60 protein-coding genes and 4 tRNA genes (1 of these 64 only partly in view) are annotated in these 55,260 nt (G+C 62.3%); 61 read left to right on the plus strand and 3 right to left on the minus strand.

Features of this window, described 5'->3' with window-relative positions:
- Positions 1–181 precede the first annotated feature (181 nt).
- The 48 genes from birA to rplQ all read left to right on the plus strand — a co-directional run bounded on the left by birA (position 182) and on the right by rplQ (position 34,646).
- On the plus strand, positions 182–1,144 hold the full coding sequence (gene birA, locus F3I16_RS09180) for a bifunctional biotin--[acetyl-CoA-carboxylase] ligase/biotin operon repressor BirA (protein ID WP_160493416.1): 963 nt from the start codon (positions 182–184) through the stop codon (positions 1,142–1,144).
- Entirely contained in the window at positions 1,134–1,883 is a 750-nt protein-coding gene (locus tag F3I16_RS09185; RefSeq protein ID WP_160493417.1) for a pantothenate kinase, read from the plus strand. Before birA ends, F3I16_RS09185 begins: the two co-directional genes overlap by 11 nt.
- Before the next feature lie 8 nt (positions 1,884–1,891).
- Positions 1,892–2,572, plus strand: coding sequence for an SPOR domain-containing protein (locus tag F3I16_RS09190; RefSeq protein ID WP_160493418.1), 681 nt, complete (start codon positions 1,892–1,894; stop codon positions 2,570–2,572).
- A gap of 131 nt (positions 2,573–2,703) precedes the next feature.
- Positions 2,704–2,788: transfer RNA gene (locus F3I16_RS09195), tRNA-Tyr, on the plus strand.
- Between the two features lie 24 nt (positions 2,789–2,812).
- Positions 2,813–2,886: transfer RNA gene (locus tag F3I16_RS09200), tRNA-Gly, on the plus strand.
- Between the two features lie 26 nt (positions 2,887–2,912).
- Positions 2,913–2,988 (plus strand) — tRNA-Thr (locus tag F3I16_RS09205).
- A gap of 85 nt (positions 2,989–3,073) precedes the next feature.
- Complete coding sequence (gene tuf / locus F3I16_RS09210) at positions 3,074–4,267, plus strand: elongation factor Tu (protein ID WP_160082948.1); 1,194 nt, start codon at positions 3,074–3,076, stop codon at positions 4,265–4,267.
- 53 nt (positions 4,268–4,320) lie between these two features.
- Positions 4,321–4,396 (plus strand) — tRNA-Trp (locus F3I16_RS09215).
- Positions 4,397–4,443: 47 nt separating this feature from the next.
- A complete protein-coding gene (gene secE, locus F3I16_RS09220; protein ID WP_160493419.1) occupies positions 4,444–4,812 on the plus strand; it encodes a preprotein translocase subunit SecE in 369 nt (122 codons plus the stop codon).
- A gap of 9 nt (positions 4,813–4,821) precedes the next feature.
- Positions 4,822–5,355 (plus strand): transcription termination/antitermination protein NusG, encoded by a 534-nt coding sequence (nusG, locus tag F3I16_RS09225; RefSeq protein ID WP_160082964.1) that lies wholly within the window; start codon positions 4,822–4,824, stop codon positions 5,353–5,355.
- Between the two features lie 117 nt (positions 5,356–5,472).
- On the plus strand, positions 5,473–5,904 hold the full coding sequence (rplK, locus tag F3I16_RS09230; protein ID WP_160082962.1) for a 50S ribosomal protein L11: 432 nt from the start codon (positions 5,473–5,475) through the stop codon (positions 5,902–5,904).
- Entirely contained in the window at positions 5,904–6,599 is a 696-nt protein-coding gene (rplA, locus tag F3I16_RS09235; protein ID WP_160082960.1) for a 50S ribosomal protein L1, read from the plus strand. Before rplK ends, rplA begins: the two co-directional genes overlap by 1 nt.
- Before the next feature lie 196 nt (positions 6,600–6,795).
- Positions 6,796–7,296, plus strand: a complete 501-nt coding sequence (gene rplJ, locus F3I16_RS09240; protein ID WP_160082958.1) for a 50S ribosomal protein L10 — start codon at positions 6,796–6,798, stop codon at positions 7,294–7,296.
- An 80-nt stretch (positions 7,297–7,376) separates the two neighbouring features.
- The gene (gene rplL / locus F3I16_RS09245) at positions 7,377–7,745 is read left to right on the plus strand and encodes a 50S ribosomal protein L7/L12 (RefSeq protein ID WP_160082956.1); all 369 of its coding nucleotides are present in this window, start codon (positions 7,377–7,379) and stop codon (positions 7,743–7,745) included.
- A 216-nt stretch (positions 7,746–7,961) separates the two neighbouring features.
- Positions 7,962–12,035 (plus strand): DNA-directed RNA polymerase subunit beta, encoded by a 4,074-nt coding sequence (gene rpoB, locus F3I16_RS09250; RefSeq protein WP_160493420.1) that lies wholly within the window; start codon positions 7,962–7,964, stop codon positions 12,033–12,035.
- A gap of 65 nt (positions 12,036–12,100) precedes the next feature.
- Positions 12,101–16,297: a DNA-directed RNA polymerase subunit beta' gene (gene rpoC / locus F3I16_RS09255; protein WP_160493421.1), complete on the plus strand. Its 4,197-nt coding sequence runs from the start codon at positions 12,101–12,103 to the stop codon at positions 16,295–16,297.
- Positions 16,298–16,456: 159 nt separating this feature from the next.
- A complete protein-coding gene (gene rpsL / locus F3I16_RS09260; RefSeq protein ID WP_021217014.1) occupies positions 16,457–16,828 on the plus strand; it encodes a 30S ribosomal protein S12 in 372 nt (123 codons plus the stop codon).
- 104 nt (positions 16,829–16,932) lie between these two features.
- On the plus strand, positions 16,933–17,403 hold the full coding sequence (gene rpsG, locus F3I16_RS09265; RefSeq protein WP_040261491.1) for a 30S ribosomal protein S7: 471 nt from the start codon (positions 16,933–16,935) through the stop codon (positions 17,401–17,403).
- Positions 17,404–17,433: 30 nt separating this feature from the next.
- A complete protein-coding gene (fusA, locus tag F3I16_RS09270) occupies positions 17,434–19,563 on the plus strand; it encodes an elongation factor G (protein ID WP_160493422.1) in 2,130 nt (709 codons plus the stop codon).
- Positions 19,564–19,593: 30 nt separating this feature from the next.
- A complete protein-coding gene (gene tuf, locus F3I16_RS09275) occupies positions 19,594–20,787 on the plus strand; it encodes an elongation factor Tu (protein ID WP_160082948.1) in 1,194 nt (397 codons plus the stop codon).
- A gap of 153 nt (positions 20,788–20,940) precedes the next feature.
- A complete protein-coding gene (rpsJ, locus tag F3I16_RS09280) occupies positions 20,941–21,252 on the plus strand; it encodes a 30S ribosomal protein S10 (RefSeq protein ID WP_003186070.1) in 312 nt (103 codons plus the stop codon).
- 83 nt (positions 21,253–21,335) lie between these two features.
- Complete coding sequence (rplC, locus tag F3I16_RS09285) at positions 21,336–21,971, plus strand: 50S ribosomal protein L3 (protein WP_160082946.1); 636 nt, start codon at positions 21,336–21,338, stop codon at positions 21,969–21,971.
- 14 nt (positions 21,972–21,985) lie between these two features.
- Positions 21,986–22,588: a 50S ribosomal protein L4 gene (rplD, locus tag F3I16_RS09290; protein WP_160082944.1), complete on the plus strand. Its 603-nt coding sequence runs from the start codon at positions 21,986–21,988 to the stop codon at positions 22,586–22,588.
- Positions 22,585–22,884: a 50S ribosomal protein L23 gene (gene rplW, locus F3I16_RS09295; RefSeq protein ID WP_160082942.1), complete on the plus strand. Its 300-nt coding sequence runs from the start codon at positions 22,585–22,587 to the stop codon at positions 22,882–22,884. The genes rplD and rplW overlap by 4 nt, the downstream gene beginning before the upstream one ends.
- 14 nt (positions 22,885–22,898) lie before the next feature.
- Positions 22,899–23,723, plus strand: a complete 825-nt coding sequence (gene rplB, locus F3I16_RS09300) for a 50S ribosomal protein L2 (protein ID WP_160082940.1) — start codon at positions 22,899–22,901, stop codon at positions 23,721–23,723.
- A 16-nt stretch (positions 23,724–23,739) separates the two neighbouring features.
- Positions 23,740–24,015, plus strand: coding sequence for a 30S ribosomal protein S19 (rpsS, locus tag F3I16_RS09305; RefSeq protein ID WP_010486981.1), 276 nt, complete (start codon positions 23,740–23,742; stop codon positions 24,013–24,015).
- Positions 24,016–24,026: 11 nt separating this feature from the next.
- Positions 24,027–24,359 (plus strand): 50S ribosomal protein L22, encoded by a 333-nt coding sequence (gene rplV, locus F3I16_RS09310; protein ID WP_003103908.1) that lies wholly within the window; start codon positions 24,027–24,029, stop codon positions 24,357–24,359.
- Positions 24,360–24,372: 13 nt separating this feature from the next.
- On the plus strand, positions 24,373–25,059 hold the full coding sequence (gene rpsC, locus F3I16_RS09315) for a 30S ribosomal protein S3 (protein WP_160082938.1): 687 nt from the start codon (positions 24,373–24,375) through the stop codon (positions 25,057–25,059).
- A 12-nt stretch (positions 25,060–25,071) separates the two neighbouring features.
- Positions 25,072–25,485, plus strand: coding sequence for a 50S ribosomal protein L16 (rplP, locus tag F3I16_RS09320; RefSeq protein ID WP_160082936.1), 414 nt, complete (start codon positions 25,072–25,074; stop codon positions 25,483–25,485).
- Positions 25,485–25,676: a 50S ribosomal protein L29 gene (gene rpmC / locus F3I16_RS09325; protein ID WP_160082934.1), complete on the plus strand. Its 192-nt coding sequence runs from the start codon at positions 25,485–25,487 to the stop codon at positions 25,674–25,676. Before rplP ends, rpmC begins: the two co-directional genes overlap by 1 nt.
- Before the next feature lie 2 nt (positions 25,677–25,678).
- Complete coding sequence (gene rpsQ / locus F3I16_RS09330) at positions 25,679–25,945, plus strand: 30S ribosomal protein S17 (protein ID WP_160082932.1); 267 nt, start codon at positions 25,679–25,681, stop codon at positions 25,943–25,945.
- 23 nt (positions 25,946–25,968) lie between these two features.
- The gene (gene rplN, locus F3I16_RS09335) at positions 25,969–26,337 is read left to right on the plus strand and encodes a 50S ribosomal protein L14 (RefSeq protein ID WP_160082930.1); all 369 of its coding nucleotides are present in this window, start codon (positions 25,969–25,971) and stop codon (positions 26,335–26,337) included.
- Positions 26,338–26,349: 12 nt separating this feature from the next.
- Positions 26,350–26,664 (plus strand): 50S ribosomal protein L24, encoded by a 315-nt coding sequence (rplX, locus tag F3I16_RS09340; RefSeq protein WP_160082928.1) that lies wholly within the window; start codon positions 26,350–26,352, stop codon positions 26,662–26,664.
- A 19-nt stretch (positions 26,665–26,683) separates the two neighbouring features.
- Positions 26,684–27,223 (plus strand): 50S ribosomal protein L5, encoded by a 540-nt coding sequence (rplE, locus tag F3I16_RS09345; protein WP_160082926.1) that lies wholly within the window; start codon positions 26,684–26,686, stop codon positions 27,221–27,223.
- Positions 27,224–27,236: 13 nt separating this feature from the next.
- Positions 27,237–27,542 carry a 30S ribosomal protein S14 gene (gene rpsN, locus F3I16_RS09350; protein ID WP_160082924.1) on the plus strand — a complete coding sequence of 102 codons (306 nt, stop codon included), beginning with the start codon at positions 27,237–27,239 and terminating at the stop codon, positions 27,540–27,542.
- Positions 27,543–27,721: 179 nt separating this feature from the next.
- Entirely contained in the window at positions 27,722–28,114 is a 393-nt protein-coding gene (rpsH, locus tag F3I16_RS09355; protein ID WP_160082922.1) for a 30S ribosomal protein S8, read from the plus strand.
- 12 nt (positions 28,115–28,126) lie between these two features.
- Entirely contained in the window at positions 28,127–28,660 is a 534-nt protein-coding gene (rplF, locus tag F3I16_RS09360; RefSeq protein WP_160082920.1) for a 50S ribosomal protein L6, read from the plus strand.
- Positions 28,661–28,670: 10 nt separating this feature from the next.
- Entirely contained in the window at positions 28,671–29,021 is a 351-nt protein-coding gene (rplR, locus tag F3I16_RS09365) for a 50S ribosomal protein L18 (RefSeq protein WP_021219603.1), read from the plus strand.
- 3 nt (positions 29,022–29,024) lie between these two features.
- Positions 29,025–29,552 (plus strand): 30S ribosomal protein S5, encoded by a 528-nt coding sequence (rpsE, locus tag F3I16_RS09370; RefSeq protein ID WP_160082918.1) that lies wholly within the window; start codon positions 29,025–29,027, stop codon positions 29,550–29,552.
- A gap of 2 nt (positions 29,553–29,554) precedes the next feature.
- A complete protein-coding gene (rpmD, locus tag F3I16_RS09375; RefSeq protein WP_003176408.1) occupies positions 29,555–29,731 on the plus strand; it encodes a 50S ribosomal protein L30 in 177 nt (58 codons plus the stop codon).
- Between the two features lie 3 nt (positions 29,732–29,734).
- Entirely contained in the window at positions 29,735–30,169 is a 435-nt protein-coding gene (gene rplO, locus F3I16_RS09380) for a 50S ribosomal protein L15 (protein ID WP_160082916.1), read from the plus strand.
- Entirely contained in the window at positions 30,170–31,498 is a 1,329-nt protein-coding gene (gene secY / locus F3I16_RS09385; RefSeq protein WP_160082914.1) for a preprotein translocase subunit SecY, read from the plus strand.
- A gap of 30 nt (positions 31,499–31,528) precedes the next feature.
- Positions 31,529–31,645 (plus strand): 50S ribosomal protein L36, encoded by a 117-nt coding sequence (gene rpmJ, locus F3I16_RS09390; RefSeq protein WP_002555468.1) that lies wholly within the window; start codon positions 31,529–31,531, stop codon positions 31,643–31,645.
- Positions 31,646–31,778: 133 nt separating this feature from the next.
- Positions 31,779–32,135: a 30S ribosomal protein S13 gene (gene rpsM, locus F3I16_RS09395; RefSeq protein ID WP_004883692.1), complete on the plus strand. Its 357-nt coding sequence runs from the start codon at positions 31,779–31,781 to the stop codon at positions 32,133–32,135.
- Between the two features lie 30 nt (positions 32,136–32,165).
- On the plus strand, positions 32,166–32,555 hold the full coding sequence (gene rpsK / locus F3I16_RS09400) for a 30S ribosomal protein S11 (RefSeq protein ID WP_021702690.1): 390 nt from the start codon (positions 32,166–32,168) through the stop codon (positions 32,553–32,555).
- Between the two features lie 16 nt (positions 32,556–32,571).
- The gene (rpsD, locus tag F3I16_RS09405) at positions 32,572–33,192 is read left to right on the plus strand and encodes a 30S ribosomal protein S4 (RefSeq protein ID WP_160082912.1); all 621 of its coding nucleotides are present in this window, start codon (positions 32,572–32,574) and stop codon (positions 33,190–33,192) included.
- 22 nt (positions 33,193–33,214) lie between these two features.
- On the plus strand, positions 33,215–34,216 hold the full coding sequence (gene rpoA / locus F3I16_RS09410; protein ID WP_160082902.1) for a DNA-directed RNA polymerase subunit alpha: 1,002 nt from the start codon (positions 33,215–33,217) through the stop codon (positions 34,214–34,216).
- A gap of 43 nt (positions 34,217–34,259) precedes the next feature.
- Entirely contained in the window at positions 34,260–34,646 is a 387-nt protein-coding gene (gene rplQ, locus F3I16_RS09415) for a 50S ribosomal protein L17 (RefSeq protein ID WP_160082900.1), read from the plus strand.
- Between the two features lie 173 nt (positions 34,647–34,819).
- On the opposite strand, the gene uvrA is transcribed toward rplQ, so the two are convergent.
- Positions 34,820–37,654, minus strand: coding sequence for an excinuclease ABC subunit UvrA (gene uvrA, locus F3I16_RS09420; RefSeq protein WP_160493423.1), 2,835 nt, complete (start codon positions 37,652–37,654; stop codon positions 34,820–34,822).
- Between the two features lie 133 nt (positions 37,655–37,787).
- On the opposite strand from uvrA, the gene F3I16_RS09425 reads away from it, so the two are divergent.
- From F3I16_RS09425 to F3I16_RS09455, 7 genes are all read left to right on the plus strand, one after another.
- Positions 37,788–39,182 (plus strand): MFS transporter, encoded by a 1,395-nt coding sequence (locus F3I16_RS09425; RefSeq protein ID WP_160493424.1) that lies wholly within the window; start codon positions 37,788–37,790, stop codon positions 39,180–39,182.
- Between the two features lie 9 nt (positions 39,183–39,191).
- On the plus strand, positions 39,192–39,695 hold the full coding sequence (gene ssb / locus F3I16_RS09430; protein ID WP_160493425.1) for a single-stranded DNA-binding protein: 504 nt from the start codon (positions 39,192–39,194) through the stop codon (positions 39,693–39,695).
- Between the two features lie 122 nt (positions 39,696–39,817).
- On the plus strand, positions 39,818–40,192 hold the full coding sequence (locus F3I16_RS09435) for a hypothetical protein (protein ID WP_160493426.1): 375 nt from the start codon (positions 39,818–39,820) through the stop codon (positions 40,190–40,192).
- A gap of 62 nt (positions 40,193–40,254) precedes the next feature.
- Positions 40,255–42,417 carry a TonB-dependent copper receptor gene (locus F3I16_RS09440; RefSeq protein ID WP_160493427.1) on the plus strand — a complete coding sequence of 721 codons (2,163 nt, stop codon included), beginning with the start codon at positions 40,255–40,257 and terminating at the stop codon, positions 42,415–42,417.
- 313 nt (positions 42,418–42,730) lie between these two features.
- Positions 42,731–43,753: a cytochrome D1 domain-containing protein gene (locus F3I16_RS09445; RefSeq protein WP_160493428.1), complete on the plus strand. Its 1,023-nt coding sequence runs from the start codon at positions 42,731–42,733 to the stop codon at positions 43,751–43,753.
- Positions 43,754–43,915: 162 nt separating this feature from the next.
- On the plus strand, positions 43,916–46,165 hold the full coding sequence (locus tag F3I16_RS09450; RefSeq protein ID WP_372239616.1) for a heavy metal translocating P-type ATPase: 2,250 nt from the start codon (positions 43,916–43,918) through the stop codon (positions 46,163–46,165).
- Positions 46,166–46,272: 107 nt separating this feature from the next.
- Positions 46,273–46,542, plus strand: a complete 270-nt coding sequence (locus F3I16_RS09455) for a heavy-metal-associated domain-containing protein (protein ID WP_160493430.1) — start codon at positions 46,273–46,275, stop codon at positions 46,540–46,542.
- Positions 46,543–46,555: 13 nt separating this feature from the next.
- On the opposite strand, the gene F3I16_RS09460 is transcribed toward F3I16_RS09455, so the two are convergent.
- A complete protein-coding gene (locus F3I16_RS09460; RefSeq protein WP_160493431.1) occupies positions 46,556–47,128 on the minus strand; it encodes a hypothetical protein in 573 nt (190 codons plus the stop codon).
- A gap of 282 nt (positions 47,129–47,410) precedes the next feature.
- Here F3I16_RS09460 and F3I16_RS09465 point away from each other — a divergent pair, with 282 nt between their 5' ends.
- From F3I16_RS09465 to F3I16_RS09475, 3 genes are all read left to right on the plus strand, one after another.
- Positions 47,411–47,746, plus strand: coding sequence for a cytochrome c5 family protein (locus F3I16_RS09465; RefSeq protein WP_256670138.1), 336 nt, complete (start codon positions 47,411–47,413; stop codon positions 47,744–47,746).
- A 1-nt stretch (position 47,747) separates the two neighbouring features.
- A complete protein-coding gene (locus tag F3I16_RS09470) occupies positions 47,748–49,142 on the plus strand; it encodes a D-arabinono-1,4-lactone oxidase (protein ID WP_160493433.1) in 1,395 nt (464 codons plus the stop codon).
- Between the two features lie 72 nt (positions 49,143–49,214).
- A complete protein-coding gene (locus F3I16_RS09475; RefSeq protein ID WP_160493708.1) occupies positions 49,215–50,429 on the plus strand; it encodes a DSD1 family PLP-dependent enzyme in 1,215 nt (404 codons plus the stop codon).
- A gap of 29 nt (positions 50,430–50,458) precedes the next feature.
- Here the strand turns inward: F3I16_RS09475 and F3I16_RS09480 are convergent, their stop codons facing one another.
- Entirely contained in the window at positions 50,459–51,496 is a 1,038-nt protein-coding gene (locus F3I16_RS09480; protein WP_160493434.1) for an AraC family transcriptional regulator, read from the minus strand.
- A 173-nt stretch (positions 51,497–51,669) separates the two neighbouring features.
- On the opposite strand from F3I16_RS09480, the gene F3I16_RS09485 reads away from it, so the two are divergent.
- The 3 genes from F3I16_RS09485 to F3I16_RS09495 all read left to right on the plus strand — a co-directional run.
- Positions 51,670–53,469, plus strand: a complete 1,800-nt coding sequence (locus F3I16_RS09485) for a DUF1302 domain-containing protein (protein ID WP_160493435.1) — start codon at positions 51,670–51,672, stop codon at positions 53,467–53,469.
- 14 nt (positions 53,470–53,483) lie between these two features.
- On the plus strand, positions 53,484–54,848 hold the full coding sequence (locus F3I16_RS09490) for a DUF1329 domain-containing protein (protein ID WP_160493436.1): 1,365 nt from the start codon (positions 53,484–53,486) through the stop codon (positions 54,846–54,848).
- Between the two features lie 188 nt (positions 54,849–55,036).
- Positions 55,037–55,260, plus strand: partial view of a sugar nucleotide-binding protein gene (locus tag F3I16_RS09495; protein ID WP_160493437.1) — the 5' end (the start) only. 661 nt of this gene lie beyond the right edge of the window; only the first 224 of its 885 coding nucleotides appear in the window; the start codon lies at positions 55,037–55,039; its stop codon lies off the right edge, out of view.

Raw genomic sequence — 55,260 nt, forward strand, 5'->3', positions numbered from 1 at the left:
GATGGTAGTGTGGGGCTTCCCCATGTGAGAGTAGGTCATCGTCAAGCTCCTATCCCAAACCCCCGATCATCGTAAGATGGTCGGGGGTTTGTCTTTGCGCCGTAGAAACTGCTCGGTGCTTTTCTAGGCAACACCAACCTGCATCGTTATGATGCGTGCCTCTTTGCAAGGCGAGACTCCAATGCAAGACGTGTTGCAACTGCTACGGGATGGCGAATTTCATTCCGGTGAGGTACTGGGGCAGCTGCTGGGCGTGAGTCGCAGTGCGGTGTGGAAGCGCCTGCAGCACCTGGAGGGCGACCTTGAACTCAGCATCTACCGGGTGCGTGGGCGTGGCTATCGTCTGGCATCGCCGCTGTCGCTGCTGGATGCGGAGCGCATCGCTGCCGGCTGTGCCGAGCTGGGCTGGGCCTCCAGTGTCTTTGAGTCTCTGGATTCGACCAATGCCGAGGCGCTGCGGCAGCTGGCGGCGGGGCATCCTGCGCCGCTCTTGGTGCTGGCTGAGCGTCAGGAGAGTGGTCGCGGGCGGCGCGGGCGGACCTGGGTTAGCCCCTATGCGGAGAATCTGTATTACAGCCTGGGCCTGCGCATCGAGGGGGGTGCCTATCCGCTTGAAGGGCTCAGCCTGACCGTTGGCCTGGCGGTGCTGGAGGCTCTGCGAGAGCTGGGCTGTGCCGAGGCGGGGTTGAAGTGGCCGAATGACATTTTGGTCGGTGGGCGCAAGGTGGCTGGCATTCTGTTGGAGCTGGCTGGCGATCCTGCTGATGCGTGCCTGGTCGTCATTGGTATTGGCGTCAACGTTAATATGCTGCCGGGGCGGGTGGAGATCGATCAGCCCTGGACTTCGCTGCGTGAGCAGGCTGGGCAATTGATCGATCGCACCGAGCTTCTGCTGCGTTTGAGTCGATGTCTGCGGCGCTATCTGAATATCCATGCGCAAGAAGGCTTTGCCGGGTTGCGTGAGGAGTGGGAGGCGGCACATCTCTGGCAGGGAGCTGCAGTGACCCTCGCAATGGGGTCGCAGCATATTGACGGGTATGTGCTGGGGGTTGATCGGCAGGGCGCGCTGCGCCTGGACGTGGCCGGCGAAGAGCGGTCATTCAGTGGTGGTGAGCTGAGCCTGAGGTTGCGTAATGATTCTTGAGCTGGACTGTGGCAACAGCTTTATCAAGTGGCGCTTGTTGGCTGTGGATGGTCAGGCGAGTGTCGCCGGTGGCGTGGTTGGTTCCAGCGAGCAGCTGCTGGATGCTGTGCGCGGGGCGCCTGGCATGATGCCCAGAGATTGCCGTCTGGTTAGTGTGCGCAGCGACGATGAGACCAATGCCCTGGTGGCGTCCATTGAGCAGGCTTTTGCACTCAGGGTTTGCTGTGCCCGGCCTGCGCGGCAGCTGGCCGGAGTGCGCAACGGCTATGAAGATTATGCGCGCCTGGGGTTGGATCGCTGGTTGGCGCTGGTTGGTGCCTATCGGCTGTCTGGTGGCGCATGTCTGGTGCTGGACCTGGGTACTGCAGTCACTTCCGACTTTGTTGCTGCCGATGGCGAGCATCTTGGGGGCTATATCTGTCCCGGGGTACCGTTGATGCGCAATCAGCTGCGGACGCATACCCGGCGCATTCGCTATGACGATGCGGCAGCTGAAGAGGCTGCGTGCAGCCTGCTGCCTGGGCGCTCCACGGCTGAAGCGGTGGAGCGCGGCTGTTCGCTGATGTTGCGAGGGTTTGTGTCGACCCAGCTTGAGTTGGCGAATGAGTGCCTGGGTAAAGGTTTCACTGTCTATCTCACGGGGGGCGACGCGCCTCTGGTGCGCGAACTGCTGCCGCAGGCGCAGCTGGTTGCCGATTTGGTTTTTGTCGGGCTGGCAGCGGCCTGTCCTTTGTCTTGAGGTTTGCTATGCGCTGGTTGTTCCTGCTCCTGCTGGTACTCAACCTTTTTTATTACGTCTGGCATCAGCAGCAGGCGCCCTTGCGGGTCAAGGAAGTTGAGCCGATGTCGCTTTATCGCGGTGCGCAGCAGGATATCCGCCTGCTCAGTGAGGCCGATAGGCAGCAGAGGCGCGAGCAGGTGGGGGCGGTGCCGGCTGCGGCGGTCACCGAAACCTGTCTGTTTCTTGGCAGCTTCCAGCAGGAAGAGGCGGCGCGCGAGGTCGAGCAGAGGCTGATGTCCCTGGATATTCAGGGAGAGGTTCGTGGTATCGATGCGGCTGCCGGTCTTGATTACTGGGTCTATCTGGCGCCGCTGGCCTCCCGGCAGGCGTCATTGCGTCAGCTCAAGGAGCTGCAGGCGCGGAAAATCGACAGCTACATCATCACCCAAGGCGATCTTGCCAATGGTATTTCGTTGGGCATTTTTCCGCGCAGTGACTCCGCGCAGAGTGTCATGCAGCGCCTTGTCGATGCCGGATATGAACCATTGTTGCGCGAATTGCCCCGGGCGCAACGCAGTTACTGGGTGCGCATAGCCCCGCAGAGCCGGCGTTTGGCCGACGATTACCTGCTGCAGCAACTGGCTTCTGACTTCAAGGACTTACAACATCAATTAATGCCGTGCGAAGACGTTGCAATGCCGCGTTAGTTTGCATAGAATGGCGCCCGCTTTGCAGGGTAGCCCTTGCAGGGTTGCTGTCAGAAATTGCTAACCTCAAGTTTTTATTGAGAAATTGCTTGACAGTAGGGTGGCATGAGATGAGAATGCCGCCTCGTTTTGGAGGGGTTCCCGAGCGGCCAAAGGGATCAGACTGTAAATCTGACGTCATCGACTTCGAAGGTTCGAATCCTTCCCCCTCCACCAGATTTAGCGTGAGCCGCAAGCTCCGCGGGCATAGTTCAGTGGTAGAACCTCAGCCTTCCAAGCTGATGATGCGGGTTCGATTCCCGCTGCCCGCTCCAGGTTTGCGGCTTGTGCAATGTGTTTCGCTCATGTAGCTCAGTTGGTAGAGCACACCCTTGGTAAGGGTGAGGTCAGCGGTTCAAATCCGCTCATGAGCTCCACTTCAACAAAGGCAGATATGCAGATATCTGCCTTTGTTTTAATGGCGGCGTGACTCGGTCAATTCATTGATGGGAGACGGTCAAAATGGCTAAAGAAAAGTTTGAACGGAATAAACCACACGTCAACGTAGGGACCATTGGCCACGTTGACCACGGTAAAACCACTCTGACCGCTGCTCTGACTCGCGTTTGCTCCGAAGTATTCGGTTCGGCTCGTGTCGACTTCGACAAGATCGACAGCGCTCCGGAAGAAAAGGCTCGCGGTATCACCATCAACACCGCTCACGTTGAATACGACTCGGCCGTTCGCCACTACGCGCACGTTGACTGCCCTGGTCACGCCGACTACGTAAAAAACATGATCACCGGTGCTGCCCAGATGGACGGCGCGATCCTGGTTTGCTCCGCTGCTGACGGCCCGATGCCGCAGACCCGCGAGCACATCCTGCTGTCCCGTCAGGTAGGTGTTCCGTACATCGTCGTGTTCCTGAACAAGGCCGACATGGTGGACGACGCCGAGCTGCTGGAACTGGTCGAGATGGAAGTTCGTGACCTGCTGTCCACCTACGACTTCCCGGGCGACGACACTCCGATCATCATCGGTTCCGCTCTGATGGCCCTGAACGGCCAGGACGACAACGAAATGGGCACCAGCGCCGTCAAGAAGCTGGTTGAAACCCTGGACGTGTACATCCCTGAGCCGGTTCGTGCCATCGACAAGCCGTTCCTGATGCCGATCGAAGACGTATTCTCGATCTCCGGCCGCGGTACCGTAGTTACCGGTCGTGTAGAGCGCGGTATCGTCAAGATCCAGGAAGAAATCGAGATCGTTGGTCTGCGTCCGACCACCAAGACCACCTGCACCGGCGTTGAAATGTTCCGCAAGTTGCTCGACGAAGGTCGTGCTGGCGAGAACTGCGGCGTGCTGCTGCGCGGCACCAAGCGTGACGACGTGGAGCGTGGTCAGGTTCTGGCCAAGCCGGGCACCATCAAGCCGCACACCAAGTTCGAAGCTGAAGTGTACGTGCTGTCCAAGGAAGAAGGTGGTCGTCACACCCCGTTCTTCAAGGGCTACCGTCCGCAGTTCTACTTCCGTACCACCGACGTAACCGGTTCGTGCGAACTGCCGGAAGGCGTTGAGATGGTAATGCCGGGCGACAACGTGAAAATGGTTGTCACCCTGATCAAGCCGATCGCCATGGAAGATGGTCTGCGCTTCGCGATTCGCGAAGGCGGTCGTACCGTTGGTGCGGGTGTTGTTGCCAAGATCGTCGAGTAATCGATTGATCTAGCCTTGTCGGGCCGGCATAATGGTCGGCCTGACTTCGTTTTAGGCCAGTAGCTCAATTGGCAGAGCGGCGGTCTCCAAAACCGCAGGTTGGGGGTTCGATTCCCTCCTGGCCTGCCAGATTCCCGGAAAAGTGGATCTGGCATTTCTTCTACAGGGTTGTTCTCATGAATGCCAAAGCTGAAGCTAAAGACTCGCGCTTTGACTTGCTAAAGTGGCTGGTTGTTGTCGCTCTAGTGGTCGCTGGTGTGGTCGGCAATCAGTATTTCTCGGCTGAGCCGCTCCTGTATCGTGTGCTGGTTCTGCTGGTGCTGGCCGTTGTGGCTGGTTTTGCCGCATTGCAGACTGCGAAAGGGCAGGCCTTCTTCGGTCTTGCCAAAGAAGCGCGCACCGAAATCCGTAAAGTTGTATGGCCAAGCCGTCAGGAAACCACGCAGACCACTTTGATCGTGGTGGCTGTGGTCCTGGTCATGGCGCTGGTTCTGTGGGGTCTGGATTCCCTGCTGGGCTGGCTTGTTTCGTTGATTGTCGGTTAAGGGTGTCCCGTGGCTAAGCGTTGGTACGTTGTGCATGCTTACTCGGGTTACGAGAAGCATGTAATGCGCTCGTTGATTGAGCGCGTCAAGCTGGCTGGCATGGAGGATGAGTTCGGCGAAATTCTGGTGCCTACCGAAGAAGTGGTAGAGATGCGCAATGGCCAGAAGCGCAAGAGTGAACGCAAGTTCTTCCCTGGCTATGTTCTGGTTCAAATGGAAATGAACGAGGCGACTTGGCACCTGATCAAGGATACGCCGCGCGTCATGGGCTTCATCGGTGGTACCGCCGACAAGCCGGCGCCGATCACCGAGAAAGAGGCTGACGCGATTCTGCGTCGTGTTGCCGATAGCGGCGACAAGCCCAAGCCGAAGACGCTGTTTGAGCCGGGCGAAACCGTGCGGGTCATCGACGGTCCGTTCGCGGACTTCAATGGCGTGGTTGAAGAAGTTAACTACGAAAAGAGCCGGATCCACGTGGCCGTGCTTATTTTCGGTCGCTCCACTCCGGTGGAGCTGGAGTTCAGTCAGGTCGAGAAGGCATAACTGGACAACGCATCCCGTACCCCGCAGTCAAGGACTGCGGGGTTTTTTCGTCATTGGGATAAACGTGTACGTCATTGGGGAGCCGAAAGGCGCTTGAACCCAAATTTGGAGTAGCTCATGGCTAAGAAGATTACCGCTTATATCAAGCTGCAAGTGAAGGCCGCTCAGGCCAACCCGTCGCCGCCCGTAGGCCCGGCTCTGGGTCAGCACGGCGTGAACATCATGGAATTCTGCAAGGCGTTCAACGCCAAGACCCAGGGCATGGAGCCCGGTCTGCCGACTCCAGTGATCATCACTGTGTACAGCGACCGCAGCTTCACCTTTGAAACCAAAAGCACCCCGGCTTCGGTTCTGCTGAAGAAGGCCGCCGGCCTGACCAGCGGCTCTGCTCGTCCGAACACCGTCAAGGTTGGCACCGTTACCCGTGCTCAGCTGGAAGAGATCGCCAAGACCAAGAAGGCCGATCTGACTGCCGCTGACCTGGATGCGGCCGTGCGTACCATCGCCGGTTCCGCGCGTAGCATGGGCCTCAACGTGGAGGGTGTGTAATGGCTAAGCTGACCAAGCGCCAGAAGGCTATCGCTGAAAAAATCGAAGCCGGCAAGCAATACGGTTTCGAAGACGCCGCCAAGCTGTTGGCCGAACTGTCTGCCGTCAAGTTCACCGAGTCGTTCGACATCGCCATCAACCTGGGTGTTGATCCGCGTAAATCCGACCAGGTCGTACGCGGTGCTACCGTGCTGCCGAACGGCACCGGTAAGACCGTTCGCGTCGCCGTCTTCACCCAAGGTCCGGGCGCCGAAGCTGCCCTGGCTGCCGGTGCCGACAAGGTTGGCATGGACGAGCTGGCTGCCGAGATGAAAGCCGGCGACCTGAACTACGACGTGGTCATCGCTTCCCCGGACGCCATGCGCGTTGTCGGTCAGCTGGGCCAGATCCTCGGTCCGCGCGGCCTGATGCCGAACCCGAAGGTCGGTACCGTGACTCCGGACGTGGCCACTGCCGTTAAGAACGCCAAGGCCGGTCAAGTACGTTTCCGTACCGACAAGAACGGCATCATCCACACCTCTGTTGGCAAGGTCGGCTTCGAAGCCGCTCACCTGAAGCAGAACGTGGAAGCCCTGCTGTCGGACCTCAAGCGTCTGAAGCCGTCCACCTCGAAAGGCATCTACGTCAAGCGTGTGACCCTGAGCACCACCATGGGTCCGGGTCTGGTCATCGACCAAGCTTCGCTCGAGGCGTAAGTCATGGGCCGGTGGAGCGATCCGCCGGCTTGAAAAAATTGGGGTCCCTGCCTGGCGGGGGCTATCCAAGACCGTAGGCGGCGCAAGCCTTAAACCTCAAGCCTACGCAGATGGTGCTCCCGATTCGCCTAGCGAATCAGACACCAAAACGTCGCCCGGCTCCGGCCAGGCGAACAGGTAATCCAGGAGTAAACCCGTGGCAATTAAACTCGAAGACAAAAAGGCCATCGTCGCTGAAGTCAACGAGGCTGCCAAAGCCGGTCTTTCCGCTGTCGTGGCTGATGCCCGTGGCGTGACTGTCGGCGCTATGACCGGACTCCGTAAAGAGGCCCGCGAAGCTGGCGTATACGTACGTGTCGTGCGTAACACCCTGCTGCGCCGCGCCGTTGAAGGCACTCAATATGACGTGCTCAACGACGTGTTCAAAGGCCCGACCCTGATCGCGTTCTCGAACGAACACCCGGGCGCTGCTGCTCGTCTGTTCAAGGAGTTCGCCAAGGGTCAGGACAAGTTCGAGATCAAGGCAGCTGCGTTCGAGGGCAAGTTCCTCGCAGCCAATCAGATCGACGTGCTGGCAACTCTGCCGACCTACGACGAAGCCATTTCGCAGCTGATGAGCGTGATTCAAGGCGCTACCAGCAAGCTGGCTCGTACTCTGGCGGCCGTTCGCGACCAGAAAGAAGCTGCCGCCGCCTAAGGCGTCGCACAGTCTTTCTCAAGCAAATTTGTTTAATTTGATGGCCGCGAAGGCTGTCCCCCAATACAGGAATTAGAGTCATGGCTCTGTCGAACGAAGACATCATCGAAGCAATCGGCCAGAAAACCGTTCTGGAAGTTGTTGAACTGATCAAGGCAATGGAAGAGAAGTTCGGCGTTACCGCCGCTGCTGCCACCGTTGCTGCTGCTGGCCCGGCTGCTGCCGCTGCTGAAGAGCAGACCGAGTTCAACATCATGCTGGTTGAAGCCGGCGAAAAGAAAGTGAACGTCATCAAAGTCGTTCGCGAACTGACCGGTCTGGGTCTGAAAGAAGCCAAAGCAGTAGTTGACGGCGCTCCGGCTGCCGTTAAAGAAGGCGTGTCGAAAGACGAAGCCGAAGCTGCCAAGAAGGCTCTGGAAGAAGCTGGCGCCAAAGTCGAGCTCAAGTAAGCGACGACCTTGCGTCAACAGCCCAAGCATTGCGCTTAAGGCTGGCGGCTGGTGGCTTTTGCCACCGGCCTTTTTCCGTTATGGGTGATGTGCGCAGGCCTTCGCCCTAACGTGAAAACCCGCTCGAGGGCGGTGCAAACCTAGGGTTTGCAAGATTTTCTGGCTGTTGCCGTCGGGAGCAGCCAAACAAGCAGGTGACCAAGCTGGGGAACGCTGATGGCTTACTCATACACTGAGAAAAAACGTATCCGCAAGGACTTTAGCAAGTTGCCGGACGTGATGGATGTGCCGTATCTCCTGGCCATCCAGTTGGATTCGTACCGCGAATTCCTGCAGGCGGGAGCGAGCAAGGAGCAGTTCCGCGACGTTGGCCTGCATGCGGCCTTCAAGTCCGTATTCCCGATTATCAGCTATTCCGGCAATGCTGCTCTGGAGTATGTCGGCTATCGCCTGGGCGAGCCGGCATTCGACGTCAAAGAGTGCGTGCTGCGTGGCGTGACCTTCGCCGTGCCGCTGCGGGTCAAAGTCCGTCTGATCATTTTCGACAAAGAATCGTCGAACAAAGCGATCAAGGACATCAAAGAGCAAGAAGTCTACATGGGCGAAATTCCGCTCATGACCGAGAACGGTACCTTCATCATCAACGGTACCGAGCGCGTCATCGTTTCCCAGTTGCACCGCTCGCCGGGCGTGTTCTTCGACCACGACCGCGGCAAGACCCACAGCTCGGGCAAGCTGCTGTACTCGGCTCGCATCATTCCTTACCGCGGCTCCTGGCTGGACTTCGAGTTCGACCCGAAGGACTGCGTGTTCGTGCGTATCGACCGTCGTCGCAAGCTGCCGGCTTCCGTGCTGCTGCGCGCGCTGGGCTACAGCACTGAAGAAGTGCTCAACGCCTTCTACGCCACCAACGTCTTCCACGTGCAGGGCGAGTCGCTCAACCTGGAACTGGTGCCGCAGCGTCTGCGTGGCGAAATCGCCGCGTTCGACATCAAGGACGAGAAGGGCAAGGTCATCGTTGAGCAGGGCCGCCGCATCACCGCGCGCCACATCAACCAGATCGACAAGGCCGGCATCAAAGAGCTGGAAGTGCCGCTCGACTACGTGCTGGGCCGTACCACCGCCAAGGCCATCGTGCATCCGTCGACCGGCGAGATCGTTGCCGAGTGCAACACCGAGCTGACCGTCGACCTGCTGGCCAAGATCGTCAAGGCGCAGGTTGTCCGCATCGAGACCCTGTACACCAACGACATCGACTGCGGTCCGTTCATCTCCGACACGCTGAAGATCGACTCCACCAGCAACCAGCTGGAAGCCCTGGTCGAGATCTACCGCATGATGCGTCCTGGCGAACCGCCAACCAAGGATGCTGCCGAGACCCTGTTCAACAATCTGTTCTTCAGCGCCGAGCGTTACGACCTGTCCGCCGTCGGCCGCATGAAGTTCAACCGTCGTATCGGTCGCACCGAGATCGAAGGTTCCGGCGTGCTGAGCCGCGAAGACATCGTCGAGGTCCTCAAGACCCTGGTCGACATCCGCAACGGCAAAGGCATCGTCGACGACATCGACCACCTGGGTAACCGTCGCGTGCGTTGCGTCGGCGAGATGGCCGAGAACCAGTTCCGTGTTGGCCTGGTGCGCGTCGAGCGCGCGGTCAAGGAGCGCCTGTCGATGGCCGAAAGCGAAGGCCTGATGCCGCAGGACCTGATCAACGCCAAGCCGGTTGCGGCGGCGGTGAAAGAGTTCTTCGGTTCCAGCCAGCTCTCGCAGTTCATGGACCAGAACAACCCGCTCTCCGAGATCACCCACAAGCGCCGCGTCTCCGCGCTTGGCCCTGGTGGTCTGACCCGCGAGCGTGCCGGCTTCGAAGTCCGCGACGTACACCCGACCCACTACGGCCGCGTGTGCCCGATCGAGACCCCCGAAGGTCCGAACATCGGTCTGATCAACTCCCTGGCCGCCTATGCGCGCACCAACCAGTACGGCTTCCTGGAAAGCCCGTACCGTGTGGTCAAGGCCGGGCTGGTGACCGACGAAATCGTCTTCCTGTCCGCCATCGAAGAGGCCGATCACGTGATCGCCCAGGCTTCGGCGACCATGAACGACAAGGGCATGCTGACCGATGAGCTGGTGGCTGTTCGTCACCTGAACGAATTCACCGTCAAGGCGCCGGAAGACGTCACCCTGATGGACGTGTCGCCGAAGCAGGTAGTTTCCGTTGCCGCTTCGCTGATTCCGTTCCTCGAACACGACGACGCCAACCGTGCGTTGATGGGTTCCAACATGCAGCGTCAGGCTGTACCGACCCTGCGCGCCGACAAGCCGCTGGTAGGTACCGGCATGGAGCGCAACGTTGCCCGTGACTCAGGCGTCTGCGTCGTGGCCCGTCGTGGCGGCGTGATCGACTCGGTCGATGCCAGCCGCATCGTGGTTCGCGTCAACGATGACGAAGTCGAAACTGGCGAAGCCGGTGTCGACATCTACAACCTGACCAAATACACCCGTTCGAACCAGAACACCTGCATCAACCAGCGTCCGCTGGTGAGCAAGGGTGACAAGGTTTCGCGCAGCGACATCCTGGCCGACGGCCCGTCCACCGACATGGGTGAACTGGCGCTGGGTCAGAACATGCGCGTGGCGTTCATGCCGTGGAACGGCTTCAACTTCGAAGACTCCATCTGCCTGTCCGAGCGTGTGGTTCAGGAAGACCGCTTCACCACGATCCACATCCAGGAACTGACCTGCGTGGCCCGTGACACCAAGCTCGGCCCAGAGGAAATCACCGCGGATATCCCGAACGTCGGTGAAGCTGCGCTGAACAAGCTGGACGAAGCCGGTATCGTCTACGTCGGTGCCGAAGTCATGGCCGGCGACATCCTGGTCGGCAAGGTCACCCCGAAAGGCGAGACCCAGCTGACTCCGGAAGAGAAACTGCTGCGTGCGATCTTCGGTGAGAAGGCATCCGACGTGAAGGACACCTCCCTGCGCGTACCGACCGGCACCAAGGGTACCGTCATCGACGTGCAGGTCTTCACCCGCGACGGCGTGGAGCGCGACTCGCGCGCCCTGTCCATCGAGAAGATGCAGCTCGACGAGATCCGCAAGGACCTCAACGAGGAGTTCCGCATCGTCGAAGGCGCGACCTTCGAGCGTCTGCGTTCCGCCCTGGTCGGTGCCAAGGCCGAAGGCGGCGCCGGTCTGAAGAAAGGCGCAGTGATCGACGACGCCTTCCTCGACGGTCTGGAGCGTGGCCAGTGGTTCAAGCTGCGCATGGCGGAAGATGCTCTCAACGAGCAGCTGGAAAAGGCCCAGGCCTACATCAGCGACCGTCGCCAGCTGCTCGACGACAAGTTCGAAGACAAGAAGCGCAAGCTGCAGCAGGGCGACGACCTGGCGCCGGGCGTACTGAAGATCGTCAAGGTCTACCTGGCGATCAAGCGCCGCATCCAGCCGGGCGACAAGATGGCCGGTCGTCACGGTAACAAGGGTGTGGTCTCGGTGATCATGCCGGTCGAAGACATGCCGCACGATGCCAATGGCACCCCGGTCGACATCGTCCTCAACCCGCTGGGCGTACCGTCGCGTATGAACGTCGGGCAGATCCTCGAAACCCACCTGGGCTTGGCGGCCAAGGGCCTGGGCGAGAAGATCAACCGCATGCTCGAAGAGCAGCGCAAGGTCGCCGAGCTGCGCAAGTTCATGCAGCAGATCTACAACGAGATCGGTGGTCGTCAGGAGAACCTCGACGAGCTGTCCGATACCGAGATCCTCGATCTGGCGAAGAACCTGCGTGGCGGTGTGCCGATGGCTACCCCGGTATTCGACGGTGCCAAGGAAAGCGAGATCAAGGCCATGCTCAAGCTGGCCGATCTGCCGGAAAGCGGCCAGATGCGCCTGACCGACGGCCGTACCGGTAACCAGTTCGAGCGTCCGACCACCGTCGGCTACATGTACATGCTCAAACTGAACCACCTGGTCGACGACAAGATGCACGCTCGTTCCACCGGTTCCTACAGCCTGGTTACCCAGCAGCCGCTGGGTGGTAAGGCGCAGTTCGGTGGTCAGCGCTTCGGTGAGATGGAGGTCTGGGCACTGGAAGCCTACGGCGCCGCCTACACCCTGCAGGAAATGCTGACCGTGAAGTCGGACGACGTGAACGGCCGGACCAAGATGTACAAGAACATCGTGGACGGCGATCACCGCATGGAGGCCGGCATGCCCGAGTCCTTCAACGTGTTGATCAAAGAGATCCGCTCGCTCGGTATCGACATCGAACTGGAAACCGAATAACACGCACCGCCTATGCGGCGCCCGGCCAAGGCCGGGTTGCCGCTGGTCCGTGAGGAGGAAAGGCCTTGAAAGACTTGCTGAATCTGTTGAAAAACCAGGGTCAGGTGGAAGAGTTCGATGCGATCCGTATCGGTCTGGCTTCGCCTGAGATGATTCGTTCCTGGTCTTTCGGTGAAGTGAAAAAGCCGGAAACCATCAACTACCGTACCTTCAAGCCTGAGCGCGATGGTCTGTTCTGCGCCAAGATCTTTGGCCCGGTAAAGGACTACGAGTGCCTGTGCGGTAAGTACAAGCGCCTCAAGCACCGTGGCGTGATCTGTGAGAAGTGCGGCGTGGAAGTCGCCCTGGCCAAGGTCCGTCGTGAGCGCATGGCGCACATCGAGCTGGCTTCGCCGGTTGCTCACATCTGGTTCCTGAAGTCCCTGCCGAGCCGTATCGGCCTGCTGCTGGACATGACCCTGCGTGACATCGAACGCGTGCTCTATTTCGAGAGCTACGTGGTGATCGATCCGGGCATGACCACTCTGGAGAAGGGCCAGCTGCTGAACGACGAGCAGTACTTCGAAGCCCTCGAAGAGTTCGGTGACGACTTCGACGCGCGCATGGGCGCCGAAGCGGTACGCGAGCTGCTCAACGCGATCGACCTGGATCACGAGATTGGCCGCCTGCGCGAAGAGATTCCGCAGACCAACTCGGAAACCAAGATCAAGAAGCTGTCCAAGCGCCTGAAGCTGATGGAAGCCTTCAAGGACTCCGGCAACCATCCGGAGTGGATGGTCCTGACCGTTCTGCCGGTACTGCCGCCGGATCTGCGTCCGCTGGTGCCGTTGGACGGTGGCCGTTTCGCCACCTCCGACCTGAACGATCTGTATCGCCGCGTGATCAACCGTAACAACCGTCTGAAGCGCCTGCTCGATCTGTCGGCGCCGGACATCATCGTGCGCAACGAAAAGCGCATGCTGCAGGAAGCGGTCGACGCCCTGCTCGACAACGGCCGTCGCGGTCGCGCCATCACTGGCTCGAACAAGCGTCCGCTGAAGTCGCTGGCCGACATGATCAAAGGTAAGCAAGGTCGCTTCCGTCAGAACCTGCTCGGTAAGCGCGTGGACTACTCCGGTCGTTCCGTGATTACCGTGGGCCCGACCCTGCGCCTGCACCAGTGCGGTCTGCCGAAGAAGATGGCGCTCGAGCTGTTCAAGCCGTTCATTTTCGGCAAGCTGGAAATGCGCGGCATGGCGACCACCATCAAGGCCGCCAAGAAGATGGTCGAGCGCGAACTGCCCGAGGTCTGGGACGTTCTCGCCGAAGTCATCCGCGAACACCCCGTACTGCTCAACCGCGCACCGACCCTGCACCGTCTGGGCATCCAGGCGTTCGAACCGGTTCTGATCGAAGGTAAAGCGATCCAGCTGCACCCGCTGGTCTGCGCCGCGTACAACGCCGACTTCGACGGTGACCAGATGGCCGTCCACGTTCCGCTGACCCTCGAGGCTCAGCTGGAAGCACGCGCGCTGATGATGTCGACCAACAACATCCTCTCGCCCGCCAACGGCGAGCCGATCATCGTGCCATCGCAGGACGTGGTACTGGGTCTGTACTACATGACCCGTGAAGCCATCAACGCCAAGGGCGAAGGTCGCGTATTCGCCGACCTGCAGGAAGTCGACCGCGTATTCCGCGCCGGCGAGGCTTCGCTGCATGCCCGCGTCAAGGTGCGCATCAACGAGACCGTCAACCAGAAAGACGGTAGCGTGGTGAAGAACACCCGTATCGTCGACACTACTGTCGGCCGTGCGCTGCTGTTCCAGGTGGTCCCGGCCGGCCTGTCGTTCGACGTGGTCAACCAGCCGATGAAGAAGAAGGCGATCTCCAAGCTGATCAACCAGTGCTACCGCGTGGTTGGCTTGAAGGACACCGTGATCTTCGCCGACCAGCTGATGTACACCGGTTTCGCCTACTCGACCATCTCCGGTGTGTCGATCGGCGTGAACGACTTCGTCATCCCGGATGAGAAGGCGCGGATCATCGACGCCGCCACCGAGGAAGTGAAGGAAATCGAATCGCAGTACGCCTCCGGCCTGGTTACCCAGGGCGAGAAGTACAACAAGGTGATCGACCTCTGGTCCAAGGCCAACGACGAAGTGTCGAAGGCGATGATGGCCAACCTCTCGAAAGAGAAAGTCATCGACCGCGAAGGCAAGGAAGTCGATCAGGAGTCCTTCAACTCCATGTACATGATGGCCGACTCCGGTGCTCGTGGTAGCGCCGCGCAGATCCGCCAGCTGGCCGGTATGCGTGGCCTGATGGCCAAGCCGGACGGCTCCATCATCGAGACCCCGATCACCGCGAACTTCCGTGAAGGCCTGAACGTACTGCAGTACTTCATCTCCACTCACGGTGCGCGTAAGGGTCTGGCGGATACCGCACTGAAGACCGCGAACTCCGGTTACCTGACTCGTCGCCTGGTCGACGTGGCCCAGGATCTGGTGGTGACCGAGATCGATTGCGGCACCGAACACGGTCTGCTGATGACCCCGCACATCGAAGGCGGTGACGTGGTCGAGCCGCTGGGTGAGCGCGTACTGGGCCGAGTAATCGCCAAGGACGTATTCAAGCCGGGCAGCGACGAAATCATCGTGCCGGCCGGTACCCTGGTCGACGAGCAGTGGGTCGAGTTCATCGAGCGCGCCAGCATCGACGAAGTAATCGTGCGTTCGCCGATCAGCTGCGAAACCCGTTACGGCATCTGCGCCAAGTGCTACGGTCGCGATCTGGCTCGTGGCCACCAGGTCAACATCGGTGAAGCGGTCGGCGTCATCGCCGCCCAGTCCATCGGTGAGCCGGGTACCCAGCTGACCATGCGTACCTTCCACATCGGTGGTGCGGCCAGCCGTACTTCCGCTGCCGACAGCGTTCAGGTGAAGAATGGCGGTGCGATCCGTCTGCACAACCTGAAGCACGTCGAGCGTGTGGACGGCAACCTGGTCGCGGTATCGCGTTCCGGCGAGCTGGCCGTGGCCGACGAGTTCGGTCGCGAGCGCGAGCGTTACAAGCTGCCGTATGGTGCGGTGATTTCCGTGAAGGAAGGCGACAAGGTCGACGCTGGCGCCATCGTCGCCAAGTGGGACCCGCACACCCACCCGATCGTGACCGAGATGAAGGGTGTCGTGACCTTCGTCGGCATGGAAGAAGGCATCACCATCAAGCGCCAGACCGACGAACTGACCGGTCTGACCGACATCGAAGTGCTGGATCCGAAAGATCGTCCGGCCGCCGGTAAGGACATCCGTCCGGCGATCAAGATGGTTGATACCAATGGCAAGGAACTGCTGCTGCCGGGTACCGACGTGCCGGCCCAGTACTTCCTGCCGGCCAACGCCCTGGTCGGTGTGGCCGACGGTGCGCAGATCGCGGTCGGTGACGTTATCGCCCGTATCCCGCAGGAAACCTCGAAGACCCGTGACATCACCGGTGGTCTGCCGCGCGTTGCCGACCTGTTCGAAGCACGTCGTCCGAAGGAAGCTTCGATCCTGGCGGAAATCAGCGGCACCATCGCCTTCGGCAAGGAAACCAAGGGCAAGCGCCGCCTGGTCATCACTCCGACCGATGGCAGCGATCCGTACGAGGAGCTGATTCCGAAGTGGCGTCACCTGAACGTCTTCGAAGGCGAACAGGTGAACCGCGGCGAAGTCATCTCCGACGGTCCGAGCGATCCGCACGACATCCTGCGTCTGCTGGGCGTCAGCGCGCTGGCCAAGTACATCGTCAACGAGATCCAGGACGTTTACCGCCTGCAGGGCGTGAAGATCAACGACAAGCACATCGAGACCATCCTGCGTCAGATGCTGCGTAAGGTTGAGATCACCGAATCCGGCGACTCCAGCTTCATCAAGGGCGACCAGATGGAACTGACCCACGTCCTCGGCGAGAACGAGCGTCTGGCTGCGGATGATAAGTTCATCTCCAAGTTCGACCGCGTGCTGCTGGGTATCACCAAGGCGTCGCTGTCCACCGAATCGTTCATCTCGGCGGCCTCCTTCCAGGAGACCACTCGCGTACTGACCGAGGCGGCGGTTACCGGCAAGCGGGACTACCTGCGCGGCCTGAAAGAAAACGTGGTCGTGGGTCGTCTGATCCCGGCCGGTACCGGTCTGGCCTATCACAGCGAGCGCAAGCGCAAGCGTGAAGCGGCTCAGCCGGTACGAGTGAGCGCCAGTGAAGTGGAAGCTGCACTGACCGAAGCGCTGAACTCCGGCAATTGAGTGTGATGCCCCGAGCGACCTGTCGTTCGGGGCATTGCCTTGACTGGGGGCGTCAGTCTCTTTAGACTCATGCACCCCTAAATTTGGCAGGGCGTTGTGCTCTGCCATTTTGCTTTTGTTGTAATAAATAGCGTCGAAAGACAACAGTGGAGCTAGTAGATGGCAACTATCAACCAGCTGGTACGTCAGCCGCGCAAGCGTATCGTCGAGAAGTCCGACGTTCCTGCGCTGCAGAACTGCCCGCAACGTCGTGGCGTGTGCACCCGCGTGTACACCACCACGCCGAAGAAACCGAACTCCGCATTGCGTAAAGTGTGCCGTGTTCGTCTGACCAACGGTTTTGAAGTCACCTCCTACATCGGTGGTGAAGGTCACAACCTGCAAGAGCACAGCGTCGTGCTGATCCGTGGCGGTCGTGTAAAAGACCTTCCGGGTGTGCGCTACCACACTGTTCGCGGTTCGCTGGATACCACCGGCGTTAAAGACCGTAAGCAGGGTCGCTCGAAGTACGGTACCAAGCGTCCGAAGTAATTCGGCTCGCCATTTTTCTTTTTATTGAGTCGATAAGAGTAAGGTCGGGCGTAACCGGATGGTTATGGTCCCGGGCTAACCTGAAGACCGTTTGAGGGCTTATCATGCCAAGACGTCGTGTAGCAGCTAAGCGTGAGATTCTTGACGATCCGAAGTACGGATCGCAGATCCTCGCCAAATTCATGAACCACGTGATGGAAAGCGGCAAAAAAGCAGTCGCCGAGCGCATCGTTTACGGTGCCCTGGAAACTGTTAAAGCGCGCAAGAACAGCGATCCCCTGGAGATCTTCGAGAAAGCTCTCGACGCCATCGCTCCGCTGGTCGAAGTGAAGTCCCGCCGTGTCGGCGGTGCGACTTACCAGGTTCCGGTCGAAGTTCGTCCGTCCCGTCGTAATGCCCTGGCCATGCGTTGGCTGGTGGACTACGCGCGCAAGCGTGGCGAGAAGTCCATGGCTCTGCGCCTTGCTGGCGAGCTGCTGGATGCCGCTGAAGGCAAAGGTGCAGCCGTGAAGAAGCGTGAAGACGTGCACCGTATGGCCGAAGCCAACAAGGCTTTCTCGCACTACCGCTTCTAATTTCAGCGCTTCTAAATTTGCGAGGGCTTTATGGCTCGTACTACTCCGATTAACCGCTACCGTAACATTGGTATTTGCGCGCACGTTGATGCGGGCAAGACCACTACTACCGAGCGGATCCTGTTCTACACAGGCCTCAGCCACAAGATGGGTGAGGTGCATGACGGCGCTGCTACTACTGACTGGATGGTGCAGGAGCAGGAGCGTGGTATCACCATCACCTCCGCTGCGATCACTACCTTCTGGGAAGGTTCGCGTGGCCAGTACGACAAGTACCGTGTAAACGTCATCGATACCCCCGGCCACGTTGACTTCACCATCGAAGTAGAGCGCTCGCTGCGCGTGCTCGATGGTGCGGTCGTAGTGTTCTGTGGTACTTCCGGCGTTGAGCCGCAGTCCGAAACCGTATGGCGTCAGGCCAACAAGTACGGTGTTCCGCGTGTTGTCTACGTGAACAAGATGGACCGTGCCGGTGCCGACTTCCTGCGCGTTGTTGGTCAGATCAAGAATCGTCTGGGTCATACCCCGGTTCCGATCCAGATCGCCATCGGCGCCGAAGATAACTTCGAAGGTCAGGTCGATCTGATCAAGATGAAGGCTATCTACTGGAACGAAGACGACAAGGGCACCAGCTATCGCGAGGAAGAAATTCCGGCTGAGCTGGTCGACCTGGCCAACGAGTGGCGCAGCAACATGGTTGAGGCGGCTGCCGAGGCCAACGAAGAGCTGATGAACCGTTACCTTGAAGAAGGTGATCTGTCGGTCGAGGACATCAAGGCTGGTCTGCGCCTGCGCACCCTGGCCAGCGAAATCGTTCCGGCTGTCTGTGGTTCCTCCTTCAAGAATAAGGGTGTTCCGCTGGTTCTCGATGCTGTCATCGACTTCCTGCCGGCTCCGACCGAAATCCCTGCGATCAAGGGTATTCATCCGGACCTCATCGAGAAGCCGAAAGAAGAGCTGCAGGAAGCTGACTACAGCGAGCGTCATGCCAATGACGACGAGCCGTTCTCGGCGCTGGCGTTCAAGATTGCCACCGACCCGTTCGTTGGTACTCTGACCTTCGTCCGCGTTTACTCGGGCTTCCTGAGTTCGGGTGACTCTGTGGTCAACTCGGTCAAGGGCAAGAAAGAGCGCGTTGGTCGTATGGTGCAGATGCACGCCAACCAGCGTGACGAAATCAAGGAAGTGCGTGCAGGTGACATCGCTGCGCTGATCGGCATGAAGGACGTCACCACTGGTGACACCCTGTGCTCGATCGAAAAGCCGATCATCCTTGAGCGTATGGACTTCCCGGAGCCGGTAATTTCGGTGGCTGTAGAGCCGAAAACCAAGGCTGACCAGGAGAAGATGGGTATTGCACTGGGCAAGCTGGCCCAGGAAGACCCGTCGTTCCGCGTCAAGACTGACGAGGAAACCGGTCAGACCATCATCTCCGGTATGGGTGAGCTGCACCTGGACATCCTCGTTGACCGCATGAAGCGCGAGTTCAACGTCGAGGCCAACATCGGTAAGCCTCAGGTTTCCTACCGCGAGAAGATCACCAAGAACTGCGAAATCGAAGGCAAGTTCGTGCGCCAGTCCGGCGGTCGTGGCCAGTTCGGTCACTGCTGGATTCGCTTCGCGCCGGCTGATGAAGGTCAGGAAGGTCTGGTTTTCGTCAACGAAGTCGTAGGTGGTGTGGTTCCGAAGGAATACATCCCGGCGATCCAGAAGGGTATCGAAGAGCAGATGAAGAACGGCGTTGTTGCCGGCTATCCGCTGATCGGCCTGAAGGCAACCGTGTTCGATGGTTCCTACCACGACGTCGACTCCAACGAGATGGCGTTCAAGGTGGCGGCTTCCATGGCGACCAAGCAGCTGGCCCAGAAGGGTGGCGGTGTAGTGCTTGAGCCGATCATGAAGGTGGAAGTGGTAACCCCTGAGGACTACATGGGTGACGTGATGGGTGACCTGAACCGTCGTCGTGGTCTGATCCAGGGTATGGAAGATTCGGTGTCGGGCAAAGTGATCCGTGCCGAGGTTCCGCTGGGTGAGATGTTCGGTTATGCGACCGACGTCCGTTCCATGTCTCAGGGTCGCGCAAGCTACTCCATGGAATTCTCCAAATACTCCGAGGCTCCGTCGAACATCGTCGAAGCACTGGTTAAAAAACAAGGCTAATCAAGCCCTTTAGGCAAGAGGTTCACAGTCGTGGCTAAAGAAAAGTTTGAACGTAACAAACCGCACGTCAACGTAGGCACCATCGGTCACGTTGACCACGGTAAAACCACCCTGACCGCAGCTCTGACTCGCGTTTGCTCCGAAGTATTCGGTTCGGCTCGTGTCGACTTCGACAAGATCGACAGCGCTCCGGAAGAAAAGGCTCGCGGTATCACCATCAACACCGCTCACGTTGAATACGACTCGGCCGTTCGCCACTACGCGCACGTTGACTGCCCTGGTCACGCCGACTACGTAAAAAACATGATCACCGGTGCTGCCCAGATGGACGGCGCGATCCTGGTTTGCTCCGCTGCTGACGGCCCGATGCCGCAGACCCGCGAGCACATCCTGCTGTCCCGTCAGGTAGGTGTTCCGTACATCGTCGTGTTCCTGAACAAGGCCGACATGGTGGACGACGCCGAGCTGCTGGAACTGGTCGAGATGGAAGTTCGTGACCTGCTGTCCACCTACGACTTCCCGGGCGACGACACTCCGATCATCATCGGTTCCGCTCTGATGGCCCTGAACGGCCAGGACGACAACGAAATGGGCACCAGCGCCGTCAAGAAGCTGGTTGAAACCCTGGACGTGTACATCCCTGAGCCGGTTCGTGCCATCGACAAGCCGTTCCTGATGCCGATCGAAGACGTATTCTCGATCTCCGGCCGCGGTACCGTAGTTACCGGTCGTGTAGAGCGCGGTATCGTCAAGATCCAGGAAGAAATCGAGATCGTTGGTCTGCGTCCGACCACCAAGACCACCTGCACCGGCGTTGAAATGTTCCGCAAGTTGCTCGACGAAGGTCGTGCTGGCGAGAACTGCGGCGTGCTGCTGCGCGGCACCAAGCGTGACGACGTGGAGCGTGGTCAGGTTCTGGCCAAGCCGGGCACCATCAAGCCGCACACCAAGTTCGAAGCTGAAGTGTACGTGCTGTCCAAGGAAGAAGGTGGTCGTCACACCCCGTTCTTCAAGGGCTACCGTCCGCAGTTCTACTTCCGTACCACCGACGTAACCGGTTCGTGCGAACTGCCGGAAGGCGTTGAGATGGTAATGCCGGGCGACAACGTGAAAATGGTTGTCACCCTGATCAAGCCGATCGCCATGGAAGATGGTCTGCGCTTCGCGATTCGCGAAGGCGGCCGTACCGTTGGTGCCGGCGTGGTTGCCAAGATCGTCGAGTAATCGATTGTCGCGGTAAAGGAAAAGGCCCTTCGGGGCCTTTTCTGTTTTCTGTGCAAAAGTTGACACCCCTCCGGTGCATCCGTACAATCACGCCTCCTTTTAACGGGCGTAGTCCGTCCGTTGGGGATAGCAGAGATAGAGTCTGAGGTCAAAATGCAAAACCAACAAATCCGTATTCGGTTGAAGGCTTTTGACCATCGCCTGATCGATCAATCCACCCAGGAAATCGTGGAAACCGCGAAACGTACTGGTGCTCAGGTGCGTGGTCCTATTCCTCTGCCTACTCGCAAGGAGCGTTTCACCGTTCTGGTCTCTCCGCACGTCAACAAGGACGCGCGCGATCAGTACGAGATTCGCACTCATAAGCGTGTTCTGGACATCGTCCAGCCGACGGATAAAACCGTTGACGCGCTGATGAAGCTCGACCTTGCAGCTGGCGTGGAAGTGCAGATCAGCCTCGGCTAAAACCTTGGGGTTTTAGTCGTGTAACGCTCTGAAATGGGCGGCCATAGCGGGTGAAAGCCCCGTACACTCATGAGGTTTACAACATGACTATTGGTGTAGTCGGTCGTAAGTGCGGCATGACCCGCATTTTCACCGAAGAAGGTGTCTCCATTCCGGTTACGGTCATTGAGATCGAGCCGAATCGCGTCACCCAGTTCAAAACTGAAGAAAGCGATGGCTATCGCGCTGTGCAGGTTACCGTTGGTGAGCGTCGTGCTTCCCGCGTAACCAAGGCTCAGGCTGGTCACTTTGCCAAGGCGAATGTCGCTGCTGGTCGTGGTGTCTGGGAATTCCGTCTTGCAGAAGGCGAGTACCAGGCTGGCGATCAGATCACCGCCGAGCTGTTCCAAGCTGGCCAGCTGGTGGATGTCACCGGTGAGTCCAAGGGTAAAGGCTTTGCCGGTACCATCAAGCGCTGGAACTTCCGCGGTCAAGACAATACCCACGGTAACTCCCTCTCGCACCGCGTCCCGGGCTCCATCGGCCAGTGCCAGACTCCTGGTCGTGTATTCAAGGGCAAAAAAATGTCCGGTCATCTGGGCGCTGAGCGCGTGACCGTGCAGTCCCTGGAAGTTGTGCGCGTCGACGCTGAACGCAATCTGCTGCTGGTCAAGGGTGCCGTTCCTGGCGCTACTGGCGGCGATCTGGTTGTGCGTCCGGCTGCCAAGGCTCGCGGTTAAGGGGAGATGCTGAGATGCAATTGAATGTAACTAACGCTCAGGCGATTGAAGTCTCCGACGCGACTTTCGGTAGCGAATACAACGAGACCCTGGTTCACCAGGCCGTTGTCGCCTACATGGCTGGCGGTCGCCAGGGCAGCAAGCAGCAGAAGACCCGTTCCGACGTGTCCGGCGGCGGCAAGCGTCCGTGGCGTCAGAAGGGCACCGGTCGTGCTCGTGCTGGTACCTCGCGTGGTCCGATCTGGCGTGGCGGTGGTGTGACCTTCGCTGCTCGTCCGCAGAACCATGACCAGAAGCTCAACAAGAAGATGTATCGTGCCGCTCTGCGCTCGATCCTCTCCGAGTTGGTGCGTGCTGATCGCCTGGTTGTCGTGGAAGACTTCGCTGTTGATGCACCGAAAACCAAGGTTCTCCTGAACAAGCTGAATGGCATGGGTCTGAACGACGTTCTGATCGTGTCCGATGCTGTTGATCAGAATCTGTACCTGGCTGCGCGCAACCTGCCGCACGTCGACGTACGTGACGTTCAAGGTTCCGATCCTGTCAGCCTGATCGCCTACGACAAGGTGCTGGTCACCGTGTCCGCCGTGAAGAAATTCGAGGAGCTGCTGGGATGAACCAGGAACGCGTATTCAAAGTGCTGGTTGGCCCGCATGTCTCCGAGAAAGCCACTGTGCTGGCGGACGGCAAGAGCCAATTCGTTTTCAAGGTTGCTACTGATGCAACCAAGCTGGAAATCAAGAAGGCCGTCGAAAGCCTGTTCAACGTGAAAGTTGCTGCTGTTAATACCGTGAACGTTCTCGGTAAAAGCAAGCGCACCGCTCGCGGCGTGGGCAAGCGTAACGACTGGAAGAAGGCGTACATCGCTCTTCAGCCGGGCCAGGACATCGATTTCGCCAGCAGTGCTGAGTAAGGTAGGGGTGCATCATGGCAATCGTTAAATGCAAACCGACTTCCGCTGGCCGCCGTTTCGTGGTCAAGGTGGTCAATCAGGAGCTGCACAAAGGCGCTCCTTATGCTCCGCTGCTCGAGAAGAAGTCGAAGACTGGCGGCCGTAACAACAACGGTCGTATCACCACTCGCCACATCGGTGGTGGTCACAAGCAGCACTATCGTCTGGTCGATTTCCGTCGTAACGACAAAGATGGCATCCCAGCCACTGTCGAGCGTATCGAATACGATCCGAACCGTACCGCACACATCGCTCTGCTGATGTATGCAGACGGTGAGCGTCGCTACATCATCGCGCCGAAAGGTGTGAGTGCTGGTGACCAGCTGATCGCTGGTGCCGCTGCTCCGATCAAGGCTGGCAACAGCATGTCGCTGCGCAGCATCCCGGTGGGTTCGACCGTTCACGGTATCGAACTGAAGCCAGGCAAAGGCGCTCAGATCGCGCGTTCCGCTGGTGCTTCGGCTCAGCTGGTTGCTCGTGAAGGTGCTTACGTCACCCTGCGTCTGCGCTCCGGCGAGATGCGCAAAGTACTGGCCGAATGCCGTGCGACCCTGGGCGAAGTCTCGAACTCCGAGCACAGCCTGCGTTCGCTGGGTAAAGCGGGTGCCAAGCGCTGGCGTGGTGTTCGTCCGACCGTTCGCGGCGTGGCGATGAACCCGGTAGACCACCCACATGGTGGTGGTGAAGGTCGTACCTCTGGTGGCCGTCATCCGGTGTCTCCATGGGGCTTCCCGACTAAGGGCGCGAAGACTCGTGGTAACAAGCGCACCGATAAAATGATCGTCCGTCGTCGCAAGTAACTAGAGGGATACGACAGTGCCGCGTTCTCTGAAAAAAGGTCCTTTTATCGATCTTCACCTACTGAAGAAGATCGAAGTGGCGGTGGAAAAGAATGATCGCAAGCCGGTTAAAACCTGGTCGCGCCGTTCCATGATCCTGCCGCAGATGGTCGGTCTGACCATTGCTGTACATAACGGTCGTCAGCATGTCCCGGTTCTCGTGAACGAAGACATGGTCGGCCACAAACTCGGCGAGTTCGCTGGTACCCGCACTTATCGTGGGCACGTGGCGGACAAGAAAGCCAAGCGTTAAGGGGTAAGGAAATGGAAGTAGCCGCTAAGTTGTCGGGCGCTCGCATCTCTGCCCAGAAAGCCCGCTTGGTCGCCGACCAGATCCGCGGGAAGAAGGTGGGCGAAGCGCTCAACCTCCTGGCTTTCAGCAGTAAGAAAGCCGCCGAGATCATGAAAAAAGTGCTGGAGTCGGCCGTAGCCAACGCCGAGCATAACGAAGGCGCTGACGTTGATGACCTGAAGGTCAGCACCGTCTTCGTCAACGAAGGGCGTTCGCTGAAGCGCATCATGCCGCGTGCCAAAGGCCGCGCTGATCGCATCGTCAAGCGGTCTTGCCATATCACTGTCAAGGTTGCGGACAAGTAACGGAGTCGATCAGATGGGTCAGAAAGTACATCCCACTGGCATTCGCCTGGGAATCGTCAAGGAGCACACCTCCGTTTGGTACGCAGACAAGCGTCAATACGCTGATTATCTGTTTGCCGACCTCAAGGTCCGTGAGTACCTCCAAGACAAACTAAAAAGCGCGTCCGTAAGCCGTATCGACATCGCTCGTCCGGCTCAGACTGCACGCATCACCATCCACACCGCTCGTCCCGGCATCGTGATCGGCAAGAAAGGTGAAGATGTTGAGAAGCTGCGTCAGGACCTGACCAAGCAAATGGGTGTGCCGGTGCACATCAACATCGAAGAGATCCGCAAGCCGGAACTCGACGGTCTGTTGGTAGCGCAGAGCGTTGCTCAGCAGCTGGAGCGTCGTGTGATGTTCCGCCGCGCCATGAAACGTGCCGTACAAAACGCCATGCGTATTGGTGCCAAGGGCATCAAGATCCAGGTAAGCGGTCGTCTTGGTGGTGCAGAAATCGCCCGTACCGAGTGGTATCGCGAAGGTCGTGTGCCTCTGCACACCCTGCGTGCCGATATCGATTACGCCACTTACGAAGCGCACACCACTTACGGTGTGATCGGCGTGAAGGTTTGGATCTTCAAAGGTGAGGTCATTGGTGGCCTCAAAGAAGAGCTGAAACCTCAAGCGCCCGCTCCTCGTAAAAAAGCTGCCAAGTAAGGAGTACGCAAAATGCTGCAACCCAAGCGTACAAAATTCCGCAAGCAGATGACTGGCCACAACCGTGGTCTGGCTCAGCGCGGTAGCAAAGTCAGCTTCGGCGAATTCGCCCTGAAAGCTGTTGCACGTGGCCGTCTGACTGCTCGTCAGATCGAGTCGGCTCGTCGTGCCCTGACTCGTCACGTTAAGCGTGGCGGTAAAATCTGGATCCGTGTGTTCCCGGACAAGCCTGTAACCAAAAAGCCCCTCGAAGTTCGTATGGGTAAAGGGAAGGGCGGCGTTGAGTACTGGGTGGCGCAGATCCAGCCGGGCAAGGTGCTGTACGAGATCGAAGGTGTTCCAGAAGAGCTGGCGCGTGAGGCTTTCGCCCTGGCTGCTGCAAAGCTGCCCCTCGCCACCTCCTTTGTTAAGCGGACGGTGATGTGATGAAAGCGAATGAACTTCGTGAAAAATCGGTTCAGCAGCTGAACGAGCAACTGCTCGGTCTGCTGCGCGACCAGTTCAATCTGCGCATGCAGAAGGCAACTGGTCAGTTGGGGCAGTCTCACCTGCTCTCGCAAGTGAAGCGCGACATTGCTCGCGTGAAGACTGTGCTCACCCAGCAGGCAGGTAAGTAATCATGGCTGAAGCTGAGAAAACCGTCCGCACGCTGACTGGCCGCGTCGTCAGCGACAAAATGGACAAGACCATTACCGTTCTGATCGAGCGTCGTGTTAAGCACCCGATCTACGGTAAATACGTGAAGCGTTCGACCAAGCTGCACGCCCACGACGAAACCAACCAGTGCCACATCGGCGACAAGGTCACCATCCGTGAGACCCGTCCGCTGGCCAAGACCAAGTCTTGGGCATTGGTCGAAGTCGTCGAACGTGCCGTGGAAGTCTAAGGACTAGGGGTCGGAGAAATTATATGATTCAGACTCAATCCATGCTCGAGGTCGCTGACAACAGCGGCGCTCGTCGCGTTATGTGCATCAAGGTCCTGGGTGGTTCGCACCGTCGTTACGCCGGTATTGGCGACATCATCAAGGTCACCGTGAAGGAAGCAATTCCGCGCGGTAAAGTGAAGAAAGGCCAGGTAATGACCGCTGTTGTGGTCCGTACCCGTCACGGCGTACGTCGTCCTGATGGCTCGATCATCCGCTTTGATGGCAACGCTGCTGTTCTGCTGAACAACAAGCAAGAGCCGATCGGCACCCGTATCTTCGGGCCAGTGACTCGTGAGCTTCGTTCTGAGAAGTTCATGAAGATCGTCTCGCTCGCCCCCGAAGTGCTGTAAGGAGAAGCCGTCATGCAAAAGATTCGTCGTGACGACGAGATCATCGTGATCGCCGGCAAAGACAAAGGTAAGCGTGGCAAGGTGCTCAAGGTTCTCGCTGACGACCGTCTGGTCGTTGGTGGGATCAACCTGGTGAAGCGCCACACCAAGCCGAACCCGATGCTGGGCGCCCAGGGCGGTATCGTCGAGAAAGAGGCGCCTCTGCACGTCTCTAACGTCGCCATTTTCAACGGTGAAACCAACAAGGCTGACCGCGTTGGTTTCAAAGTCGAAGACGGCAAAAAGATTCGTGTCTTCAAGTCCACCCAAAAGCCGGTTGGCGCTTGAGAATCATAGGTAGAACACCATGGCACGACTGAAAGAGATTTACCGGAAAGAAATCGCGCCCAAGCTGAAGGAAGAGCTGAAGCTGGGCAACGTGATGGAAGTTCCGCGCGTTACCAAGATCACCCTGAACATGGGTCTGGGCGAAGCGATCGGCGACAAGAAAGTCATCGAGCACGCTGTTGCCGACATGGAAAAGATCACCGGTCAGAAAGCCGTCGTGACCTACGCCCGCAAGTCGATTGCAGGCTTCAAGGTTCGTGAGGGTTGGCCGATCGGCGTCAAGGTGACCCTGCGTCGCGATCGTATGTATGAATTCCTGGATCGCCTGCTCGCGATCTCCCTGCCGCGCGTGCGTGACTTCCGCGGCCTGAATGCCAAGTCCTTCGACGGTCGTGGCAACTACAGCATGGGCGTCAAAGAGCAGATCATTTTCCCGGAAATCGATTACGACAAGATCGATGCGCTGCGTGGTCTGGACATCACCCTGACCACCACTGCCCGTACGGACGACGAAGGCCGCGCTCTGCTGCGTGCATTCAAGTTCCCGTTCCGCAACTGATTGGAGTTGGATCATGGCCAAAATGAGCATGAAAAACCGTGAGCTGAAGCGTCAGCAAACGGTAGCCAAGTACGCCAAAAAGCGTGCCGAGCTGAAAGCTGTCATCGCCAACCCGAACTCCACTCCGGAGCAGCGTTGGGAAGCCCAGGTCGCCCTGCAAAAGCAACCGCGTGACGCCAGCGCCAGCCGCCTGCGTAACCGTTGCCGCATCACCGGCCGTCCGCACGGCGTGTACCGCAAGTTCGGCCTCGGCCGTAACAAGCTGCGCGAAGCGGCGATGCGCGGTGATGTACCGGGTCTGGTCAAGGCCAGCTGGTAACAAAAGCGAAGCCGGCCTAGTGCCGGCTTTGTCTTTCTATGCATCAAGCCCCTTTTGGGGCTTGATTCATTTTTGATCGATCTCTAGAATGTCCGGCTCTCCTGAGCCTGGCTTTTAGTCGTCGGTTCAGGATGGTTCCAGCCGTAAGGCTGTTCTTTTTGTTTAGGAGCATCTAGCCCATGAGTATGCAGGACCCGTTAGCGGACATGCTAACTCGTATCCGTAATGCCCAGATGGCTGAAAAGTCCGTCGTAAGCATGCCGTCTTCCAAGCTGAAGGTGGCTGTAGCCAAAGTTCTGAAAGACGAAGGTTATATTGCGGGTTATCAGATCAGCAGCGACGTAAAACCGCAGCTGTCCATCGAGCTGAAGTACTTCGAGGGCCGTCCGGTCATTGAAGAAGTAAAGCGCGTCAGCCGCCCTGGTCTGCGTCAGTACAAGCCCGTCGACCAGCTGCCGAAAGTTCGCGGCGGTCTCGGTGTATCCATCGTCTCCACCAACAAAGGTGTGATGACGGATCGCGCTGCGCGCGCTGCCGGTGTCGGCGGCGAAGTGCTTTGCACTGTGTTCTAAGGGGGGATAAGCATGTCTCGCGTTGCTAAGAACCCCGTCAAGCTGCCGGCAGGTGTCGAGATCAGTCTCGCTGGCCAGCGGCTTTCGGTTAAGGGCGCCAAGGGCACCCTGGAGCTGAATGTACATTCGTCCGTGGAAGTGACCCAGGAAGCTGGTGAGCTGCGTTTTGCTGCGCGTAATGGCGATCAGCAGAATCGTGCCATGGCCGGTACCACTCGTGCGTTGGTCAACAACATGGTCATTGGCGTAAGCCAGGGCTTTGAGCGCAAGCTGCAACTGGTTGGTGTGGGTTACAAAGCCCAGGCTAAAGGCCAGGTGCTGAACCTTGCTCTTGGCTTCTCGCACCCGGTGGACTACGAACTGCCGGAAGGCATTACCGCTGAGACCCCGAGCCAGACCGATATCCTGATCAAGGGCATCGACAAGCAGAAGGTTGGTCAGGTGGCTGCCGAGATTCGCGACTTCCGTCCGCCAGAGCCTTACAAAGGCAAGGGTGTGCGTTACGCCGACGAAGTCGTCCGTCGTAAAGAAGCTAAGAAGAAGTAGGGCATAGCAAATGAGCGTAAAGAAAGAAACTCGTCTGCGTCGCGCTCGCAAGGCACGCCTGAAAATGCGCGAGCTGGAAACCGTACGCCTCTGCGTGTACCGCTCTTCCCAGCACATCTACGCCCAGGTCATTTCGGCCGACGGCGCCAAGGTCCTGGCTACCGCCTCGACTCTGGACAAAGAACTGCGTGACGGCGCCACTGGCAACGTCGACGCGGCCAAGAAGGTTGGCCAGCTGGTTGCCGAGCGTGCGAAAGCCGCTGGCGTTACCCAGGTTGCGTTCGATCGTTCTGGCTTCAAGTACCACGGCCGCGTGAAAGCGCTGGCTGATGCTGCTCGTGAAGGCGGGCTGGAGTTCTAAGTTATGGCAAATAACGAGCAAAAGCGCGATCGCGGTAACCGTGACGATGCCCAGAGCGATGGCTACACCGAGAAACTGGTGCAGGTTAATCGCGTTGCCAAGACCGTCAAAGGCGGCCGTATCTTCACTTTCACCGCGTTGACCGTGGTGGGTGATGGCAATGGTCGTGTTGGCTTCGGTCGTGGCAAGTCCCGCGAAGTGCCTGCTGCCATCCAGAAAGCGATGGAAGCTGCACGCCGCAACATGATTCAGGTCGACCTGAACGGCACCACCCTGCAATACCCGATGAAGGCAGTTCATGGCGCGTCCCACGTGTTCATGCAGCCGGCTTCCGAAGGTACCGGCATCATCGCTGGCGGCGCCATGCGTGCTGTGCTGGAAGTGGCGGGCGTGCAGAACGTTCTGGCCAAGTGCTACGGCTCGACTAACCCGGTGAACGTGGTTCATGCCACCTTCAAGGGTCTGAAGGCCATGCAGTCCCCTCAGTCCATTGCTGCCAAGCGCGGCAAGAGCGTTGAGGAGATCCGCTGATCATGGCTACTGTCAAAGTTACGCTGATCAAGAGCATGACCGGTCGTATCCCTAACCACAAACTGTGCGTTAAGGGTCTGGGTCTGCGTCGCATCGGTCACACTGTAGAAGTCCAGGATACTCCCGAGAATCGCGGGATGATCAATAAGGCTTACTACATGCTGCGCGTCGAGGGTTAATCGATGAAACTCAATGATCTGAGTCCTGCGCCGGGTTCCCGTCGCGAGAAGCATCGTCCGGGTCGTGGTATCGGTAGCGGTTTGGGCAAGACCGGTGGCCGCGGCCACAAGGGTCAGACCTCCCGCTCCGGTGGCACCATCGCTCCGGGTTTCGAGGGTGGTCAACAGCCGTTGCACCGTCGTCTGCCGAAGTTCGGCTTCGTTTCCCTGAAAGCCATGGACCGCGCCGAAGTGCGCACTTCCGAGCTGGCCAAGGTGGAAGGCGATGTCGTTACCGTGCAGTCGCTGAAGGATGCCAACCTGATTAACCAAAACGTACGGCGTGTGAAAGTCATGCTGTCCGGCGAGGTTACTCGTGCGGTTACCCTGAAAGGTATCGCCGCCACCAAAGGTGCGCGTGCGGCTATCGAAGCAGCTGGCGGCAAGTTCGAGGACTAAATGGCTAAGCAAGGTGCTCTCTCAGCGCTCAGCAATGGCGGGTTGTCCGAGCTGTGGGCTCGGCTGCGTTTCCTGTTCCTGGCGATCATCGTCTATCGGATCGGAGCGCATATTCCGGTGCCCGGAATCAACCCTGACCGGCTGGCCGAGCTGTTCCGGCAGAACGAGGGGACCATTCTTAGCCTGTTCAACATGTTTTCCGGCGGCGCGCTGGAGCGGATGAGCATCTTTGCACTGGGGATCATGCCGTACATTTCGGCATCGATCATCATGCAGCTGATGACCGTCGTCAGCCCGCAGCTGGAGCAGTTGAAGAAGGAAGGGGAAGCTGGCCGTCGCAAGATCAGCCAGTACACCCGCTACGGCACTTTGATCCTGGCTATCGTTCAGGCTGTCGGCATGTCCGTCGGCCTGGCGAGCCAGGGTGTAGCGTTTTCGACTGATTTCGGCTTCCACTTCGTGGCGGTGACGACCTTTGTGTCGGGTGCCATGTTCATGATGTGGCTGGGCGAGCAAATCACCGAGCGCGGTGTCGGCAACGGTATCTCGATGCTGATTTTTGCTGGCATCGTGGCCGGCTTGCCGTCGGCAATCGGGCAGTCTTTCGAGTCTGCCCGTCAGGGCGATATCAATATCTTCGCCCTGATTGCCATCGGTCTGCTGGCGGTAGCGATCATCGGTTTCGTGGTGTTCATTGAGCGTGGTCAGCGTCGCATTGCGGTGCACTACGCCAAGCGTCAGCAGGGCCGCAAGGTCTTCGCTGCGCAGACCAGCCACCTGCCCCTGAAGGTGAACATGGCGGGCGTGATCCCGGCCATTTTCGCCAGCAGTATCCTGCTGTTCCCGGCCTCGCTGGGTTCCTGGTTCGGTCAGTCCGAGGGTCTGGGCTGGCTGCAGGATATTTCGCAGGCGATCGCTCCCGGTCAGCCGTTGAACATTCTGCTGTTTAGTGCAGGGATCGTTTTCTTCTGCTTCTTCTATACGGCGCTGATGTTCAACCCGAAAGACGTAGCGGAAAACCTGAAGAAGTCCGGTGCCTTTATTCCGGGTATCCGTCCGGGTGAGCAATCTGCGCGCTATATCGATGGCGTGCTGACCCGCTTGACCATGTTCGGTGCTCTGTACATGACGGCTGTTTGCCTGCTGCCCCAGTTCCTGGTGGTTGCGGCGAATGTACCGTTCTACCTTGGCGGGACCTCGTTGCTGATCGTGGTCGTGGTTGTGATGGACTTTATGTCTCAAGTGCAATCTCACCTCGTTTCGCACCAGTACGAATCCCTGATGAAGAAAGCCAACCTGAAGGGTTATGGCGGCGGCATGCTCCGCTGACATCGCACCGTAAGGTTCTAGGAGTTACTGATGAAAGTTCGTGCATCGGTCAAGAAGCTGTGCCGCAACTGCAAGATCATTCGCCGCGAAGGTGTTGTTCGCGTGATCTGCAGCGCGGAGCCGCGTCACAAGCAGCGCCAAGGCTGAGTGTGATTTACGCGTAATGAGCCCGGCAGCTAGTGCGCTGCCGGGTTGATTCTTTGTTATTACAGCGCTAATATCGCGCGCCCTATTTCTTGGCTTCCAGGGCGTGGGTAGCTGTCAATTGGAGTTCCACTGAATGGCCCGTATTGCAGGCGTCAACATTCCGGATAACAAGCACACTGTTATCTCGCTGACCTACATCTACGGTGTTGGTCGCACCACTGCACAGAAAATCTGTGCAACCACCGGCGTCAACCCGGCGGCAAAGATCAAAGATCTCTCTGACGAGCAGATCGAGCAGCTGCGTGGCGAAGTCGCCAAGTTCACCACTGAAGGTGACCTGCGCCGCGAAATCAACATGAAAATCAAGCGTCTGATGGACCTGGGTTGCTACCGCGGCCTGCGCCATCGCCGCGGCCTTCCGGTCCGCGGTCAGCGCACCAAGACCAACGCGCGTACCCGCAAGGGCCCGCGTAAGCCGATCCGCAAGTAATTGCGCCCGCGAATCGACAGGAAATAAGTCATGGCTAAGCCTGCTGCTCGTACTCGTAAGAAAGTCAAAAAGACAGTGGTTGATGGGATCGCCCACATTCACGCGTCTTTCAACAACACCATCGTGACCATTACCGACCGTCAAGGTAACGCCCTGTCCTGGGCTACCTCCGGTGGTTCCGGTTTCCGCGGCTCCCGTAAGAGCACCCCGTTCGCTGCCCAGGTGGCTGCCGAGCGTGCTGGTCAAGCAGCCCTGGAATACGGCCTGAAAAACCTCGACGTCAACGTCAAGGGCCCAGGTCCTGGTCGCGAATCCGCTGTGCGTGCTCTGAACGCCTGCGGCTACAAAATCGCCAGCATCACCGACGTGACGCCAATCCCGCATAACGGGTGCCGTCCGCCGAAGAAGCGTCGCGTGTAATAGGAGACAGTGAAGAATGGCTCGTTACATTGGTCCCAAATGCAAACTGTCTCGTCGTGAAGGCACCGATCTCTTCCTGAAGAGTGGTGCGCGCGCGCTTGAATCGAAATGCAACATCGAATCGGCTCCTGGCCAGCACGGCGCTCGCCGTGGCCGTCAGTCCGACTACGGTACCCAGCTGCGTGAGAAGCAGAAAGTTCGCCGCATCTACGGTGTTCTGGAGCGTCAGTTCAGCAGCTACTACAAACTGGCTGCCAGCCGTAAGGGCGCTACCGGCGAAAACCTCCTGCAACTGCTGGAGTGCCGTCTGGATAACGTGATTTACCGTATGGGCTTTGGTGCTACCCGTGCCGAATCCCGTCAGCTGGTATCGCACAAGGCGATCACCGTGAACGGTTCGACCGTGAACGTCCCGTCCTACCAGGTCAAAGCTGGTGACGTCGTGGCAGTTCGCGAAAAGGCGAAGAACCAACTGCGCATCGTGCAAGCTCTCGAGCTGTGCGCACAACGCGGTCGCGTTGAGTGGGTAGAAGTGGATGCTGAGAAGAAGTCTGGCGTTTTCAAGAACGTCCCGGCTCGCAGCGACCTGTCTGCCGACATCAACGAAAGCCTGATTGTCGAGCTCTACTCCAAGTAAGGGCTAGAAAATAGGTGCATCCATGCAGATTTCGGTAAATGAGTTCCTGACCCCCCGCCACATCGATGTGCAGGTGGTCAGTTCGACCCGCGCCAAGATCACTCTCGAGCCTCTCGAGCGTGGCTTTGGCCACACCCTGGGCAACGCGCTGCGTCGCATCCTGTTGTCCTCCATGCCTGGCTGTGCAGTAGTCGAGGCCGAGATTGACGGTGTACTCCACGAGTACAGCGCCATCGAAGGTGTTCAGGAAGATGTCATTGAGATCCTCCTGAACCTCAAAGGCCTGGCTATCAAGCTGCACGGTCGTGACGAAGTCACCCTGACTCTGGCCAAGAAGGGCTCGGGTGTGGTCACTGCTGCCGATATTCAGCTGGATCACGATGTCGAGATCGTCAACGGCGATCACGTTATCGCCAACCTGGCGGACAACGGCGCTCTGAACATGAAGCTCACCGTACGTCGTGGCCGTGGCTACGAACCGGCTGATGCCCGTCAGAGCGATGAAGACGAGAGCCGTAGCATCGGCCGTCTGCAGCTGGACTCCTCGTTCAGCCCGGTCCGTCGCGTGGCCTACGTGGTCGAAAACGCCCGCGTCGAGCAGCGTACCAACCTGGATAAACTGGTCATTGACCTGGAAACCAACGGTACTCTGGATCCGGAAGAGGCTATCCGTCGTGCCGCGACCATCCTGCAGCAGCAGCTGGCCGCGTTCGTCGACCTCAAAGGTGACAGCGAGCCGGTCGTGGTTGAGCAGGAAGACGAGATCGATCCGATCCTGCTGCGTCCGGTTGACGACCTTGAACTGACCGTTCGTTCGGCCAACTGCCTCAAGGCGGAGAACATTTACTACATCGGCGACCTGATCCAGCGTACCGAAGTAGAACTGTTGAAGACTCCGAACCTGGGCAAGAAGTCGCTGACCGAGATTAAGGACGTTCTGGCCTCCCGTGGCCTGTCCCTCGGCATGCGTCTCGACAACTGGCCGCCGGCAAGCCTGAAAAAAGACGATAAGGCGACTGCCTGATCGTCACGATCACCGAACTTGAAGTTTGGTAAGGAATTTAACCATGCGTCATCGTAAAAGTGGCCGTCACCTCAGCCGCACCAGCGCCCACCGCAAGGCCATGTTCCAGAACATGGCGGTTTCGCTGTTCGAGCACGAGCTGATCAAAACTACTCTGCCGAAAGCCAAAGAACTGCGCCGCGTTGCCGAGCCGCTGATCACTCTGGCTAAAGAAGACAGCGTTGCCAACCGTCGTCTGGCCTTCGACCGTACTCGTTCGAAAGCCATCGTCGGCAAACTGTTCAACGATCTGGGCAAGCGCTACGCCACCCGTCAGGGCGGTTACCTGCGTATCCTCAAGTGCGGTTTCCGCGCTGGCGACAATGCTCCGATGGCTTATGTTGAGCTGGTCGACCGTCCGGTCGGCGGCGCAGCAGTAGACGCCGAGTAAGACTTAACCGTCTGCGAAGAACCGGGCCTAGCGCCCGGTTTTTTGTGTCTGCAGAAAAGGCGTGCGCAGGTGTGGGCTCGCTCGCAGCCGCTCTTGCGAGCGCCTGCGCTAAGCTCGGATAGCACACGCAGCAAAAGGCCGGGCATTGCCCGGCCTTTTGTTGTGCGGCTGGTTTAGCCCCGATCACGCTCCAACAGCGGCTTGAGGAAGTGCCCGGTGTGCGACTGTGGCATCTCGGCGACTTCTTCCGGAGTGCCGGTGGCGATGATCATGCCGCCCTTGGAGCCGCCCTCGGGGCCGAGGTCGACCAGCCAGTCGGCGGTCTTGATCACGTCCAGGTTGTGCTCGATCACCACCACGGTGTTGCCGTGGTCGCGCAGGCGATGCAGCACGTCGAGCAGTTGCTGGATATCGGCGAAGTGCAGGCCGGTGGTCGGTTCGTCGAGGATGTACAGGGTCTTGCCGGTGTCGCGCTTGGACAACTCGCGGCTCAGCTTGACCCGCTGCGCCTCGCCGCCGGACAGGGTGGTTGCCGACTGACCGAGCTTGATGTAGGACAGGCCGACATCCATCAGGGTCTGCAGCTTGCGCGCCAGCGCCGGCACAGCGTCGAAGAACTCGCGGGCCTCCTCGATGGTCATCTCCAGCACCTCGTGGATGCTCTTGCTCTTGTACTTGATCTCCAGGGTTTCGCGGTTGTAGCGCTTGCTCTTGCACACGTCGCACGGCACGTAGATGTCCGGCAGGAAGTGCATCTCCACCTTGATCAGGCCGTCGCCCTGGCAGGCTTCGCAGCGTCCGCCCTTGACGTTGAAGGAGAAGCGCCCGGCGCCGTAGCCGCGCGAGCGCGACTCCGGTACGCCGGCGAACAGCTCGCGAATGGGGGTGAACAGGCCGGTGTAGGTCGCCGGGTTGGAGCGCGGCGTGCGGCCGATCGGGCTCTGGTCGATGTCGACCACCTTGTCCAGGTGCTGCAGGCCGTCGATGCTGTCGTGGGCGGCGGCTTCCAGGGTGGTGGCGCCATTCAGCGCGGTGGCCGCCAGCGGGAACAGGGTGTTGTTGATCAGCGTCGACTTGCCCGAACCGGACACGCCGGTGACGCAGGTGAGCAGGCCGAGCGGGATCTCCAGGTCGACGTTGCGCAGGTTGTTGCCGCGCGCGCCCTTGATCTTCAGCGCCAGCTTCTTGTTGCGCGGGGTACGGCTTGCCGGATAACGGATCTTCTCGCGGCCGGACAGGTACTTGCCGGTCAGCGAGTCGGGGTGAGCCATGACTTCGGCTGCCGTACCTTCGGCGACGACGCGCCCGCCGTGCACGCCGGCGCCCGGGCCGATATCCACCACGTAGTCGGCCAGGCGGATGGCGTCCTCGTCGTGCTCGACGACTATCACCGTGTTGCCGATGTCGCGCAGGTGCTTGAGGGTGCCGAGCAGGCGCTCGTTGTCGCGCTGGTGCAGGCCGATACTCGGCTCGTCGAGGATATACATGACGCCGACCAGGCCAGCGCCGATCTGGCTGGCCAGGCGGATGCGCTGGGCCTCGCCGCCGGACAGGGTGTCGGCGCTGCGGTCCAGGGTCAGGTAGTCGAGGCCGACGTTGACCAGGAACTGCAGGCGCTCGCGGATTTCCTTGAGGATCTTGTCGGCGATCTCGCCACGCCGGCCGGTCAGCGTCAGGCTGCCGAAGTAGTCGGCGGCATCACCGATCGGCAGGCCGGTGACGGCGGGCAGGGTGCGCTCGCCGACCCATACGTGGCGGGCTTCGCGGCGCAGGCGGGTGCCGCGGCAATCCTGGCAGGCCTGGGTGCTGAGGAACTTGGCCAGCTCCTCGCGCACGGTGGTCGACTCGGTCTCGCGGTAGCGGCGTTCCAGGTTCGGCACGATGCCTTCGAAGGGGTGCGCGCGCTTGACGATGTCGCCGCGGTCGTTGAGGTAGCGGAACTCGACGTTGTCCTTGCCGCTGCCGTGCAGGATGGCCTGGCGGTCTTCCTGGCTGAGTTCCTCGAACGGCACCTCCAGGCTGAAGCCGTAGTGCGCGGCCAGCGAGCCGAGCATCTGGAAGTAGTAGACGTTGCGCCGGTCCCAGCCGCGGATCGCCCCTTCGGCCAGGGTCAGCTCGCCATTGACCAGGCGGCGGGTGTCGAAGAACTGCTTCACGCCCAGGCCGTCGCAGGTCGGGCAGGCGCCGGCCGGGTTGTTGAAGGAAAACAGCTTGGGTTCCAGTTCGCTGATCGAATGGCCGCAGACCGGGCAGGCGAAGCGCGCGGAGAAGATGATTTCCTCGCCCAACTCGTCATCCATCGGCGCCACCAGGGCCAGGCCGTCGGCCAGTTTCAGTGCGGTCTCGAACGACTCGGCCAGGCGCTGCTGCAGGTCCTCGCGCACCTTGAAGCGGTCGACCACCACGTCGATGGAGTGCTTCTTCTGCTTGTCCAGCTTGGGCAGTTCATCCAGCTCATACAGCTTGCCGTTGACCCGCGCGCGGACGAAGCCCTGGGCGCGCAGTTCCTCGAACACCGACAGGTGCTCGCCCTTGCGCTCGCGGATCACCGGGGCCAGCAGCATCAGCTTGCTGCCTTCGGGCAGGGCCAGCACCTGGTCGACCATCTGGCTGACGGTCTGCGCTTCCAGTGGCAGGTCGTGGTCCGGGCAGCGCGGAATACCGACGCGGGCGTAGAGCAGGCGCAGGTAGTCGTAGATCTCGGTGATGGTGCCGACGGTGGAACGCGGGTTGTGCGAGGTGGACTTCTGTTCGATGGAGATCGCCGGCGACAGGCCTTCGATGGTATCGACGTCGGGCTTTTCCATCATCGACAGGAACTGCCGGGCGTAGGCCGACAGCGACTCGACGTAGCGGCGCTGGCCCTCGGCGTAGAGGGTGTCGAAGGCCAGCGACGACTTGCCGGAGCCGGACAGGCCGGTGATCACGATCAGCTTGTCGCGCGGCAGGGTCAGGTCGATGTTTTTCAGGTTATGGGTACGTGCCCCACGAATCAGAATCTTATCCACGAACAGCAGCCTCGTTTGGCGCCTGGAAACCGCCAAGTATACGGCTGCGCGCCGGTGAGCGGCAAAGCGTCACGCCTGTGCCGCACGGGCTGTGGCTGCTAGAATCGCCGCCTCGTTTTCATGGGGTTTATCGATGCACGATCCGCACAGCGAGCGCATGAGCGCCGGCGAGACCCGCGCGGCTAGCGGCCTGGCCCTGGTGTTCGCCTTCCGCATGCTGGGCATGTTCATGGTGTTGCCGGTGCTGGCCACCTACGGCATGGACCTGGCCGGTGCCACGCCGTTGCTGATCGGCCTGGCCATCGGTGCCTACGGCCTGACCCAGGCACTGCTGCAGATTCCCTTCGGCATCCTCTCCGACCGCATCGGCCGTTTGCCGGTGATCTACGTCGGCCTGCTGATCTTCGCCGTCGGCGCGGCCCTGGCGGCCACCGCCGATTCCATCTGGGGAGTGATTGCCGGCCGCGTGCTGCAGGGCGCCGGGGCGATTTCCGCGGCGGTGATGGCGCTGCTCTCCGACCTCACCCGCGAACAGCACCGCACCAAGGCCATGGCCATGATCGGCATGAGCATCGGCCTGTCGTTCGCCGTGGCCATGGTCACCGGCCCGCTGCTGACCCGCGCCTATGGCCTGTCCGGGCTGTTCTGGGTCACTTCCGGCATGGCCCTGCTGGGCATCCTGATCGTCGCCGGCATGGTCCCGCGTGCTTCCAGCACCCTGCAGCACCGCGAGTCCGGAGTGGCCAGGCAGGCGCTGTGGCCGACCCTGCGCAATCCCGACCTGCTGCGCCTGGACCTGGGCATCTTCGTCCTCCACGCCATCCTCATGGCCAGCTTCATCGCCCTGCCGCTGGCGCTGGTGGAGCAGGGCGGGCTGGCCAAGGAAGAGCACTGGTGGGTCTACCTCAGTGCGCTGCTGATCGGCTTCTTCGGCATGGTGCCGTTCATCATCTACGCCGAGAAGAAACGCCAGATGAAGCGCGTGCTGACCGGCGCGGTGCTGGTGTTGCTGCTCTGCGAGCTGTTCTTCTGGCTGTGCGGCAGCAGCCTGCGCCTGCTGGTGGTGGGCATCGTCCTGTTCTTCACCGCGTTCAACCTGCTGGAGGCTTCGCTGCCGTCGCTGATCAGCAAGGTCTCGCCGGCCGGCGGCAAGGGCACGGCGATGGGCGTGTACTCCACCAGCCAGTTCCTCGGCGCGGCGCTGGGCGGCATCCTCGGCGGCTGGCTGTACCAGTTCGGCGGCCTCGGCGCCGTGTTCGTCGGATGTGCGCTGCTGGCTCTTTTCTGGGTTTTTATAGCTGCTACTATGCGCGAGCCGCCTTACGTGACCAGTCTGCGCCGGCCGCTGAGTAGTGCGGCCCTGGCCGATAGCGGACTGGTGGGGCGCCTGCTGGCCATCCCCGGCGTCAGTGACGCCGTGGTTGTCGCCGAGGAAGCGGCCCTGTACATCAAAGTGGACACCCAACAATTGGATCGTGCGTTGCTCGAGCGGGAGCTCGAAGAGGCGCCGGTTACGCATTCAGCTTAGGAGAACGAAATGGCCCGTGGGGTAAACAAAGTCATTCTGATCGGTAACGTCGGCGGCGACCCGGAAACCCGTTATCTGCCCAATGGCAACGCGGTGACCAATATCACCCTGGCCACCACCGACAGCTGGAAGGACAAGCAGACCGGCCAGCAGCAGGAGCGTACCGAATGGCACCGCGTGGTGTTCTTCGGCAAGCTGGCGGAAATCGCCGGCGAATACCTGCGCAAGGGCGGCCAGTGCTACATCGAAGGTCGCCTGCAGACCCGCGAGTGGGAAAAGGACGGCGTCAAGCGCTACACCACCGAGATCGTGGTCGACATGAACGGCACCCTGCAGCTGCTCGGCGGCCGCGGCGGCAACAGCGAAGGTGGCGGTGAATACGCCCCGCGTCAGCAGCAGTCGCGTCCGGCGCAGCAGCAGTCCGCCCCGCAGCAGCGCCCGGCGCCGCAGCCGGCCGCGCAGCAGCAACCGGCAGCGGACTACGACAGCTTCGACGACGACATTCCGTTTTAGTCGAGCCGCTCGCTAGCACCCAGGAAAAGCCCGCTTGATTGCGGGCTTTTCGTTTCTGGGGTGCGACGCTGTGTCCCCGTGCGCAGTGCGGTCATCCGGCTAGAATGCGTCGACCTATAAGGATGTCGACCCTGAACCCACTCAGCCGCAGTTTCCGCGATTGGCTCTACGCCTTTGCCCTGGTGGGCATGCTGCTGCGCGTGAGCATGCCGCTGTGGGCCATGCCGCTGATGAGTGCCGATGGCTTCATGCTGCTGTGTACTTCGCACGGCGTGCAGTGGCAGCTCAGCGAACAGGACGACGGCAGTCCCGCCAGCCAGCAACTGCCCTGCCTGCAGTGCGGCGCGCACCTGGCCGGGGTGCAGTCCTTCCCCTTCAGTCCGCCGCCGCCCGCGGTGGCGCCGGCGCCGCTGCGTCCGCGCTTCGCCGAGCTGCTGGCGCTCAGCCCGCCGTTCCTGGTCGCGCCGCCCAACCGCGCGCCGCCGCGCGTTTCCTGATCCCAGCCGATCCGCGCCCCCCGTTGCGGGGCGTCCCGCTGTCTTTGCATTCAGGAAACATCATGACTGTCCGTCGCTCCTCGTCGGCCGCTGCCGGCCGTTATTCTCCGTTCGCCCTCGATCCGCAACGCCTGCGCTGGCAACGTGCCTTCGCCCTGTGCAGTGGCCTGGCCCTGGCTACGCCGCTGCTGGCGGCCGAGCCACAAGCGCCGGCTGCGCCCCTGCAGCTGGCCGAGCTCGAGCCCACCGTGATCACCGCCGTGCAGCAGAGCTCGCCGCTCACGGTGATCGCCAACCCCAAGGATGCGCGCCAGCCGGTGCCGGCCAGCGATGCCACCGATTACCTGAAGACCATCCCCGGCTTTTCCGCGATCCGCAGCGGCGGCACCAATGGCGACCCGGTGCTGCGCGGCATGTTCGGCTCGCGGATCAACCTGCGCAGCAACGGCGGCCTGATGCTCGGCGCCTGCCCGGGGCGCATGGACGCGCCGAGCTCGTATATCTCCCCGGAGACCTACGACCGCCTGACCGTGATCAAGGGCCCGCAGACCGTGCTCTGGGGCCCCGGTGCCTCGGCCGGCACGGTGCTGTTCGAGCGCGAGCCGGAGCGCTTCGGCGAACTGGGCAGCCGCCTGCATGCCAGCCTGCTCGGCGGCTCCAACGGCCGCTTCGACCGGGTGCTGGATGGCGCCGTCGGCGGTGAACAGGGTTACCTGCGCTTCGTCGGCAACCAGGCGCAGGCCGACGACTACCAAGATGGCGACGGCGACACGGTGCCGTCGCGCTGGAGCAAGTGGAACGGCGACATCGCCCTCGGCTGGACGCCGGATGCCGATACCCTGGTCGAGCTCAGCGCCGGCAAGGGCGACGGCGAGGCGCGCTACGCCGGGAGGAGCATGGATGGTGCGCAGTTCGCCCGCGAAAGCCTCGCCCTGCGGGTCGAGAAGAGCAACCTGGGTGGCACCCTGGACAAGCTGGAGGCGCAGCTCTACTACAACTATGCCGACCACGTGATGGACAACTTCAGCCTGCGCCAGCCCGACCCGAGCAGCATGATGCCCATGCCGATGGCCTCCCAGGTCGACCGCCGCACCACCGGCGGGCGCCTGGCCGCCACCTGGCTGTGGAGCGAGGTGGAGCTGGTCGCCGGGGTCGATGCCCTGCGCAGCGAGCACCGGGCCCGCGCCTCCCGTTACCGCATGGCGATGATGGGCCAGCCGGCGCTGTACACCGATGCCAACCAGTTCCCCTGGAACAAGGACTCGGTGATGCACAACTACGGCGCCTTCGGCGAGCTGACCTGGCACGCCGCCGAGCGCAGCCGGGTGGTCGCCGGCGCGCGCCTGGACCACGCCGATGCCACGGACTACCGGCAGACCGTCACGCACATGAGCGTGACGCGGGCCAACCCGACCGCCGGCGACCGCCGCAGCGACACCCTGCCCAGTGGCTTCGCCCGCTACGAGTACGACCTGGCCGATTCGCCGACCACCCTCTACGCCGGTCTCGGCCATGTGCAGCGCTTTCCCGACTACTGGGAGCTGTACTCGCCCAAGCGCGCGCCGGACGGCGAGGTCAATGCCTTCGACGGCATCGCCCCGGAGAAGACCACCCAGCTCGACTTCGGCCTGCAGTACGCCGGCGCAGACCTGCAGGCCTGGGCCTCCGGCTATGTCGGCCAGGTGCGCGACTACATCCTGTTCAGCTACAGCCGCAACATGATGGGCAGCCTGGTGTCCCAGGCCGACAACATCGATGCGCGCATCCTCGGCGGCGAACTGGGCGTGGCCTACGACCTGAGCGACAACTGGAACACCGATGCCACCCTGGCCTACGCCTGGGGCAAGAACAGCACGGACGACGCGGCGCTGCCGCAGATGCCGCCGCTGGAGGCGCGTCTGGGCCTGAACTACCAGCGTGACGACTGGAGTGCCGGTGCCCTGTGGCGCGTGGTGGCGGCGCAGAACCGGGTGGACGAGGGCAAGGGCAACGTGGTCGGCCAGGACTTCGGCAACAGCGCCGGCTTCGCCGTGTTCTCCCTCAACGGCGCCTATCGGGTCAGCGAGCACCTCAAGCTCAGCGCCGGCGTCGACAACCTGTTCGACAAGGACTACGCCGAACACCTCAACCGCGCCGGCGATGCCGGTTTCGGCTACCCGGCCGAGCCCGTGGCGATCGACGAGCCGGGGCGGACCCTGTGGACCAAGGTGGACCTGCGCTTCTGAGAACCTGTTTACGATCTGCTGCGCGTCGGCCATACCGCGTTAAAACTGGCCTCGGGATGCTCATTTACAGTTCGTAAACTCCGCTCCCTCGGCCGTTTGACCAGCCGAAGGCTGTTACTAACGTAGCGCCTTGTCTGGCTCTAGCTCGCGAGATCGTAAACAGGTTCTGAGTCAGGCCTGGCCACGTCCGCCCGTTCGCGGGCGTGGTCATTGTTGACGCCCATCAAGGACAGCCGCGCCCGCCCCGCGCAGCCTGTTCAGGCAGCCGGCGCCACGTGGCCCCGGAGTCCTGTTCACTGCCGGGGAGATCGTCATGCGCCATACCCACCGCTTCGCTGCTTTCGCCCTGGGCCTCGGCCTGGCCAGCCACCTCGGTCTTGCCCTGGCGGCGCCGAGCGGACGGATCTATACCGCCAACGAACGCGCGGCCTCGCTCAGTCAGGTGCAGCTCGACAGCGGCGAGGTGCGCTCCATCGCCCTGCCCATCGCGCCGCACAATGTGCAGGTGTCCCCCGACGGCAGCCTGCTGCTGGCCGTGGGCATGCCCGCCCATGACGCGCATCACGCCGGCGAGAGCGCCGGCGGGCAACTGCTGGTGTTCGCCACCGCCGCCCTCGACCAGCCGCCGTTCAGCCTGCCGGCGGGCGAGCATCCGGCCCATGTGGTGACCGACCCGGCGGGGCGGCGTGCCTTCGTGACCGACTCGGCGGCCGATCGACTGCGGGTGTTCGATCTGCAGCAACGGGCGGAAATCGCCAGCGTCGCGACCGGCCGCTATCCCCATGGCCTGCGCCTGAGCCCGGACGGGCGCACGCTGTACGTGGCCAATATGCGCGGCGACAGCGTCTCGGTGATCGACATCACCACGCTCAAGGAGACCGCGCAGATCGCCGTGAGCGGGGCGCCGGTGCAGGTCGGCTTCACCCCGGATGGCCGCCAGGCCTTCGTCTCGCTGAGTGCGAGCAACCAGCTGGGCATCATCGATACCGCCAGTCAGCGCCTGATCGGTCGCGTCGGCGTCGGCCGCACGCCGATCCAGGTGATGGCCGGCGCCGACGGCCGGCAGGTCTATGTGGCCAACCAGGGCAGCAACGAGAAACCCGATGACCGGGTCTCGATCGTCGACCTGCAGACGCGCCAGACCATCGGCAGCGTGACCACCGGCAAGGGCGCCCATGGCGTGGCGATCAGCAGCGACGGCGCCTATGTCTTCGTCAGCAATATCGAGGCGGGCAGCGTGTCGGTGATCGACACGGCCAGCCGCACGGTCGTCGCCACGCACCGGGTCGGCGCCGGGCCCAACGGCATCAGCTACGCCCCCGCCCAGGCCGAGTAGGGCGGAAGCGGCTAAGGTTATTGGAGCCTGTCTCTGCTCTCTTGAGCGTCTGGGCCGCGCGCGGCGCAGCCAGCCCGGGACGAACGCAGGAGCTGATCCATGCCCAGCCATGACCATCACTCGCCCGTACCGGCGGCCGACCTGCGCGACCCGGTGTGCGGCATGCAGGTCGCCGCCGACAGCCGCTTCCAGGCGCAGCATGCCGGGCAGACCTGGCGCTTCTGCAGCGAGCACTGTCGGCTCAAGTTCACTGCCGAGCCGCAGCGCTACCTGACGCCCGCGGAGCCGCCTGCGGCCGGCGCGGCGGACGAGACGGAATACACCTGCCCGATGCACCCGGAGATCCGCCAGCACGGCCCCGGCACCTGCCCCAAGTGCGGCATGGCCCTGGAGCCGGTGCTGCCCGTGCTGGAGGAGGAGGAGAGTCCCGAACTGCGTGACTTCACCCGGCGCTTCAGGTGGAGCCTGCCGCTGACCCTGGCCGTCACCCTGCTGGCCATGGGCGGGCATGCACTGAACCTGCTGCACGGCAGCCAGCAGAACTGGGTCGAGCTGATCCTCGCCACGCCGATCGTGCTCTGGGCCGGCTGGCCGTTCTACGTGCGCGGGGTGCGCTCGGTGCTCCAGCGCAGCCCGAACATGTGGACGCTGATCGGCCTCGGCACCGCCGCCGCCTTCCTCTACAGCCTGGCCGCCACCCTGGTACCCGGCCTGTTTCCCGACACCTTCCGCCAGGATGGACGCATTGGTGTGTACTACGAGGCGGCGGCGGTGATCATCTCGCTGACCCTGCTCGGGCAGATGCTCGAACTCAAGGCGCGCTCGCAGACCTCGGCGGCGATCAAGGCGCTGCTCGGCCTGGCGCCCAAGACCGCACGGCGGATCAACGCCGACGGCAGCGAAGAGGACATCGCCCTGGATCAGGTGCACAGTGGCGACACCCTGCGCGTACGCCCCGGCGAGAAGGTGCCGGTCGACGGCCTGGTGCTGCAGGGCGAAAGCGCGGTGGACGAGTCCATGCTCACCGGCGAGCCGCTGCCGGTGCTGAAACGGGCCGGCGATCCGCTGATCGGCGCTACGCTCAACACCCATGGCAGCCTGGTGATGCAGGCGCAGAAGGTCGGCGCGGCGACCGTGCTGGCGCAGATCGTGCAGATGGTGGTGCAGGCGCAACGCTCCAGGGCGCCGATGCAGCGCCTGGCCGACGTGATCGCCGGTTACTTCGTGCTGGTGGTGATCGCCATCGCCGCCCTGACCTTCCTCGGCTGGGGCCTGTGGGGGCCGCAGCCGAGCTGGGTGTTCGGCCTGATCAACGCGGTGGCGGTGCTGATCATCGCCTGCCCCTGCGCCCTCGGCCTGGCCACGCCGATGTCGGTGATGGTCGCCACCGGCAAGGCCGCCGGCAGCGGCGTGCTGTTCCGCGACGCGGCGGCGATCGAGAACCTGCGCAAGATCGACACCCTGATCGTCGACAAGACCGGCACCCTCACCGCCGGCCACCCGGCCTTCCACAGCGTCGAGCCGGCGCCCGGCTTCGCCGCCGACGAGGTGCTGCGCCTGGCCGCCAGCCTCGACCAGGCCAGCGAGCACCCTCTGGGCCGGGCCATAGTCGAGCAGGCCCGCGCCGCCGGGCTGAGCCTGAGTGCGGCGGAGAACTTCGTCTCGCTCTCCGGCATCGGCAACCGCGGACGGATAGCCGGGCGCCAGCTGCACCTGGGCAACAGCCTGCTGATGGCCGAGGCCGGGGTCGCCACCGCGGCGCTGCAGGGCCGCGCCGAACAACTGCGCGGTGACGGCACCAGCATCATGTATCTGGCGGTGGATGGCGTGCTGGCCGGCCTGCTGGCGGTGGCCGACCCGATCAAGCCGACCTCGCAACTGGCGGTCGAGCGCCTGCAGGCCGCCGGGGTGCGGGTCATCATGGCCACCGGTGACGGCCTCACCACCGCCCGCGCGGTGGCCCGCCAGCTGGGCATCGCGGAGGTCCACGGCGAGGTCAAACCGCAGGACAAGGAACGCCTGGTGGCCAGCCTGCAACAGGCCGGGCACCGGGTGGCGATGGCCGGCGACGGGATCAACGACGCCCCCGCCCTGGCCCGCGCCGACGTCGGCATCGCCATGGGCACCGGCACCGATGTGGCGATGCACAGCGCCCAGGTCACCCTGGTCAAGGGCGATCTGCTGGGCATCCTGCGGGCCCGCAGCCTGTCGCTGGCCACCGTGCGCAACATGCACCAGAACCTGAGCTTCGCCTTCCTCTACAACGCCATGGGCATTCCCCTGGCCGCCGGCCTGCTCTACCCGCTGAGCGGGCACCTGCTGTCGCCCATGATTGCCGCCCTGGCCATGAGCCTGAGTTCCGCCTCGGTGGTGTTCAACGCGTTGCGCCTGCGCCGGGTCTCGCTCGATTGAGGGCGAAGGTGCTTGACCTTGCCATCATGGCAAGGCCGAGGATCAGTGCAAGGCCCGGCGAACTGCGCCGGAGCCGGCCACGGGCAACGCTCAAGGGGGAATGTGTGATGAAGACTATCGAACTGCAGGTCGACGGCATGAGTTGCGGCGCCTGCGTCAAGCGGGTCGGCGCCGCGCTGGGTTCGCTCGCCGGCGTCGGCGAGGTACGGGTCGACCTGGCTGGCGGCAAGGTCAGGGTCGAGGCCGAAGTCGACAGCCGGGAACTGCTGGCCGCCCTGCAACAGGCCGGCTACCCGGCCCGCGTGCTCGGCCCTGCCAATCCGGCCGAAGCCCGCCAGGCCGCTGGCTGTGGCGGCTCCGGCTGTTGCTGCCGGTGACACCGGCGGCCGCTCAGTTCAGCCGGTAGCGGGCCAGTTCTTCGGGCGAGAGCACGTGCATGCGCTGCGGGTCGATGCTGTGCATCTGCGCGACCAGGCTGCTCGGGATGCTCATTTCCTGAAGGTAGGCCGCCGGGTTGTAGCGCACCCCGTTGGCCGCCGGCTCGGCGCGGGCCGAATCGCCGTTCGGGTAATAGGGCCGGTGGATGCCGACATAGCCGCGCACGGTCCTGGCGCGGCCGGCCGCCAGCAGGTAGACGCAGCTGCCCTGGCAGACGCCGGTGGACGGCACCAGGGTGCTGAAGCCGGTTTCGCGCAGCAGGCGGCCCATGCGGATGGCCTCCTGCACGCCGCCGCCGATGCTGTCCAGCAGCACGACTTTCTGCGCGAACTGCCCCGGATTGCCCTTGATGCCCTGCAGCAGCTCCTCGTAGTCGCCGGGGGCGATGTCTTCCGAGACCTTGGCCACCAGCATGCGGCCGATGCTCTTGTGCTGCACGGCCTCCACCTCCACCTTGGCCTGCGCGGTGGCCGCGCCCAGGGTGGTGGTGCAGAGGAGGGCGACCCGGATTAAGCGGCGGTTCATGGTGCAGGCAGCTCCTCGAGGAAGGCGGGGGAGGCGGGGGAGGCGGGGGAGGCGCCGAAGATACCTGCAAGTGCCGCGTCCCGCACTAGGCGGATGTCAGGCCCGCACGCTGCGGGTGTTGGCCGTTGCCCTGTTCCTGGCTGGCCGTTTGAGACCTCATACGCCGCGCGATGCTGTTTTAGTGTGAATGGCATCGAGATGAGCAGGCGTTCGGGGGGATCTATGCAGGCAGGGCAGAACGGGGGCCGGGGGGCGGCCGGCGGCTGGTGCGGCTGGGCCGTCATGCTGGGGCTGTGCGCGCTGCTCGGCGGTTGCGGCGAGGAGGCGCCGGCTCGTACCAGCGATGCGCAGGCGGTGCCGGCCGATGCGGCGCTGGCGCAGCTGTACGGCGCCAGCTGCCGGCAGTGCCATGCCAACCCGGCCGCCGGCGCGCCGCTGACCGGCGATGCCGTGGCCTGGGCGCCGCGCCTGGCCAAGGGCATGGATACCCTGCTGGAGCACAGCATCAACGGCTTCCAGGGCATGCCGCCGATGGGGCTGTGCATGCAGTGCACGGCAGAGGAGTTCCAGGCGCTGATCGAGTTCATGGCGACGGCGAAGCCGGCGGAGGGCCGCTGACATGGGCCAGCCATTCTCCCGCCGCCAGCTGTTGCAGCGTGCCAGCCTGCTGGGCGCCTGCCTGGCGTTGCCGGGCCGCGCGCTGTGGGCCGACGCGGCAAGCGCGCCGCGCCCCATCCCCTGGCGCAACTGGTCCGGGGCGCAGAGTTGCCTGCCGCTGGAGCGGCTGGCGCCGAAGAGCCTGGACGAGTTGGTCCAGGTCATCCGCCAGGCGCCGGGCAAGATCCGCCCGGTCGGCTCGGGGCATTCCTTCAGCGCGCTGGTGCCCACCGACGGCACCCTGCTCTCGCTCAGCCACTTCGCCGGGCTGCTGGAACATGACGGGCAGAGCCTGCAGGCCGAGTTCGCCGGCGGCACGCCGATGGCGCAGATGGGCGCACCGCTCAAGGCGGTCGGCCAGGCCCTGGTCAACATGGCCGACATCGATTACCAGACGCTGGCCGGGGCGATCGCCACCTCGACCCACGGCACCGGCATCGGTTTCGGCTCCTATTCCGCCCAGGTCTGCGCCCTGCAACTGGTCAGCGCCGCCGGCGAGGTGCTCGACTGCAGCCGCGAGAACAATCGCGCGCTGTTCGACGCCGCGCGTGTGTCGCTCGGCGCCCTCGGTGTGGTGACCCGCGTGCGCCTGCAGAACCGCGCCGCCTACCGGCTGCGCGAGCGCCAGTGGCTCGCCAGGACCGAAGAGCTGCTGGAGGACATCGACAACCTCAAGCGCGACAACCAGCACTGGGAAATGCTGGTGGTCACCCACTCCGACTACGCCCTGGCGGTGGCGCTGAACGAGACCGAGGAGCCGAGCACGCCGCCGCTGGCGCCGGACGAGGAGGGCGGCAACGGCTTCATCGGGCTGATCGAGGGGCTGGACAAGCACCTCAGCGATTACCCCGAGCTGCGCCGCAGCCTGCTCAACAACATGCGCCACCTGGCCAGCTTCGAGGAGCGTGTGGGCGACTCCCATGAAATCTTCGCCAATGTGCGCAACGTGCGTTTCAACGAGATGGAGTACTCGGTGCCGGCCGAGCACGGCCCGGCCTGCCTGCGCGAGATCCTCAAGCGCATCGACGACGGCAACCTGCGCACCTGGTTTCCCATCGAGTACCGCTACGTCCAGGCCGACGACATCCCCCTGAGCATGTTCGAGGGGCGCGACAGCTGCGCGATCTCGGTGCACCAGCACTATGCGATGGACCATCACAACTTCTTCGCCGCGATCGAGCCGATCTTCTGGAAGTACCAGGGCCGGCCGCACTGGGGCAAGTTGCACAGCCTGGGTGCGCGCCAGCTGGAGGCGCTGTACCCGCGCTGGAAGGCATTCACCGAGGTGCGCCAGGCGCTGGACCCGCGCGGGCGTTTCGTCAACGCGCACCTGGCCGGCCTGTTCGGTCTCGCCTGAGGGAAGTAGATGAAGCGACGTTCTTTCGTACTGGCCGGCCTGGGCGCCGGCGGGCTGCTGGCCGCCGCCGGGCTGCGTCCGGGGGATCGGGGCCAGCCGCACGACGCCTATTTCCAGGCGCTGAACCGGGAGCTCAAGGCCAACGGGCCGATGCGCCCGGCGCTGGTCATCGACCTCGACCGCCTCGATCACAACATCGAGGTGGTGCGCCAGTTCCTCGCCCGCAGCGGCAAGCAGCTGCGCCTGGTGGAGAAGTCGCTGCCGGCCCCCGATCTGTTGCGCTACATCGGCGAGGGCCTCGGCACCCGGCGGCTGATGTCCTTCCACCAGCCCTTTCTCAATCACGATGCGCGGCTGTTTCCCGAGGCCGACATCCTGCTCGGCAAGCCGCTGCCGGTACGCTCGGCGCAGCTGTTCTACCAGCGCCATCGCGGCCCTTTCGACCCGGCCCGCCAGCTGCAATGGCTGATCGACACCCCCGCACGCCTGCAGCAGTACCTGGCCCTGGCCCGGGGGCTGGGCACGCGGCTGCGGATCAACATCGAGCTGGACGTCGGCCTGCATCGCGGCGGCGTGGGCGACACCCAGGCGCTGGCGCCGCTGCTGCAGCTGATCGCGGATAACCCGCAGCATCTGGAGTTCGCCGGGTTCATGGGCTACGACCCCTTCGTCGGCATGAACCTGCCGGAGCTGCTCGGCACCCAGGACGAGCTGCTGGCCAAGGTGCTGGCGCTGTACCAGGGCCAGGTGGACTTCACCCGCCAGCGCTTCCCGGCCCTGTGGCGCGCGGGGCTGACCCTGAACACCGCCGGCAGCCCCAGCTACCGCGCCCACGAGCGGGAGTCGCTGAGCAGCGAGGTGGCGATCGGCACCGGCCTGCTCAAGCCCAGCCATTACGACCTGCCGTCGCTGGCCGAGCATCAGCCGGCCGTCTATATCGCCACGCCGGTGCTCAAGCACACCGGGGCGCTGCGCATCCCGGCGCTGGACGAGAAGTCGCGGCTGCTGTCCTGGTGGGACGTCAACCAGCGCGAAACCTTCTTCATCTACGGCGGCAACTGGATGGCCGATCCGGTGTCGCCCGCGGGGCTGCAGCTGAGCGGCCTGTACGGGCGCAGCTCGAACCAGGAACTGGTCAACGGCTCGCCGGCGGTGCGCCTGGCGGTGGACGACCAGGTGTTCCTGCGGCCGACCCAGAGCGAGTCGGTGCTGCTGCAGTTCGGCGACCTGCTGGCCGTGCGCGGCGGCCGAATAGTCGAGCGCTGGCCGGTGTATCAGGAGTCCTGAATCAGGTGCGCCGTGGCGCACCCTGCGGCCTAGGGCTGCGCGGCGATACGCTGCTTCGCCGTGCGCGGGGTCACCCCGGTCCAGCGCTTGAAGGCGCGGCGGAAGTTGCGCACGTCGCTGAAGCCGGTGGCGCAGGCCACGTCGATCAGCCGGTTGTCGTGCTGGCCGAGCAGTTGCAGAGCGCGGGTGCGGCGCAGCTCGTCGACTATGCCGTGGTAGCTCAGGCCCGCCTCGCCGATGCGCCGGCGCAGGGTGCGCTCGCTGAGGTTCAACTGGCTGGCCAGCTGGCTCAGCGAAGGCGGCGCGCCGAGGTTCTTGCGCACCTCGCGCTCGATGGTTTCGACCAGGTCGCTCAGGCCCTGATCCTGGCGAATGGTGCCGTCCAGCAGCAGGCAGGTCTCGGCGACGACATAGTCGTCGCGGGTCGGCAGCGGCAGCTCCAGCCAGCTGGCCGGGAACTGCATCAGGTTGTGCTCGCCGGCGAAGCGCAGCGGGCAGCGGAACAGCTCGGCATAGCGCTGCGCGTGGGGCGGGCTGGGGTGCTGCACCTCGATGCGGCTGGCGACCAGGTCCTGGCCGGTGAGGAAGCGCACGATGGCCAGGCTGCTGGAAAACGCCTCTTCCAGATAGAACGCCGCCACCTCCTGGTCGAAGAAGCGTGGCGTGGCATGGATCAGCACCTGGTTGCCGGCCAGCTCCATGCGGTAGTCGAGCAGGCTGCCGATGTGCCACTGGTAGCGCAGCGCCAGTTGCAGCGCCGTGCCCAGGTCCGGGCTGGCCAGCATGGCCAGCCCCACCAGGCCCCAGGACACCGGCGTCTGCCGGCTGCCGACGGTCAGGCCCAGGCCGCTGTCGCCGAGCAGCTGCCGGGCGCGGCGCACCAGCTGGTAGCTCTGGCGGAAGGACAGGCGGTAGTCCGGTCGTTGCAGATCCTCCGGGGCGAAGCCCAGGCCGCGGCACAGCAGCGCCGGGTCATGGCCGCAGGCGACCGCGTACTGCAGCAGGAAGCGGGAGATCTGCGGTGGCGCCGAGGCCTCCGAATAGCGCGGATCGATGATGGGTTTCATGGCCAGTGCCCCCTGACTGCCCGAGCGGTTGTCGTCGGGCAGTGTGCCGCAAATGCCGGGCGAGGAATGTGTTTGCAAATGTGACGGGCCTTCTGAGCCCTCATTTTTGTCCGTTTTGGCCCCATGCCGGTTTTTTTGTTGCCGTTAATTTCAACCGGACTCAGGAGGTGCATATGTCATACAACAAAAGCAAGATGGCATTGGCAGTTGGGCTGGGGCTGTGGGGGACGCAGCTGCAGGCTTTCGAGATCGATACCGGGCCCCATCTGACGACCTCGCTGGAGAGCGTCGCCGAGTTCACCTCGGTGTACCGCACCAGCGCGCCCGAGCGCATCGAGAGCGGCGGGCAGAACGTCTTCATCAACAACAACGACGGCAGCGAGTACTACGACCGCGGCTTCGTCGCCAACGAGTTCAAGCTGACGTCCGAGCTGCACCTGCGCACCGAGCAGGACGGCCTGTTCGTTCGTGGTACCGCCTGGTACGACACCCAGCTGATGGACCACGATCCCAGCGGCGACGGCTTCGACACCCACAACACCGACAGCGACCAGCGCTACCCCTCCGACCTGGAGAACCGCGCCGGCCACCGCGCGCGCCTGCTCGATGCGTATCTCTATACCAACCGCTATCTCGGCGAGATGCCGGCCAGCCTGCGCCTGGGCCGCCAGGTGATCAACTGGGGCGAGGGCATCTACTACGCCGACGGGATCAACGTGATCAACCCGGTGGACATCGGCCGGGTGGTGCTGCCCAACGCCAGCCTCAAGGATGCCCTGCTGCCGACCAACATGGTCTCGGCTCAGCTCGGCCTGAGCGATGCGTTCAACCTCGAGGCCTTCTATGGCCTGGAGTGGAAGGGCCACGAGCTGATCCCCACCGGCGCCTTCCTCAACAACCAGGACTACTTCGGCAAGGGCAGCAACGGCGTGCTGGTCGACTTGCGCAACGAACTGGGCGGCCTGGCCGAGCTGGTGCCGGGGCTCAACGGCGAGAACGGCATAGTCGCCGGCGCCCGCTATGGCGAGGAGCACGATGCCCGCGACGACGGCCAGTTCGGCGTGGCCCTGCGCTACCTGGCCGAGGAGTGGAACAACACCGAATTCAGCCTGTATTACCTCAACTACCACAGCAAGGTGCCGTTCCTGCGCATCCAGAAGGGCCAGTCGTTTGCCTGTTCGGCGGGCACGGGCGGACGCTTCAGCGAGGTCTGCGGCTTGGCCCAGGCCTTCGATCCGGCCTCGGTGCCGCTGGTCGACGGCCTGGCCCTGCTCGACAGCACCTACTACGACTTCATCTACCCCGAGGACATCCGCCTGTTCGGCCTCAGCGTGTCCGGCACCATCGGCGACACCAGCGTGGCCGGCGAGCTGGCCTACCGGCCCAATGCACCGCTGGAGCCGTCGATGGTCTATGAGCTGGAGGCCCTGGCCGAGGGGGCGCTGGGCGCCGGCGGGGCGAGCGGCGGCAGCATCGACCTGGGCGAGTTCGGCGACGCCTCGGCCAACGACCCGCGGCGCAGCATCGACCTGTACCGACGCCACGAGCTGTATACCGGCTCGCTCTCGACCATCCACACCTTCGGTCCGCTGCTGGGTCTGGATGACCTGATCATGCTCGGCGAGGTGGCCTTCAACCATGTGCCGGGCAGCCTGCTCGACTCGGCCAACTACGCCTACCTGGACTCCTTCGCCTGGGGCTACACGCTGAACTTCTCCGGCCTGATCCAGGACGTGCGGCCGAACTTCGACCTGCTGCCGGGGCTGACCTTGCGCCAGGACGTGTCCGGCACCTCGCCGTCGCTCAACGAGAATTTCATCCAGGGACGCAAGTCGGCGACCCTCGAACTGGGCGCCAAGTACGGCCAGAAGCTGGCCGGCAAGCTCGGTTACACCTCGTTCTGGGGCGCGCGCAAGGACAACGCGCTGATCGACCGCGACCACGTCGCCCTCAACCTCTCCTACTCCTTCTGACGGCAGGAACCCCCATGACTAGACAAGCTTTGCGTGCCGGTTGCCTCCTGCTCTCCCTCGGCCTGCTGCTGCCGCAGGCGGCCCAGGCCAAGGTCAGTGCCGAGCAGGCGGCGCAGTTGAATGACCGCCTCACCCCGTTCGGCGCCGAGCGCCAGGGCGACGCCGGCGCGGGGATTCCCGCGTGGACTGGCGGCCTGAGCCAGGCCCCGGCCGGCTACGGCGGCCCCGGCAGTTTCCATGTCGATCCCTTCGCCGGCGAACAGCCGTTGCGGGTGATCGACGCACAGACCCAGCAGGCCGATGCGGCCAATCTCAGCGAGGGGGTCAAGGCGCTGTTCAAGGCCTACCCGCAGAGCTTCAAGGTGCCGGTCTACCCCAGTCATCGCAGCTTTGCCGCGCCCCAGGAGATCTATCAGAACACCTTGAACAATGCCCAGCAGGCGACCCTGGCCGCCGGTGGCAATGGCCTGGTCGGTGCCTACGCGGGGATTCCGTTCCCGCTCCCGGCGGACGGCCGCGAGGCGATCTGGAACCACATCGCCCGCTGGCAGGGGCGTTACATCGATGAGGTCGCCGTCACCGCCCAGGTCACCGCCAGCGGCAGTTACTCGGTTCTGCGCGAGCGCATCCAGCTGCTCTCCAACTACTACCATCCGCAGAAGGATGCCGGCAGCCTGAACAACCAGCTCTACGCCTATGCCAGCGAACTGCTGCCGCCCTCGCGTGACGTCGGCCGGGCCTTGCTGGTGCACGAGCCCATCGACCAGGTCGCCGAGCCGCGCTCGGCGTGGATCTACAACCCCGGTCAGCGCCGGGTGCGCCGCGCGCCGACCCTGGCCTACGACACGCCGATCGACGGCATCTACGCCGACGATACCGACATGTACAACGGCGCCATCGACCGCTACGACTGGACGCTGGTCGGCAAGCGCAACCTGCTGGTGCCCTACCACAACTACGCCATGGAGCAGCCGGGACGCCCGGCCGACGAGCTGATCAAGCCCGGCCACCTCAACCCCGAGCTGACCCGCTGGGAAATGCACCGCGTGTGGGTGGTCGAGGCGACCCTGCGTGCCGGTCAGCGCCATGTGCACGCCAAGCGCCGCTTCTACCTCGACGAGGACAGCTGGTACGCCCTGATGGTGGAAAACTACGACGCCCGCGGCGAGCTGTGGCACGTCAACCTGGCCTTCAGCAAGAACGCCTACGAGGTGCCCACCATCGCCCCGGTGAATCTGGTGTTCCACGATCTGATCGCCCGCAGCTATACGGTGCTCGGCCTGCGCAACAACGAGAAGGCGCCGCGGCAGTTCCTCCTGGCGGCGCCCCCGGAGAGCTACTTCACCCCGGGCAGCCTGCGGCGCAAGGGCACGCAGTAGAGCCTTGTCGGCGCCTGGGGCCGGCCTCCTGGCGCCATGCCGCTCGCACCGCACACCTCCCCCCGAACAGGCGCCCCGGCGCCTGTTCGCACTTTGCGGGTGACGGCCCCCGGTAAAACCCGCAAAATACGGCCAATCCGGCTGCCTGGCAGCCCGTTCCTTTCGCGACTGGAGTAACCCGCACCACCATGCGCATGCGCCTGATGCTGCTGGGCGGCGGCAATGCCCTGGGGCAGGCGCTGATCCGCCTGGGGGCCGAGGAAGATATCGGCTTTCTGGCCCCACGCCCGCCCGAGGGCGGCTGGGATGTGGCCAGCCTGACCCAACTGCTCGATGACACGCGCCCCGATGCGCTGATCAATCTCGCCTACTACTTCGACTGGTTCCAGGCCGAGACGGTCGACGAGGCGCG

This window comes from Pseudomonas sp. L-22-4S-12 (assembly GCF_009799935.1).
Taxonomy (GTDB): domain Bacteria; phylum Pseudomonadota; class Gammaproteobacteria; order Pseudomonadales; family Pseudomonadaceae; genus Aquipseudomonas.

Excerpts from the sequence above, each read along its gene's own strand:
- birA (WP_160493416.1), top strand. The coding sequence starts at position 182 with ATGCAAGACGTGTTGCAACTGCTACGGGATGGCGAATTTCATTCCGGT.
- F3I16_RS09185 (WP_160493417.1), top strand. The coding sequence starts at position 1,134 with ATGATTCTTGAGCTGGACTGTGGCAACAGCTTTATCAAGTGGCGCTTG.
- F3I16_RS09190 (WP_160493418.1), top strand. The coding sequence starts at position 1,892 with ATGCGCTGGTTGTTCCTGCTCCTGCTGGTACTCAACCTTTTTTATTAC.
- tuf (WP_160082948.1), top strand. The coding sequence starts at position 3,074 with ATGGCTAAAGAAAAGTTTGAACGGAATAAACCACACGTCAACGTAGGG.
- secE (WP_160493419.1), top strand. The coding sequence starts at position 4,444 with ATGAATGCCAAAGCTGAAGCTAAAGACTCGCGCTTTGACTTGCTAAAG.
- rplK (WP_160082962.1), top strand. The coding sequence starts at position 5,473 with ATGGCTAAGAAGATTACCGCTTATATCAAGCTGCAAGTGAAGGCCGCT.
- rplA (WP_160082960.1), top strand. The coding sequence starts at position 5,904 with ATGGCTAAGCTGACCAAGCGCCAGAAGGCTATCGCTGAAAAAATCGAA.
- rplL (WP_160082956.1), top strand. The coding sequence starts at position 7,377 with ATGGCTCTGTCGAACGAAGACATCATCGAAGCAATCGGCCAGAAAACC.
- rpoB (WP_160493420.1), top strand. The coding sequence starts at position 7,962 with ATGGCTTACTCATACACTGAGAAAAAACGTATCCGCAAGGACTTTAGC.
- rpsL (WP_021217014.1), top strand. The coding sequence starts at position 16,457 with ATGGCAACTATCAACCAGCTGGTACGTCAGCCGCGCAAGCGTATCGTC.
- rpsG (WP_040261491.1), top strand. The coding sequence starts at position 16,933 with ATGCCAAGACGTCGTGTAGCAGCTAAGCGTGAGATTCTTGACGATCCG.
- fusA (WP_160493422.1), top strand. The coding sequence starts at position 17,434 with ATGGCTCGTACTACTCCGATTAACCGCTACCGTAACATTGGTATTTGC.
- rpsJ (WP_003186070.1), top strand. The coding sequence starts at position 20,941 with ATGCAAAACCAACAAATCCGTATTCGGTTGAAGGCTTTTGACCATCGC.
- rplC (WP_160082946.1), top strand. The coding sequence starts at position 21,336 with ATGACTATTGGTGTAGTCGGTCGTAAGTGCGGCATGACCCGCATTTTC.
- rplD (WP_160082944.1), top strand. The coding sequence starts at position 21,986 with ATGCAATTGAATGTAACTAACGCTCAGGCGATTGAAGTCTCCGACGCG.
- rplW (WP_160082942.1), top strand. The coding sequence starts at position 22,585 with ATGAACCAGGAACGCGTATTCAAAGTGCTGGTTGGCCCGCATGTCTCC.
- rplB (WP_160082940.1), top strand. The coding sequence starts at position 22,899 with ATGGCAATCGTTAAATGCAAACCGACTTCCGCTGGCCGCCGTTTCGTG.
- rplV (WP_003103908.1), top strand. The coding sequence starts at position 24,027 with ATGGAAGTAGCCGCTAAGTTGTCGGGCGCTCGCATCTCTGCCCAGAAA.
- rpsC (WP_160082938.1), top strand. The coding sequence starts at position 24,373 with ATGGGTCAGAAAGTACATCCCACTGGCATTCGCCTGGGAATCGTCAAG.
- rplP (WP_160082936.1), top strand. The coding sequence starts at position 25,072 with ATGCTGCAACCCAAGCGTACAAAATTCCGCAAGCAGATGACTGGCCAC.
- rpmC (WP_160082934.1), top strand. The coding sequence starts at position 25,485 with ATGAAAGCGAATGAACTTCGTGAAAAATCGGTTCAGCAGCTGAACGAG.
- rpsQ (WP_160082932.1), top strand. The coding sequence starts at position 25,679 with ATGGCTGAAGCTGAGAAAACCGTCCGCACGCTGACTGGCCGCGTCGTC.
- rplN (WP_160082930.1), top strand. The coding sequence starts at position 25,969 with ATGATTCAGACTCAATCCATGCTCGAGGTCGCTGACAACAGCGGCGCT.
- rplX (WP_160082928.1), top strand. The coding sequence starts at position 26,350 with ATGCAAAAGATTCGTCGTGACGACGAGATCATCGTGATCGCCGGCAAA.
- rplE (WP_160082926.1), top strand. The coding sequence starts at position 26,684 with ATGGCACGACTGAAAGAGATTTACCGGAAAGAAATCGCGCCCAAGCTG.
- rpsN (WP_160082924.1), top strand. The coding sequence starts at position 27,237 with ATGGCCAAAATGAGCATGAAAAACCGTGAGCTGAAGCGTCAGCAAACG.
- rpsH (WP_160082922.1), top strand. The coding sequence starts at position 27,722 with ATGAGTATGCAGGACCCGTTAGCGGACATGCTAACTCGTATCCGTAAT.
- rplF (WP_160082920.1), top strand. The coding sequence starts at position 28,127 with ATGTCTCGCGTTGCTAAGAACCCCGTCAAGCTGCCGGCAGGTGTCGAG.
- rplR (WP_021219603.1), top strand. The coding sequence starts at position 28,671 with ATGAGCGTAAAGAAAGAAACTCGTCTGCGTCGCGCTCGCAAGGCACGC.
- rpsE (WP_160082918.1), top strand. The coding sequence starts at position 29,025 with ATGGCAAATAACGAGCAAAAGCGCGATCGCGGTAACCGTGACGATGCC.
- rpmD (WP_003176408.1), top strand. The coding sequence starts at position 29,555 with ATGGCTACTGTCAAAGTTACGCTGATCAAGAGCATGACCGGTCGTATC.
- rplO (WP_160082916.1), top strand. The coding sequence starts at position 29,735 with ATGAAACTCAATGATCTGAGTCCTGCGCCGGGTTCCCGTCGCGAGAAG.
- secY (WP_160082914.1), top strand. The coding sequence starts at position 30,170 with ATGGCTAAGCAAGGTGCTCTCTCAGCGCTCAGCAATGGCGGGTTGTCC.
- rpmJ (WP_002555468.1), top strand. The coding sequence starts at position 31,529 with ATGAAAGTTCGTGCATCGGTCAAGAAGCTGTGCCGCAACTGCAAGATC.
- rpsM (WP_004883692.1), top strand. The coding sequence starts at position 31,779 with ATGGCCCGTATTGCAGGCGTCAACATTCCGGATAACAAGCACACTGTT.
- rpsK (WP_021702690.1), top strand. The coding sequence starts at position 32,166 with ATGGCTAAGCCTGCTGCTCGTACTCGTAAGAAAGTCAAAAAGACAGTG.
- rpsD (WP_160082912.1), top strand. The coding sequence starts at position 32,572 with ATGGCTCGTTACATTGGTCCCAAATGCAAACTGTCTCGTCGTGAAGGC.
- rpoA (WP_160082902.1), top strand. The coding sequence starts at position 33,215 with ATGCAGATTTCGGTAAATGAGTTCCTGACCCCCCGCCACATCGATGTG.
- rplQ (WP_160082900.1), top strand. The coding sequence starts at position 34,260 with ATGCGTCATCGTAAAAGTGGCCGTCACCTCAGCCGCACCAGCGCCCAC.
- F3I16_RS09425 (WP_160493424.1), top strand. The coding sequence starts at position 37,788 with ATGCACGATCCGCACAGCGAGCGCATGAGCGCCGGCGAGACCCGCGCG.
- ssb (WP_160493425.1), top strand. The coding sequence starts at position 39,192 with ATGGCCCGTGGGGTAAACAAAGTCATTCTGATCGGTAACGTCGGCGGC.
- F3I16_RS09435 (WP_160493426.1), top strand. The coding sequence starts at position 39,818 with ATGTCGACCCTGAACCCACTCAGCCGCAGTTTCCGCGATTGGCTCTAC.
- F3I16_RS09440 (WP_160493427.1), top strand. The coding sequence starts at position 40,255 with ATGACTGTCCGTCGCTCCTCGTCGGCCGCTGCCGGCCGTTATTCTCCG.
- F3I16_RS09445 (WP_160493428.1), top strand. The coding sequence starts at position 42,731 with ATGCGCCATACCCACCGCTTCGCTGCTTTCGCCCTGGGCCTCGGCCTG.
- F3I16_RS09450 (WP_372239616.1), top strand. The coding sequence starts at position 43,916 with ATGCAGGTCGCCGCCGACAGCCGCTTCCAGGCGCAGCATGCCGGGCAG.
- F3I16_RS09455 (WP_160493430.1), top strand. The coding sequence starts at position 46,273 with ATGAAGACTATCGAACTGCAGGTCGACGGCATGAGTTGCGGCGCCTGC.
- F3I16_RS09460 (WP_160493431.1), bottom strand. The coding sequence starts at position 47,128 with ATGAACCGCCGCTTAATCCGGGTCGCCCTCCTCTGCACCACCACCCTG.
- F3I16_RS09465 (WP_256670138.1), top strand. The coding sequence starts at position 47,411 with ATGCTGGGGCTGTGCGCGCTGCTCGGCGGTTGCGGCGAGGAGGCGCCG.
- F3I16_RS09470 (WP_160493433.1), top strand. The coding sequence starts at position 47,748 with ATGGGCCAGCCATTCTCCCGCCGCCAGCTGTTGCAGCGTGCCAGCCTG.
- F3I16_RS09480 (WP_160493434.1), bottom strand. The coding sequence starts at position 51,496 with ATGAAACCCATCATCGATCCGCGCTATTCGGAGGCCTCGGCGCCACCG.
- F3I16_RS09485 (WP_160493435.1), top strand. The coding sequence starts at position 51,670 with ATGTCATACAACAAAAGCAAGATGGCATTGGCAGTTGGGCTGGGGCTG.
- F3I16_RS09490 (WP_160493436.1), top strand. The coding sequence starts at position 53,484 with ATGACTAGACAAGCTTTGCGTGCCGGTTGCCTCCTGCTCTCCCTCGGC.